This window comes from Bacillus sp. YBWC18 (genome assembly GCF_002998775.1).
In the GTDB taxonomy this organism is placed as follows: domain Bacteria; phylum Bacillota; class Bacilli; order Bacillales; family Bacillaceae; genus Bacillus.
Map to the genome: position 1 here is coordinate 1 of NZ_PVRI01000006.1, position 57,671 is coordinate 57,671.

Annotated in this window: 60 protein-coding genes and 2 pseudogenes (1 of these 62 running past the window's edge); 22 read left to right on the forward strand and 40 right to left on the reverse strand. The window is 41.0% G+C overall.

Features of this window, described 5'->3' with window-relative positions:
* Positions 1-329: 329 nt before the first annotated feature.
* Positions 330-1,208, reverse strand: a complete 879-nt coding sequence (locus C6348_RS15695) for a nucleotidyltransferase-like protein (protein ID WP_034664951.1) — start codon at positions 1,206-1,208, stop codon at positions 330-332.
* Positions 1,209-1,397: 189 nt separating this feature from the next.
* On the opposite strand from C6348_RS15695, the gene C6348_RS15700 reads away from it, so the two are divergent.
* Complete coding sequence (locus tag C6348_RS15700) at positions 1,398-1,745, forward strand: YgzB family protein (RefSeq protein WP_003217804.1); 348 nt, start codon at positions 1,398-1,400, stop codon at positions 1,743-1,745.
* 34 nt (positions 1,746-1,779) lie between these two features.
* Here C6348_RS15700 and perR read toward each other — a convergent pair whose 3' ends face one another.
* Together perR and bcp are read right to left on the reverse strand one after the other, a co-directional pair.
* Positions 1,780-2,217 carry a peroxide-responsive transcriptional repressor PerR gene (perR, locus tag C6348_RS15705; protein WP_012009347.1) on the reverse strand — a complete coding sequence of 146 codons (438 nt, stop codon included), beginning with the start codon at positions 2,215-2,217 and terminating at the stop codon, positions 1,780-1,782.
* Positions 2,218-2,374: 157 nt separating this feature from the next.
* Positions 2,375-2,842, reverse strand: coding sequence for a thioredoxin-dependent thiol peroxidase (gene bcp / locus C6348_RS15710; protein WP_034664955.1), 468 nt, complete (start codon positions 2,840-2,842; stop codon positions 2,375-2,377).
* Positions 2,843-2,971: 129 nt separating this feature from the next.
* Between bcp and C6348_RS15715 the strand changes: the two genes are divergently transcribed.
* Positions 2,972-4,267 (forward strand): glutamate-1-semialdehyde 2,1-aminomutase, encoded by a 1,296-nt coding sequence (locus C6348_RS15715; RefSeq protein ID WP_034664957.1) that lies wholly within the window; start codon positions 2,972-2,974, stop codon positions 4,265-4,267.
* Positions 4,268-4,514: 247 nt separating this feature from the next.
* Positions 4,515-5,588, forward strand: coding sequence for an FUSC family protein (locus C6348_RS15720; protein WP_034664960.1), 1,074 nt, complete (start codon positions 4,515-4,517; stop codon positions 5,586-5,588).
* 233 nt (positions 5,589-5,821) lie between these two features.
* On the opposite strand, the gene C6348_RS15725 is transcribed toward C6348_RS15720, so the two are convergent.
* The 10 genes and pseudogenes from C6348_RS15725 to fabL all read right to left on the reverse strand — a co-directional run bounded on the left by C6348_RS15725 (position 5,822) and on the right by fabL (position 15,491).
* Positions 5,822-6,718 carry an ABC transporter permease gene (locus C6348_RS15725; RefSeq protein ID WP_060595821.1) on the reverse strand — a complete coding sequence of 299 codons (897 nt, stop codon included), beginning with the start codon at positions 6,716-6,718 and terminating at the stop codon, positions 5,822-5,824.
* A 17-nt stretch (positions 6,719-6,735) separates the two neighbouring features.
* The gene (locus C6348_RS15730; RefSeq protein WP_060595826.1) at positions 6,736-7,737 is read right to left on the reverse strand and encodes an ABC transporter permease; all 1,002 of its coding nucleotides are present in this window, start codon (positions 7,735-7,737) and stop codon (positions 6,736-6,738) included.
* A 184-nt stretch (positions 7,738-7,921) separates the two neighbouring features.
* Positions 7,922-9,508 (reverse strand): ABC transporter substrate-binding protein, encoded by a 1,587-nt coding sequence (locus C6348_RS15735; protein WP_060595820.1) that lies wholly within the window; start codon positions 9,506-9,508, stop codon positions 7,922-7,924.
* On the reverse strand, positions 9,483-10,460 hold the full coding sequence (locus C6348_RS15740; RefSeq protein WP_106043692.1) for an ABC transporter ATP-binding protein: 978 nt from the start codon (positions 10,458-10,460) through the stop codon (positions 9,483-9,485). The genes C6348_RS15735 and C6348_RS15740 overlap by 26 nt, the downstream gene beginning before the upstream one ends.
* Positions 10,429-11,451 carry an ABC transporter ATP-binding protein gene (locus C6348_RS15745; protein WP_106043693.1) on the reverse strand — a complete coding sequence of 341 codons (1,023 nt, stop codon included), beginning with the start codon at positions 11,449-11,451 and terminating at the stop codon, positions 10,429-10,431. The genes C6348_RS15740 and C6348_RS15745 overlap by 32 nt, the downstream gene beginning before the upstream one ends.
* Positions 11,452-11,563: 112 nt before the next feature.
* Complete coding sequence (locus C6348_RS15750) at positions 11,564-13,306, reverse strand: ABC transporter ATP-binding protein (protein ID WP_106043694.1); 1,743 nt, start codon at positions 13,304-13,306, stop codon at positions 11,564-11,566.
* Positions 13,307-13,400: 94 nt separating this feature from the next.
* Positions 13,401-13,931: a nucleoside tri-diphosphate phosphatase gene (gene ntdP / locus C6348_RS15755; RefSeq protein WP_012009337.1), complete on the reverse strand. Its 531-nt coding sequence runs from the start codon at positions 13,929-13,931 to the stop codon at positions 13,401-13,403.
* 147 nt (positions 13,932-14,078) lie between these two features.
* Positions 14,079-14,339 carry a YgaB family protein gene (locus C6348_RS15760; RefSeq protein WP_106043695.1) on the reverse strand — a complete coding sequence of 87 codons (261 nt, stop codon included), beginning with the start codon at positions 14,337-14,339 and terminating at the stop codon, positions 14,079-14,081.
* A 174-nt stretch (positions 14,340-14,513) separates the two neighbouring features.
* Positions 14,514-14,663, reverse strand: a pseudogene (locus C6348_RS15765) (gamma-type small acid-soluble spore protein); the annotation flags it as partial.
* Between the two features lie 75 nt (positions 14,664-14,738).
* A complete protein-coding gene (gene fabL / locus C6348_RS15770; protein ID WP_106043696.1) occupies positions 14,739-15,491 on the reverse strand; it encodes an enoyl-[acyl-carrier-protein] reductase FabL in 753 nt (250 codons plus the stop codon).
* Between the two features lie 81 nt (positions 15,492-15,572).
* On the opposite strand from fabL, the gene C6348_RS15775 reads away from it, so the two are divergent.
* Positions 15,573-15,797 (forward strand): hypothetical protein, encoded by a 225-nt coding sequence (locus C6348_RS15775; protein ID WP_060595815.1) that lies wholly within the window; start codon positions 15,573-15,575, stop codon positions 15,795-15,797.
* On the opposite strand, the gene mutY is transcribed toward C6348_RS15775, so the two are convergent.
* Positions 15,784-16,884, reverse strand: a complete 1,101-nt coding sequence (gene mutY, locus C6348_RS15780) for an A/G-specific adenine glycosylase (RefSeq protein WP_106043697.1) — start codon at positions 16,882-16,884, stop codon at positions 15,784-15,786. The genes C6348_RS15775 and mutY overlap by 14 nt on opposite strands.
* 191 nt (positions 16,885-17,075) lie before the next feature.
* On the opposite strand from mutY, the gene C6348_RS15785 reads away from it, so the two are divergent.
* Complete coding sequence (locus C6348_RS15785; RefSeq protein WP_106043698.1) at positions 17,076-18,056, forward strand: metal-dependent hydrolase; 981 nt, start codon at positions 17,076-17,078, stop codon at positions 18,054-18,056.
* A 27-nt stretch (positions 18,057-18,083) separates the two neighbouring features.
* Here the strand turns inward: C6348_RS15785 and rsoA are convergent, their stop codons facing one another.
* A complete protein-coding gene (gene rsoA, locus C6348_RS15790; RefSeq protein ID WP_034664988.1) occupies positions 18,084-18,305 on the reverse strand; it encodes a sigma-O factor regulator RsoA in 222 nt (73 codons plus the stop codon).
* Positions 18,253-18,855: a sigma-70 family RNA polymerase sigma factor gene (locus C6348_RS15795; RefSeq protein ID WP_106043699.1), complete on the reverse strand. Its 603-nt coding sequence runs from the start codon at positions 18,853-18,855 to the stop codon at positions 18,253-18,255. The genes rsoA and C6348_RS15795 overlap by 53 nt, the downstream gene beginning before the upstream one ends.
* A 166-nt stretch (positions 18,856-19,021) precedes the next feature.
* On the opposite strand from C6348_RS15795, the gene C6348_RS15800 reads away from it, so the two are divergent.
* The 3 genes from C6348_RS15800 (at position 19,022) to C6348_RS15810 (ending at position 20,934) form a co-directional block, all read left to right on the forward strand.
* Complete coding sequence (locus tag C6348_RS15800) at positions 19,022-19,186, forward strand: YvrJ family protein (RefSeq protein ID WP_073204399.1); 165 nt, start codon at positions 19,022-19,024, stop codon at positions 19,184-19,186.
* Between the two features lie 94 nt (positions 19,187-19,280).
* The gene (locus tag C6348_RS15805) at positions 19,281-20,444 is read left to right on the forward strand and encodes an oxalate decarboxylase family bicupin (RefSeq protein WP_106043700.1); all 1,164 of its coding nucleotides are present in this window, start codon (positions 19,281-19,283) and stop codon (positions 20,442-20,444) included.
* A gap of 67 nt (positions 20,445-20,511) precedes the next feature.
* Positions 20,512-20,934, forward strand: a complete 423-nt coding sequence (locus C6348_RS15810; protein WP_060595810.1) for a regulatory YrvL family protein — start codon at positions 20,512-20,514, stop codon at positions 20,932-20,934.
* Positions 20,935-20,938: 4 nt separating this feature from the next.
* On the opposite strand, the gene C6348_RS15815 is transcribed toward C6348_RS15810, so the two are convergent.
* From C6348_RS15815 to C6348_RS15830, 4 genes are all read right to left on the reverse strand, one after another.
* Complete coding sequence (locus tag C6348_RS15815; RefSeq protein WP_223251588.1) at positions 20,939-21,412, reverse strand: DinB family protein; 474 nt, start codon at positions 21,410-21,412, stop codon at positions 20,939-20,941.
* Positions 21,413-21,481: 69 nt separating this feature from the next.
* Positions 21,482-24,073 (reverse strand): YfhO family protein, encoded by a 2,592-nt coding sequence (locus C6348_RS15820; RefSeq protein WP_106043702.1) that lies wholly within the window; start codon positions 24,071-24,073, stop codon positions 21,482-21,484.
* An 87-nt stretch (positions 24,074-24,160) separates the two neighbouring features.
* A complete protein-coding gene (locus tag C6348_RS15825) occupies positions 24,161-25,144 on the reverse strand; it encodes a glycosyltransferase family 2 protein (RefSeq protein WP_034665005.1) in 984 nt (327 codons plus the stop codon).
* A gap of 290 nt (positions 25,145-25,434) precedes the next feature.
* Positions 25,435-25,707, reverse strand: a complete 273-nt coding sequence (locus tag C6348_RS15830; protein WP_034665009.1) for a YfhJ family protein — start codon at positions 25,705-25,707, stop codon at positions 25,435-25,437.
* Between the two features lie 116 nt (positions 25,708-25,823).
* Between C6348_RS15830 and C6348_RS15835 the strand changes: the two genes are divergently transcribed.
* Complete coding sequence (locus tag C6348_RS15835; protein WP_003217849.1) at positions 25,824-25,973, forward strand: small, acid-soluble spore protein K; 150 nt, start codon at positions 25,824-25,826, stop codon at positions 25,971-25,973.
* A 25-nt stretch (positions 25,974-25,998) separates the two neighbouring features.
* Entirely contained in the window at positions 25,999-26,172 is a 174-nt protein-coding gene (locus tag C6348_RS15840; protein ID WP_003217811.1) for a YpzG family protein, read from the forward strand.
* A 207-nt stretch (positions 26,173-26,379) separates the two neighbouring features.
* On the opposite strand, the gene C6348_RS15845 is transcribed toward C6348_RS15840, so the two are convergent.
* Positions 26,380-26,694 (reverse strand): YfhH family protein, encoded by a 315-nt coding sequence (locus C6348_RS15845; RefSeq protein ID WP_106043703.1) that lies wholly within the window; start codon positions 26,692-26,694, stop codon positions 26,380-26,382.
* A 3-nt stretch (positions 26,695-26,697) separates the two neighbouring features.
* Entirely contained in the window at positions 26,698-27,489 is a 792-nt protein-coding gene (gene recX / locus C6348_RS15850) for a recombination regulator RecX (protein ID WP_106043704.1), read from the reverse strand.
* Positions 27,490-27,583: 94 nt separating this feature from the next.
* Between recX and C6348_RS15855 the strand changes: the two genes are divergently transcribed.
* The 3 genes from C6348_RS15855 to C6348_RS15865 all read left to right on the forward strand — a co-directional run bounded on the left by C6348_RS15855 (position 27,584) and on the right by C6348_RS15865 (position 28,860).
* On the forward strand, positions 27,584-28,480 hold the full coding sequence (locus C6348_RS15855; protein WP_106043705.1) for a TIGR01777 family oxidoreductase: 897 nt from the start codon (positions 27,584-27,586) through the stop codon (positions 28,478-28,480).
* A 52-nt stretch (positions 28,481-28,532) separates the two neighbouring features.
* Complete coding sequence (locus C6348_RS15860) at positions 28,533-28,643, forward strand: YfhE family protein (protein WP_017358836.1); 111 nt, start codon at positions 28,533-28,535, stop codon at positions 28,641-28,643.
* A gap of 61 nt (positions 28,644-28,704) precedes the next feature.
* Positions 28,705-28,860: a YfhD family protein gene (locus C6348_RS15865; protein ID WP_034665021.1), complete on the forward strand. Its 156-nt coding sequence runs from the start codon at positions 28,705-28,707 to the stop codon at positions 28,858-28,860.
* A 39-nt stretch (positions 28,861-28,899) separates the two neighbouring features.
* Here C6348_RS15865 and C6348_RS15870 read toward each other — a convergent pair whose 3' ends face one another.
* On the reverse strand, positions 28,900-29,487 hold the full coding sequence (locus C6348_RS15870; RefSeq protein ID WP_060595825.1) for a nitroreductase family protein: 588 nt from the start codon (positions 29,485-29,487) through the stop codon (positions 28,900-28,902).
* 273 nt (positions 29,488-29,760) lie between these two features.
* Here C6348_RS15870 and C6348_RS15875 point away from each other — a divergent pair, with 273 nt between their 5' ends.
* Positions 29,761-31,017: a transcriptional regulator gene (locus tag C6348_RS15875; protein ID WP_066031145.1), complete on the forward strand. Its 1,257-nt coding sequence runs from the start codon at positions 29,761-29,763 to the stop codon at positions 31,015-31,017.
* Between the two features lie 36 nt (positions 31,018-31,053).
* Here the strand turns inward: C6348_RS15875 and C6348_RS15880 are convergent, their stop codons facing one another.
* The 3 genes from C6348_RS15880 to mprF all read right to left on the reverse strand — a co-directional run bounded on the left by C6348_RS15880 (position 31,054) and on the right by mprF (position 35,068).
* The gene (locus C6348_RS15880) at positions 31,054-31,521 is read right to left on the reverse strand and encodes a thiol-disulfide oxidoreductase DCC family protein (protein ID WP_066031146.1); all 468 of its coding nucleotides are present in this window, start codon (positions 31,519-31,521) and stop codon (positions 31,054-31,056) included.
* Between the two features lie 336 nt (positions 31,522-31,857).
* Entirely contained in the window at positions 31,858-32,406 is a 549-nt protein-coding gene (locus C6348_RS15885; protein ID WP_106043706.1) for a thioredoxin family protein, read from the reverse strand.
* A gap of 91 nt (positions 32,407-32,497) precedes the next feature.
* Positions 32,498-35,068 (reverse strand): bifunctional lysylphosphatidylglycerol flippase/synthetase MprF, encoded by a 2,571-nt coding sequence (mprF, locus tag C6348_RS15890; protein WP_034665032.1) that lies wholly within the window; start codon positions 35,066-35,068, stop codon positions 32,498-32,500.
* Positions 35,069-35,236: 168 nt separating this feature from the next.
* Here mprF and C6348_RS15895 point away from each other — a divergent pair, with 168 nt between their 5' ends.
* Together C6348_RS15895 and C6348_RS15900 are read left to right on the forward strand one after the other, a co-directional pair.
* Positions 35,237-35,716, forward strand: a complete 480-nt coding sequence (locus C6348_RS15895) for a MarR family transcriptional regulator (RefSeq protein ID WP_003217817.1) — start codon at positions 35,237-35,239, stop codon at positions 35,714-35,716.
* 313 nt (positions 35,717-36,029) lie between these two features.
* Positions 36,030-36,332 (forward strand): hypothetical protein, encoded by a 303-nt coding sequence (locus C6348_RS15900; RefSeq protein WP_095286102.1) that lies wholly within the window; start codon positions 36,030-36,032, stop codon positions 36,330-36,332.
* A 390-nt stretch (positions 36,333-36,722) separates the two neighbouring features.
* Here C6348_RS15900 and C6348_RS15905 read toward each other — a convergent pair whose 3' ends face one another.
* Positions 36,723-37,001 (reverse strand): DUF1648 domain-containing protein, encoded by a 279-nt coding sequence (locus tag C6348_RS15905; protein WP_075611049.1) that lies wholly within the window; start codon positions 36,999-37,001, stop codon positions 36,723-36,725.
* A gap of 453 nt (positions 37,002-37,454) precedes the next feature.
* Complete coding sequence (locus C6348_RS15910; protein ID WP_075611048.1) at positions 37,455-38,465, reverse strand: ketoacyl-ACP synthase III; 1,011 nt, start codon at positions 38,463-38,465, stop codon at positions 37,455-37,457.
* 157 nt (positions 38,466-38,622) lie between these two features.
* Between C6348_RS15910 and fabZ the strand changes: the two are divergent.
* Positions 38,623-38,913: pseudogene (gene fabZ, locus C6348_RS15915) on the forward strand (3-hydroxyacyl-ACP dehydratase FabZ); the annotation flags it as partial.
* Between the two features lie 76 nt (positions 38,914-38,989).
* On the opposite strand, the gene C6348_RS15920 reads toward fabZ, so the two are convergent.
* The 3 genes from C6348_RS15920 to C6348_RS15930 all read right to left on the reverse strand — a co-directional run bounded on the left by C6348_RS15920 (position 38,990) and on the right by C6348_RS15930 (position 41,121).
* The gene (locus tag C6348_RS15920) at positions 38,990-39,517 is read right to left on the reverse strand and encodes a YfiT family bacillithiol transferase (RefSeq protein WP_075611047.1); all 528 of its coding nucleotides are present in this window, start codon (positions 39,515-39,517) and stop codon (positions 38,990-38,992) included.
* Entirely contained in the window at positions 39,514-40,539 is a 1,026-nt protein-coding gene (locus tag C6348_RS15925; RefSeq protein ID WP_075611046.1) for a zinc-binding alcohol dehydrogenase family protein, read from the reverse strand. The genes C6348_RS15920 and C6348_RS15925 overlap by 4 nt, the downstream gene beginning before the upstream one ends.
* A 78-nt stretch (positions 40,540-40,617) precedes the next feature.
* A complete protein-coding gene (locus tag C6348_RS15930; protein WP_106043707.1) occupies positions 40,618-41,121 on the reverse strand; it encodes a hypothetical protein in 504 nt (167 codons plus the stop codon).
* A 399-nt stretch (positions 41,122-41,520) separates the two neighbouring features.
* On the opposite strand from C6348_RS15930, the gene C6348_RS15940 reads away from it, so the two are divergent.
* Entirely contained in the window at positions 41,521-41,850 is a 330-nt protein-coding gene (locus tag C6348_RS15940) for a YnfA family protein (RefSeq protein ID WP_106043708.1), read from the forward strand.
* Positions 41,851-41,909: 59 nt separating this feature from the next.
* On the opposite strand, the gene C6348_RS15945 is transcribed toward C6348_RS15940, so the two are convergent.
* The 4 genes from C6348_RS15945 to C6348_RS15960 all read right to left on the reverse strand — a co-directional run bounded on the left by C6348_RS15945 (position 41,910) and on the right by C6348_RS15960 (position 44,894).
* A complete protein-coding gene (locus C6348_RS15945) occupies positions 41,910-42,950 on the reverse strand; it encodes an NAD(P)/FAD-dependent oxidoreductase (RefSeq protein ID WP_106043709.1) in 1,041 nt (346 codons plus the stop codon).
* A 153-nt stretch (positions 42,951-43,103) separates the two neighbouring features.
* Complete coding sequence (locus C6348_RS15950; protein ID WP_034665049.1) at positions 43,104-43,733, reverse strand: rhamnogalacturonan acetylesterase; 630 nt, start codon at positions 43,731-43,733, stop codon at positions 43,104-43,106.
* 151 nt (positions 43,734-43,884) lie between these two features.
* Positions 43,885-44,349 (reverse strand): DUF6884 domain-containing protein, encoded by a 465-nt coding sequence (locus C6348_RS15955; protein ID WP_095286097.1) that lies wholly within the window; start codon positions 44,347-44,349, stop codon positions 43,885-43,887.
* The gene (locus tag C6348_RS15960) at positions 44,346-44,894 is read right to left on the reverse strand and encodes a VanZ family protein (RefSeq protein WP_106043710.1); all 549 of its coding nucleotides are present in this window, start codon (positions 44,892-44,894) and stop codon (positions 44,346-44,348) included. The genes C6348_RS15955 and C6348_RS15960 overlap by 4 nt, the downstream gene beginning before the upstream one ends.
* A gap of 173 nt (positions 44,895-45,067) precedes the next feature.
* Here C6348_RS15960 and C6348_RS15965 point away from each other — a divergent pair, with 173 nt between their 5' ends.
* From C6348_RS15965 to C6348_RS15975, 3 genes are all read left to right on the forward strand, one after another.
* Entirely contained in the window at positions 45,068-45,646 is a 579-nt protein-coding gene (locus tag C6348_RS15965; RefSeq protein WP_060595824.1) for a TetR/AcrR family transcriptional regulator, read from the forward strand.
* A gap of 73 nt (positions 45,647-45,719) precedes the next feature.
* Complete coding sequence (locus tag C6348_RS15970) at positions 45,720-46,064, forward strand: DMT family transporter (protein ID WP_017358819.1); 345 nt, start codon at positions 45,720-45,722, stop codon at positions 46,062-46,064.
* Positions 46,065-46,379 carry a DMT family transporter gene (locus C6348_RS15975; protein ID WP_034665057.1) on the forward strand — a complete coding sequence of 105 codons (315 nt, stop codon included), beginning with the start codon at positions 46,065-46,067 and terminating at the stop codon, positions 46,377-46,379. It begins immediately after the preceding gene.
* 53 nt (positions 46,380-46,432) lie between these two features.
* Here C6348_RS15975 and C6348_RS15980 read toward each other — a convergent pair whose 3' ends face one another.
* Genes C6348_RS15980 through C6348_RS15990 form a run of 3 tightly spaced genes read right to left on the reverse strand, consistent with a single transcriptional unit; the run spans position 46,433 to position 53,519 of the window.
* A complete protein-coding gene (locus tag C6348_RS15980; protein ID WP_106043711.1) occupies positions 46,433-46,759 on the reverse strand; it encodes a hypothetical protein in 327 nt (108 codons plus the stop codon).
* The gene (locus C6348_RS15985; protein WP_106043712.1) at positions 46,752-47,354 is read right to left on the reverse strand and encodes a class D sortase; all 603 of its coding nucleotides are present in this window, start codon (positions 47,352-47,354) and stop codon (positions 46,752-46,754) included. The genes C6348_RS15980 and C6348_RS15985 overlap by 8 nt, the downstream gene beginning before the upstream one ends.
* Before the next feature lie 21 nt (positions 47,355-47,375).
* Complete coding sequence (locus C6348_RS15990) at positions 47,376-53,519, reverse strand: SpaA isopeptide-forming pilin-related protein (protein WP_106043713.1); 6,144 nt, start codon at positions 53,517-53,519, stop codon at positions 47,376-47,378.
* Positions 53,520-54,216: 697 nt separating this feature from the next.
* Here C6348_RS15990 and C6348_RS15995 point away from each other — a divergent pair.
* A complete protein-coding gene (locus C6348_RS15995) occupies positions 54,217-55,725 on the forward strand; it encodes an AcpB/EbpR/MafR family transcriptional regulator (protein ID WP_106043714.1) in 1,509 nt (502 codons plus the stop codon).
* 54 nt (positions 55,726-55,779) lie between these two features.
* On the opposite strand, the gene C6348_RS16000 is transcribed toward C6348_RS15995, so the two are convergent.
* A complete protein-coding gene (locus C6348_RS16000; protein WP_003217864.1) occupies positions 55,780-56,061 on the reverse strand; it encodes a hypothetical protein in 282 nt (93 codons plus the stop codon).
* A gap of 331 nt (positions 56,062-56,392) precedes the next feature.
* Positions 56,393-57,671, reverse strand: partial view of a hypothetical protein gene (locus C6348_RS16005; protein WP_106043715.1) — the 3' portion only. Its footprint extends 5 nt past the window's final position; the window shows 1,279 of its 1,284 coding nt (coding positions 6-1,284); its start codon lies beyond the right edge, outside the window; its stop codon occupies positions 56,393-56,395.

A 57,671-nucleotide genomic window follows, 5' to 3' on the forward strand; every position in this document is an offset into this window, starting at 1 on the left:
AAACTCTCCGAGGTATGCAGGATGCATATCACACATGCGTTGCTACACGATGTAGCGAACTTAGCATGTGATCATTTCCTGCCTCGCCAGTTTGACTGACTACCTATGATGTATCATAGGATTTTTTATAAAAACTCGAATTAACAGGTACGTTTTGTCTTGTTTAGTTTTCAAAGATCATCTTCATTGTCGCTCAGAGGCGACTTTCTCAATATAACATTTCGGCGCTGTGTGCGTCAAGTGTTTTTTATAATTTCTTTTTGTCAGCTTTTCTTTCAAAGCAACTTGGTTGCTCGTTAGCGACGTATAATAATATACCATCATAATATTCATGCGTCAATATCTTTTTTCACAAAATATCCTCGATGATAGATTTTTTGTCCCTTTGTCTCAATCGGCTCCACTTGAACAATTCCTTTTTCCACAAAGAAATCAATCATGACGCTAAGGTCAGGCGTGAAATACTTGAGATCAGGATGCGCGAGAAGCTCGCCAAAAAGCCATATATCTTGCTGTTCCATGACATGACGCAAATGAGCGGCACCAATTTCTGCTTTTGAATGGATCAAAAAATCATTTGCTAAAAATAAAAGTTCCAAACGCTTATGCAGACTTTCATGGCTTTCAATCAGTTCTGAATAAAGTTTGTATACTTCCGGCTCCATATGACGCACCTGATTCCAAACCGTCACTTCTGGGTGGAAGCCTTTATCGATCACTTCAATACGTGCTAAGTGATGCAGGGCATGCACAATGGAATTATATGCATCAAGGAATTGATTTGACTCAAAAAATGCTTTTCCTTCTATATATCTGCGAATGAGCTTGCCGTATTCTAAACCGATTTTAAGTTTGCGGTTTGAAAACGGGAATGTACTCAGTTCATCAATCAAGTTGAAAATATATTCATTTCGATCAAATAGGACTTTCCCATTCAAAATCCAATCAATGATTCGGCGGTTAGTGCCGAGGGTAATCCATTCCTTCAGCTGATCATCTGTGACAACATTTAAAGAAGCTGTTTGGTGATCGGATTCATAGTGCTTGATAAATAACGGCTCTTCCGCTTCTTTTACAATGACTAGAAGTGCTGCATCAAAGTTATCCGTCTCAGAAGATACTTTGTGTCTTCTTTCTACTATAATCACAGCTAATGTGTCTGGATGGCTTGCTCTCTCTTGATAAATAGGACGGAGAAGATTTTCCATAGTGATTCCTCCAATACTCGGGTGTAAAGTTCTTCTCTAATGCTATGTATTTCTCCTCATAGAATCAAAATTCCTTCAATACAAGAAAAAAGATCATTGAATCATTATAAGCAATTTATTCACAAAACTCTATAACTAATTCAAATGGAAAGGTAAAATGTGCTATATTGGAGACAAGGGGGACTAGGGATGGCGAAATACTCCAGTAAAATTAATAAAATCAGAACATTTGCACTTAGTTTGGTTTTTGTTGGCTTTCTGATCATGTATATCGGTGTGTTCTTCAAGGAATCGATTTGGCTGTCGACTTTCTTTATGCTGCTCGGCGTCTTATCGATCGGATTGAGTACAGTGGTTTACTTTTGGATCGGTATGCTTTCTACAAAGGCAGTGCGTGTTGTTTGTCCAGGCTGTGAGAAGGAAACAAAAGTGCTTGGGCGGGTGGATATGTGCATGCATTGCAGAGAGCCGCTTACACTCGATCCAGCATTAGAAGGCAAAGAGTTTGATGAATCCTACAATCGAAAAAAGTCATAAAAAAAGCTGACCATTTAACCGGTCAGCTTTTTCATTAATGATTTTCTTTTTTCGCACATTCTTGACAAGTTCCATAGATCTCCAAGCGATGATGACTGACCTTAAAGCCCGTCACATGGGATGCAAGCTGTTCTACTTCATCAAGGCCAGGATAATGAAAGTCCACTATTTTTCCGCAGTTTTCACAAATCGCATGGTAATGGTCAGATGTCGCAAAATCAAATCGGCTTGAGGAATCACCGTACGTTAATTCCTTTACTAATCCAGATTCCCGGAAGACTCGTAAATTGTTGTAAACCGTTGCGACACTCATGTTTGGAAATTTTCCTTCAAGTGCTTTATATATATCGTCCGCGGTTGGGTGAGTCATAGAATTTACGAGAAACTCCAAGATGGCATGGCGCTGCGGAGTAATTCGAACACCGGTTTCTTTTAAAGCATCTAAAGCGTCTTTTAGTTCGTGAGCAGCCATTTCATCATGCACCTCTCTTCAAAAATATTCTTATATTATAATCTTTATAAATAGTGTACCCCCAGAGCCGAATCTTTGTCAATTACAATCCTCTTTTTTACCTATTCTTCTTCACAAAAAAGACCGGCATGTCTGCCGATCTCATCCTGTGATGATATTAAGCGTGAGCTTTCAGTTCCTCAAGCGCTTCTTCTACGTGGTCTTTCACCTTGACTTTTCGCCATTCTTTCACAAGCGTTCCTTCTTTATTAATAAGAAACGTTGAACGTTCAATGCCCATGTATTCTTTGCCAAAGTTCTTTTTCAGCTTCCATACCCCAAAGGCTTCAGATAATTTCTGTTCATCGTCTACAAGAAGCAGGAACGGTAAATCATGTTTTTCTTTAAACTTTTGGTGCTTGTCCTGACTGTCTGGGCTTACGCCGATAATGACAGCATCTAATTCTGCAAAGCTTTGATGGCGGTCGCGGAAATCACATGCTTCTGTTGTACAGCCTGGTGTCATATCTTTTGGATAGAAATAAAGGACAATATGTTTTCCTTTAAAGTCAGAAAGCTTTACTTTCTCCCCATTGTCACCGGTTAATTCGATTTCAGGTACTTGCTGGCCTATTTCGATTGTCATGACACAATCCCTCCAACCTATTTTTTAATTAGCCTATCCAATTTTGAGAGGATATTCAACTAAGGACGCTTGCATCGGCATGTTAAAATAATGATAGACGACGTGATACGTTGAGATAGGAGGCTATTTATGAAATTCACAGAATCAGAAAAATTACATCAAGAGGCGCTGGAGCATATCGTTGGAGGTGTCAACAGTCCGTCTCGTTCATATAAGGCAGTAGGCGGCGGTTCACCCGTGGCTATGGAAAGAGGAGAAGGCGCTTATTTTTGGGATGTTGATGGAAACCGCTATATCGATTATCTAGCAGCATACGGTCCAATTATTACAGGACATGCTCACCCGCATATTACAAAAGCTATTACAAAAGCGGCTGAAACAGGTGTCCTTTACGGAACGCCAACGAAGCATGAAGTCACTTTTGCTAAAATGCTGAAGGAAGCCATGCCTGCTTTGGACAAAGTTCGTTTTGTCAATTCAGGAACAGAAGCGGTGATGACAACGATTCGTGTCGCGCGCGCATATACAGGCAGAACAAAGATCATTAAGTTTGCCGGATGCTATCACGGCCACTCTGATCTTGTGCTTGTGGCAGCTGGCTCTGGTCCTTCCACTTTAGGAACCCCTGATTCAGCAGGCGTACCAAAGAGCATCGCCAATGAAGTCATTACCGTTCCATTTAATGATATTGACAGCTACAAAGAAGCATTGGATCGATGGGGCGATGAAGTAGCAGCTGTCCTTGTCGAGCCAATTGTCGGGAACTTCGGCATCGTGGAGCCTAAGGACGGCTTCTTGCAGCAGGTCAATGACCTCACTCATGAAAAGGGCGCACTTGTGATCTATGATGAAGTGATTACAGCTTTCCGCTTTATGTACGGAGGAGCACAGGACTTGCTTCAAGTAAAACCTGACCTCACTGCATTAGGAAAAATCATTGGCGGCGGACTTCCGATCGGTGCTTACGGCGGTAAAAAAGAAATTATGGAGCAAGTCGCTCCTCTTGGACCAGCCTATCAAGCTGGCACGATGGCAGGAAATCCTGCATCCATTCTTTCTGGTATTGCATGCTTGGAAGTGTTAAAACAAGATGGTGTTTACGAGCGCCTTGATCAGCTTGGCGCTATGCTAGAAGAAGGCATTTTAGCCCATGCAAAAAAACATCAAGTAGATATTACGGTGAACCGCTTAAAAGGGGCTCTCACGATTTATTTCACAAAAGAAACCATTGTAAACTATGAACAGGCGGAAAATACGGATGGCGAAATGTTCGCCCGCTTCTTCAAATTAATGCTTTCTCAAGGGATTAACCTCGCTCCTTCTAAATATGAAGCTTGGTTCTTAACGATCGCACATACTGAAAAAGATATTTCTGAGACGCTGCAAGCAGTAGATCATGCGTTTGAACAGTTAAAACAATCATAATAGGGTCAAAAACAGGCGAAAAAAAATGCGCCTGTTTTTTTATTTATCAGCTCTTGTTTGTCAAAAGCGTGCGAATCTGTTACATTTCTTCTCAATACCTTCTTTTGATGTTTTCATGAACTTTCAAAAATCACTTGAATATTTCGGAAGACCGCTGTATATTACTTAGTTGTTTCATCAAAATATTGATGATAAATGACGAGTGATCATCTATTATCAAAAAGAAAGGAATGCAGGGACAAAACCAATGAAACTTGGAGCCCGTATTTTAAAAACTGGTATTGCCATTGTACTCGCGCTTTACCTGGCAACATGGCTTGGGTTGCCAACGCCCGTCTTCGCGGGAATTGCAGCTGTATTTGCTATCCAGCCATCTATTTATCGATCTTTTTTAACGATTGTTGATCAAGTGCAAGCCAATATTATTGGAGCAGCACTTGCCATTACGTTCGGTCTGCTTTTTGGCACTGGGCCAGTCATTATCGGTTTAACCGCCGTCATGGTCATCGCCATTAATTTAAAGCTGAAGATTGAACACACGATTCCAATTGCACTTGTAACCGTCATTGCGATTTTAGAAAGTGCTGGGGATCATTTCCTTTCCTTTGCCTTAATTCGAACAGCTACTGTGGTGTTAGGAGTTCTTTCTTCATTTTTAGTGAATTTAATCTTCCTGCCGCCAAAGTATGAAACTAAGCTTGTTCATCACATTATGGAAAATACGGAGGAGATTTTAAAATGGATCCGTCTGAGCTCCAGACAGTCTACTGATCATTCCACTTTAAAGGATGACATCGATCAAATAAAAGAACGCATGATCAAATTAGATCACATTTACTTGTTATACAAAGAGGAACGAAGCTATTTAAAGAAAACAACCTATGTAAAATCAAGAAAGCTCGTTTTGTTCAGACAGGCAATTATGACATCGAATCGTGCTCTTTACTTGCTGAAAAAGCTTCATAAATTAGAAAATGAGATTCATTTGATGCCAGAGCATTTCCGGGAAAGCTTAACGGATGAGATTGATTATTTACTGTATTGGCATGAGCGGACCTTGATGAAGTTTGTCGGAAAAATGAAGCCGCAGGATGATGAATTTCAAAACGAATGCTCTCTTCGCCTTGAAACGTTAACGAAATCATTTATCCAGCATCAGCAAAACCAAGAAAACGACTTGCTCGATTACAATATGCTGAATGTCATGTCCAGCATCATCGAATACCGTGATGAACTAGAGCATTTAGATACATTGATTACAAGCTTCCAGACGTATCACCCAAAAGACAGTGAAATTGAGACAGATGAAAAAGAAGCATAAATTGAGAAAAGACCGATTCCTAGAATCGGTCTTAGATTGTTGACAAAGGGCTAAAATGATCTTGATTTTAGCCCTTTGTCTTCTTTTCAGCGTGATAGAAAACCTTTGCAGTCTAGGAAGGACGAGTACCGGAGTGGAGCGAATTGAACATTCGTGAGTGAGCACCGGCACGCAGGACTGACACCGAATGCGAGGGTTTGTCTGCGCGCTGAGACCGATTCCTAGAATCGGTCTTATTTTATTTTCTTCATTTTAGGATCCAGTGTGTCTCTTAATCCATCTCCCATCAAGTTAAAGCCCAAAACTGTCAGCATGATCGCTACACCTGGGAAAATTAATGTCCAGGGGGCTTGCACGAGATAAGGTCTCGCATCGGCGAGCATTTTCCCCCACTCTGGGCTTGGTGCCTGTGCACCCAATCCTAAGAAGCCTAAAGCGGCTGCCTCGATAATCGCCGTTCCGATCGCAAGCGTCGCCTGTACGATGACCGGTACCATACTATTTGGCAGTATGTGACGCAGCACGATGCGGCGGTGTGACATCCCAACCGCCTTTGCTGCCAGCACGTATTCTTCTTGTTTAATACTCAGCACTTTTGAACGAACGAGCCGCCCAAAGGTTGGGACATTAATAATCGCAATGGCAATAAGGGCATTTTGTAAGGAGGGGCCTAAGATGGAGACGATCGCAATCGCTAGTAGAATACTAGGAAAAGCGAGTAAAATATCAAACACTCTCGAGATCACAGCATCTAGCACTCTTCCGCCATAGCCTGCTATCAATCCAAGCAGTGTGCCTAAAATGACAGACCCGAGAACCGAGAAGAAACCAACCCATAAGGAAATCCGCGCGCCATGCACAACTCTTGAAAATATATCTCTGCCGAAATCATCCGTACCAAACCAGTGCGCAGCTGAAGGGGCGCTAAATCGCTCACCAAGAGATTGTTCATTGATTCCATAAGGAGCAATGAGCGGTGCGAATATCGCTAGGATAAGAAATAAAAAGACAATCACACTGCCAATGACCGCCAGCTTGTGCTGAAAGAACTGCTTCATCGATTCAAGAATCAATGATTGAGAGCGTTCTTCTTTTGGTTGAGGTGGTTCAAGCTCTTTTTGTGCTTCCATGTTGTCACTCTCCTTCCCTAATATTTAATCCTAGGATCAATGACTGCATACAAGATGTCCACGATGAAATTGATCAGGACAAATATCAGCGCAACGACGAGAATGCCAGTTTGAATGACTGGATAATCACGATAACTGATGGCGTCATATATATATCGGCCAATTCCCGGCCAAGCAAAAATGGTCTCTGTTAAAATGGCTCCGCCAAGTAAGAGGCCTGTCTGAAGACCAATAATCGTTAAGATCGGAATAAGCGCATTTTTCAGCCCATGCTGATAAATGATGAAAAATGAACGTACCCCTTTTGCTTTTGCTGTTCGAATAAAATCTGAATGAAGCACTTCCAGCATACTTGCCCTTGTTATCCTCGCAATAATCGCTGCAGGAATTGTGGCAAGAGCTGTACTTGGTAATATCAAATGCTTGATGCTGTCAGTGAATTGATCAAACCGGCCTTGCAAAAGCGTGTCCAGCGTATGAATATACGTGATCGACTCCACTGGATTCCTTACGTTTTCTCGGCCCGTCGTCGGCAAAATACCTAATTCGATCGAGAACAGCCACTGCCCCATTAAGCCTAACCAGAAAATCGGCATAGACACTCCAATGAGTGCAATAAACATTGCGACATAATCAAAGATGGAATGCTTAAACCAAGCACTAATGATTCCGGCATTCACTCCCACAACAATCGCCAGCACCATGGCAAAAAAGGTCAATTCTAACGTCGCAAATAAGTAAGGCTTCATTTCCTGGGCAATAGCCGCTCCTGTTCGTATCGAAGTCCCTAAGTCCCCTTTTAAAAGCCCCAGCATGTAATGTCCGTATTGAACATACCAAGGCTGGTTTAAACCGAGCTGGATGGTTAATTGTTCTACTGCCTCTTTCGTTGCCCGCTGTCCTAAGATGACCTGTGCTGGATTCCCTGGAATAAACCGAATAATTGAAAACACGACCAATGTCATTCCAATCAGTACTGGGATGAGCATTCCTGCCCGCTTCATACAATAAGCAAACAAACAGCTTTCACCGCCTTTTTCTTTGTCTTCTTTTCAGCGTGATAGAAAACCTTTGCAGTCTAGGAAGGACGAGTACTGGCGCGAAGCGAATTTGACATTCGTGAGCACCGGAACGCAGGACTGACACCGAATGCGAGGGTTTGTCTACACGCTGTAAGGGAGATACAAGATCTCCCTTATTTGCTTATTCGAAATACACGTCAGTTAAAGCTTCTGAACCAGTTGGATGCGGCTGATAGCCTTTTAAATCATTAGATGCTGCAAGCATTGGGATCGAATGCACCAATGGAATCCAAGGTGCTTCATCATGAATGATTTCTTGCGCTTTTTTATACAGGTCATTTCGTTTCTTTTGATCTGTATTTGTTTGCGCTTCAATGAGGATGTCGTGCATTTTATCGTTTTCGAAGAATGTATAGTTGTTGCCGCCAATGCTGTCTTTGTCCAAAAGTGTGTAGATGAAATTATCAGGATCGCCATTGTCCCCTGTCCAGCCTAATAAGAACACATCTGCTTCCCCTTTACTTGCCTTATCTAAATAGGTCGCCCAGTCATATGTCACAATTTCTGCTTTGACGCCGACCTTTTCAAAGTTTGATTGAATGACTTCTGCTACCTTCATCCCATCTGGCATATATGGACGCGGTACAGGCATCGCCCAAAGCTTGATGCGAAAGCCGTCAGGAAAACCCGCTTCTTTCAAAAGTTCCTTCGCTTTTTCTGGATCATACGGATATGGATCAATGTCGTCATTGTAGCCTTCTAAAGCTGGGGGAAGAGGATTTTTTGCTGGCTCGGCAAGTCCGCCATAAAATGACTCAATGATGGATTCTTTATCGACCGCGTAATTGAGCGCCTGACGAACGAGTTTGTTATCAAGCGGCTTTCTTGTGACGGTCAGTCCGATATAGCCTACGTTCATTGATGGTCTTTCTATGAGCTGGAGTGCTTTATCAGTTTTAATGCCATCTAAATCTGACGGATTCACGCCATCCATCAAATCGATCTCACCTGTTTTCAGGGCATTTAAACGAGCCGAGTTTTCTGGAATAGAGCGGAAGATGATTTGGTTCAGTTTTGGTTTATCCTTCTGCCAGTAATCTTCGTTCTTTTCTAACACAATACGGTCGTTTTGCTTCCACTCTTTAAACTTGAATGGTCCTGTTCCCACTGGATTCTCACGAAAAGAATCACCGCTTTTTTCAACAGCCGCAGGACTTGCGATGCCAAACGGTGACATAGCAATGTTTTTAAGGAATGTCGCCTGCGGGCGCTTTAGCTGAAATTCAACTTCATGCTCTCCTTTGACGATGATGTCTTTAATCACATGTCCTTTATCTTTTTTATAGCCGCCAAACATGCCATAGTAAGGAAATTTTTCTGCATCGCCATTCATCCAGCGGTCAAAGTTGAATTTCACTGCTTCTGCGTTAAAGTCTGTGCCATCGTGAAATTTCACACCTTCTCTTAAGTAAAATGTGTATGATTTTCCGTCCTTTGCAACATCCCAGTCTGTTGCGAGACCAGGATGGATGGTCGTGTCTTTCTCACCATAATTCAACAGCTTTTCAAACATATTCTCTGTGACCTTGAAGGTTTCGCCTTCTGTCGTTGTGATCGGATCTAGTGAAGTGGAGTCTCCTCCTCTGCCAAATACGAGGGTGTCTTTTGTTGCTTTTTCTTCTGATGACGGTGCGGACGAGCATCCCCCCAAAAACAGTGCAAGTGCCAGCACAAAAATGAAACTACTGAATAACCATGTCTTCTTCATTGTGTTCCTCCTTTTGATATAAGTAACACGCCGCTGCGTGCCCCGGTTCCTCCTCATACAAAGCAGGTACTGCTTTTAGGCATTTCTCCCACCTTTTTGGACACCTTTTGAAGAAAGGACATCCGCCTTCTATCGTCATTGTGGACTCTTCTGCTGACACATCTTGCGTATCCAGCACGTGGTCCATATGTGGAATGGATTTCAGAAGCAGCGACGTATAAGGATGAAGCGGGCTGTGAAACACGTCTTCGGCAGGCCCCATCTCAACAATGCGGCCAGCATACATGACTGCGATTCGGTCGCTCATATATTTGACAACGCCAAGATCGTGAGAAATAAACAGATACGTCAGAGAAAGCGTCTTTTGCAATTCAAGCATCAAATTCAAAATTTGGGCTTGAACGGATACATCTAAAGCCGAAACGGGTTCATCCGCAATGACAAGACTTGGATGGGTAATGAGTGCTCTAGCGATACCAATACGCTGCCTTTGTCCGCCGCTGAATTGGTGCGCATAACGTTCCCCGTAGGAAGGATCAAATCCGACAATGTGCAGCATCTCTTTGACCCGCTTTCGTCTATCTGCTTTCGTCCCATGTTTATGAACAATGAGCGGTTCCTCTAAAATATCTTTGATTTTCATTCGTGGATTTAATGAAGCGTATGGATCTTGGAAAATCATTTGAATGTCTTTTCTTAAAGAACGCATCTCTCTTTCTTTCAAAAGAGTGACTTCTTGCCCTTTCAGTTGAATAGAGCCTGACGTCGGTTCAGTCAATCTCATTAAGCTTTTGCCAAGTGTTGATTTCCCGCAGCCCGATTCACCGACAATGCCAAGCGTTTCCCCCTCCTTCACGTGAAAGGACACTTGATTTAAAGCCAGAGTCGAATGTTTGTGTTTAGAAAAAAAAGCGGCTGTGTCATACCGTTTTGTCAGCTGATTCACTTGCAAGAGTGGGCGACTCAGTGTCTTCTCCTCCTTCCATTAGAAAGCATGCCACGCGGTGGTCCTGTTCAATGGATTGTAAAACTGGATCTTCTTCAAGACATTGCGCCATTTGATAAGGACAGCGTGGTGCAAATTGACAGCCGGATCGAATGGTTCCCGGCTTAGGTACATGACCTGTAATAGAGATGAGCTTTTCTTTTTTCTCTTTAAATGATGGAACTGAGGCGAAAAGACCTTTTGTGTAGGGATGCAGAGGTTTTTGAAAAATACGGTCAACGGTTCCTTCTTCTACAATTCGACCGGCATACATAATCATGACTCGCTGGCATATTTGCCGCACGACGCCTAGATCATGGGTTATAAATAAAATAGCGGTGTCCATCTCTTCGTTTAGCTTTTTGAGCAGGCGAAGGATTTGCGCTTGGATGGTCACATCAAGTGCAGTTGTCGGTTCATCTGCGATCATGAGCTTTGGGTGACAAAGCATCGCCATCGCAATCATCACACGCTGGCGCATGCCGCCTGATAATTCATGCGGGTATTTTTTAAGCAACGATTCGGCTTGTTTCAATCCGACTGTCTGAAGCAGATCAACCGCCTTCGCTTTTGCTTCTTTTTGACTGATTGCTTGATGTGTGAAAAGGGCTTCTGTCATTTGTTTACCGATGGTCATTAATGGGTTCAGAGAGGTCATTGGCTCTTGAAAAATCATCGAAATGTCATTCCCTCTTATCTCTCGCCACTGTTTTTCTGAAAGCGACAGCAGATTTTGCCCTTCGAATTGGATCTCTCCCGTTGTATCTGTTTGCTGGTTCAGCCCCATCAATGACATAGATGTGATACTTTTCCCGCAGCCAGATTCGCCAACAATTCCTAAGGTTTCTCCTTTTTGAATCGAGAACGATATGTGATGGACGATGGGTACTTTTTGCTTTTTTTGCTGAAATGCAATGGACAGCTGTTTGACATCTAGCAGCACGTCTTGTTCTTTCACATATTCACCACCCCGTCATACTTTTTAAAATTGTATTGAGACAAGCTGGGAAATATGTCATGTTTTTGACAAGCATAAAAAAGCCTATCCGCTAGAATCGGATAGGCTTCTACTAATTTAATGTTTGAATGGTAAATAGATGGCGATAGTGGCTGTCTCGGTTCATTAATTCTTCGTGTGTTCCTTTTTCCACAATTTCGCCTTGTTCCATGACGACAATGAGGTCAGCATGTGTAATCGTTGATAAGCGGTGCGCGACAATAAAGGTTGTACGCTCCTTCGCTAGCTTTTGCATCGCTTCTTGAATGTAATGTTCACTTTCTAAATCAAGTGCAGACGTCGCTTCATCTAAAATCAAAAGCGGTGGATTTTTTAGAAAGACCCTTGCAATTGAAATCCGCTGTTTTTGACCGCCTGACAGCTTCACGCCCCGTTCTCCTACCTTCGTGTCATATCCTTCAGGAAGAGACATAATAAAATCATGGGCATTTGCCGCTTTTGCAGCCGAAACGATTTTTTCAAAAGTTGCTTCTGGATCTCCAACCGCAATATTTTCTTTAATCGTGTCACTGAATAAGAATGTATCCTGCAGCACCATTCCGACTTGATTTCGAAGGCTTCTTGCTTTGTACTCTTTTATATCGATGCCGTCAATTTCAAGAGACCCGTTTGTCACATCATAAAATCTTGGAATTAAGCTGACGAGTGTCGACTTCCCTCCACCGCTCATTCCTACAAGCGCAACCGTTTGTCCTTTTTCTACTTTCAAGGAGATATTGTGCAGAATCTCTTCCTGTGTGTGTTCATAACGAAACGACACATTTTTAAATTCGACCTCACCTTTTAAATGATCAGCTTCTTTTGCATTCGGCCGATCTGTGACCTCATACGGCTCATCAATAAATTCAAAAATACGATCCATTGACGCCACTGACTGGGTTAAAGTCGTGGATGAGTTAATGAGACGGCGAATCGGGTTGTACATCCGGTCAATATAGCCGACAAAGGCAATCATGGTTCCAATCGAAAGCGATCCATTAATGACGGTGTAGCCAGCAAATGCAATGATTAATAGCGGTGCGATGTCAGTGATGGTATTGACGACGGCAAATGTTTTGGCGTTCCAATTCGTGTGATTGATCGCTTTGTTTAAGAAATTTTTGTTTTCATCATGAAAATGTTCTTGTTCATATTCTTCAATGGCAAAGCTCCGAATGACTGGCATTCCTTGTACCCGCTCATGCAGATGCCCTTGCACCTCAGCCAGCGCCTGCGACCGCTCTTTTGTCAGCTTGCGAAGCCTGCCGTAAAAATACTTCACAGCAAACGCATATAGCGGAAAAATAATGACAGACACGATGGTGAGCTTGATGTCCAGTGTACACATAATGGCGATCACGATCAGCACGGTCATCAAATCAAGCCAAATGTTCATAAGACCTGTGATGACAAACTCCTTTGTCTGCTCCACATCGTTGATGACCCTTGAAATAATTTCCCCAGTTCTCGTGTTGGCATAATAACGAAGACTGAGCTTTTGAATATGCGAGAACAGCTTTTCCCGAATATCAAATAATACCTTACTGCCTGTCCACTGTGCGTAGTATTGTCTATAGTATTCAACAGGCGGCCTCATCACTAAAAATAAGACGAGCATGATTCCCATAATGATTAATAGAGATGATGTCTTTTCTTCAGCCGACCCCGAGCCTTGAATGACATCATCAATGACATACTTTAAAAGCAGAGGCAATGTTAAGGGAATCGAGAACTTGATCATCCCGATGACCATTGTCAATGCAATCTGTTTTTTATACGGTGTAACAAAAGCCATGTAGCGTTTAATGACCCCCATGTAAATCTCCTTCCCAATCTATCAGTGCCTCTTCTCCGTACGCAGTCAAAAACCTGTTAGCCTAAAAAGCCAAACAGGTTTTTGCTGCTCTTGCTTATTTTGTATAATGTAAAAAACGTTCATACCACATATCCACAAATTCAGGAGCAAACGGACCTTTCCGCTGGTGAATCCAATGCAATAATGTATTCAGATGCTCTCTTAAGATACTATCGATTTCCTTTGGATAATTCATCTGCCTCTTATGATCTGCATATTCATCCTCATCCAAAATATTGTACGTCATGTCTGGAAAGACTTTGACATCTAAATCGTAATCAATATACTTAATTGCTTCTTCATCTGTCGCAAAAGGAGAGCTGATGTTGCAGTAATAATATACCCCATCATCTCTAAGCATCCCAATCACATTAAACCATTGTTTTGCATGGAAATAGCAAATAGCCGGTTCTCTCGTCATCCAAGTACGGCCGTCGGATTCAGTCACCATTGTACGGTCGTTTGCACCAATGATACACAATTCCGTTGCTTTCAGAATGGTGGTTTCATTCCAAATCCTGTGGATCAAGCCATTGTGTTTATAGCTTTGAATTTGGATGGTTTCTCCTTCCTTGGGATAGCCCATATTTTCTCCCCTACTTTCTATAACAAACAAACCTAACAGTCCAAAGACCTAATTTCCCAACTAAACATGTCTCTATTATATTATACCGTTACATCATTAAAAAATGAAATGAAAAAGCCATTCAACCCAATTGAACGGCACACTGTCTTACATCACGGTTGAACTCTTTTCCATCTGCTTGTATGAATTGATGACCTCTTCTGTCTGTTTTGTAAATAAGGTTTGGACTTTTTGCAGTTCCTCCCGTTTCTGTTTGATTTGATCATGAAGCTTGGTCCACTCTTCTTTTTTTTCATCCTGTAGCAATTGTTTTTCTGTTTCTAAGCATAGATCGAGTTCTCCCTGGACATCGAGCAGCTGATCCATGAGCTGCATTTGTTCTTTGACAAGCTGATCGAAATCAGACATCTAACTCCTCCCTTTTATTCGAATCCACTTTTTGTCTGTATACCATTTCTTGAAAGAACGAGGAAATCCTTTGACTGTTTATGTAGAGGTTTTACAGGTTTTGTCGCATGATGGTGAGAGGCAAAAAGAAAAGCACTTCATTCGTATATGAAGTGCTTTCCTCTGTTTCAGTGATTAGCTGTTTTGTTGTTTGTTTTGCTCAGCTTTTTGGTTGTATTTTTTTACTTGCTGTACGTCAGTCTCGCTAGCAAATTCAGTACCAAATTGACCGCCTTGTGCAGAAGCTTGGTTTTGTTTCTTCACTTGTTGAGCGTTTGTTTTGTTTTGTTGTTGATCCATCATTATCACCTCCACGCACATTAATTTGTGCAGAAGGTGTACATCCTATTCATGATTTTTTTAAACTAGCAAAGAACGTCCGCCATCCACAATAATGGTCTGTCCTCTAATCATGTCTGCCTTGCCTGATACGAGGAACTCCACGCTGTCGACCATGTCTTTAATTTCTACCATTCGGCCAGCAGGTGTATTTTTCTTCGCATCTTCTAAAAGTTCTTCCCGGTTCGGGAAATGTTTTAGTGCATCTGTATCGATCGCACCGCCTGATACTGCGTTCACGACAATATTTTTTTGTGACAGCTCAACGGATAGGTAACGCGTTAAAGCTTCTAGTGCCGCTTTTGATACGCCGACCACTGTGTAATTTTCAAGGTAGCGGATGGAGCCTAGTGAGCTAATGCTGACGATATGTCCGCCGCCATTTTTCTCCATTAATTTCGCCGCTTCTTGTCCGCAGAATAACAAAGCCTTCGCATTGATATTCATCGTCCAGTCCCAATGATTTTCTTCAAGGTCCATGATTGGACGCTGAACACCTGATGCCGCATTGTTCACAAATACATCTAAACGGCCAAAGGTTTCATCGATTTGCTGAAACATATCTTTGATTTTCTCAGGCTGGCCTACATTGGCTTTCACGACCAATGTTTTGACGCCCATCGCTTCAATTTCTTCCGCTGTTTCAAGTGCGGCTTTTTTGCTTCTCGCATAGTTAATGACAATGTCATATCCTTTTTCACCCAGGCGAAGGGCTACTTCTTTCCCTACTCCTCTGCTGCTGCCTGTAATTAATGCACATTTACGTTGACTCATTATGGTTCATCTCCTGATTTGAATAGTTTTCGTTCATTCGCTTCACACTAATAGGAAAATTCCTATTAGGAGGTTACATTCATGTATGTCGGACGCGATTTAAGCCAGCTTGGCATGATGTCCAAGGATCAATGGAAAGATACTGAGCTTGCTTTCTTTCATCATGCTTTCCAACAAATTTTACCTTATTTGAACGAAGAAGGGCAATCTAAGTATCGAGAAATCATTTCTGAAATTGAAGACCGCGGGGGTCTGCACAGAAATGAAGCCGATTATACTCATGGTACAACGGTTAAATACGACTAGGCTCTTCAAGTGCCATCTTCCAGATTTTTTGGTGTGAGACTGGCAAAGCATATGCCTCAAATTCCTCTGTTGTGACTTTTTTCAGCATCGTGTCATTAGATACAGAGGTAACTCGTCCAAAGAAAACAGAAATATTCCAGATGAGGTGGGTAAATACGTGCTGAATGGTGCCTTCTAAATCACCAAGCTCCGCTTGTACGCCTGCCTCCTCTTTTAAGAAATCAATTAACTGCTCTTTTTCCGTTTTTCTTCCCTTCATGGTTTCCATGTTAGGGAATTCCCATAAATTCGCAAGAAGGCCTGTACTTGGCCGTTTATGAATATAGAGGTTGCCTGCATCATCAAATAACACCGCTGCTGCCATTGATTTTGCAGTCGGCTTTTTCTTTTTGCTTTTCACTGGGAGCTCATGCTGAACGCCTTCCTCTAGTGCCGAGCAATGCATGTTCACAGGGCAAATGAGGCAGGCAGGGGATGTTGGGGTGCAAATGAGCGCACCAAGCTCCATTAGCCCTTGATTGAATTCTGAAGGCTTTTCCCGGGAAATGAGCTGATCGACCGCAAACTCGAAAATATTTCTCGTTTTTGGTTTTGCTATATCATCCCATACAGACAAAATACGGGAAATGACCCTCATGACGTTGCCGTCTACCGCAGGGTACGGCTTGTTATAGGCGATACTCAGCACTGCACCGCTCGTATACGGGCCTACACCTTTGAGCTTTGAAAATTGCTCTTTCGTATCAGGGACAACGCCCCCGTAGGATTCATATACTTCTTTCACAGCTGCCTGTAAATTACGAACTCTTGAGTAGTAGCCAAGACCTTCCCATGCTTTCATGACCTTTTCTTCATCAGCTAAAGCGAGATCCTTCACCGTCGGGAATTGCTCCATAAACCGGTTGAAGTACGGAATGACCGTATCCACTCTCGTTTGCTGAAGCATCACTTCTGATACCCAGACGCGGTATGGATCCTGATTTTCACGCCATGGCAGTGTCCGTTGTTCTTTTTCATACCAATCAATTAAATCATGCTGAAATCCCGCAATATCTTTGCGGTCCAGCTTTTCTTGAATGTCTTTCATATCTATACTCCTTCTCATTGAACCGAGGGCTAACGTTCTGAAAAGAACCTTATTTGTTGTATACTGTTTGTAGATACGTTAACATGTTACATTAAATCAGGACAAAGCAAAAGTGATTTTGCACATAGTCTTGAAAGAAGACGTATACTTTGTATGATTGTTCCTAAGCATGACAACTAGGAGGTAATCAATTGGATACTGGTACTCATGTAGTAATGGGCATTTCTCTTGGGGGACTTGCACTTTTAGATCCAGCCGTCAGCGCAGATCCACACATGGCACATGCCGTGATGCTCGCGACCATTGCCGGCTCCCAAGCACCAGACATTGATACTGTGCTAAAACTAAAAAATAATGCGGTTTATATAAGAAATCACAGAGGATTTACACATTCCATTCCAGCTGTACTGTTCTGGTCAATACTGATACCGGCTGTGATTTTCCCATTTGTGCCGGGGGCGGATTTACTTCATCTGTGGTTATGGACTCTATTAGCCGTTGTGCTCCATGTGTTTGTCGATATTTTCAATGCATACGGCACACAGGCCATTCGTCCATTTTCAAAGAAATGGGTAGCGCTTGGGATCATTAACACGTTTGATCCTTTCATCTTTTTTACACACCTTGTCGCCATTGTCGTTTGGGCCATTGGCGGTCATCCCGGCTATACGTTCATCTCGCTGTATACCGTGATTTTCTGTTACTATATCGTCAGGGTGATCATGCAGCTTCAGATTAAACATCAGCTGCGTGCACAATTCGATGAAATTGAAGACATTATTATTTCGCCTACAATGAAGTTCAGACAATGGCGCATTGCCGTGAAATGTAAATCCTCTTTCCATGTTGGGCGCAGCATGAATGGAGAAATCGTCATTTTAGACACCTTTAACCGCGTGCCGGTCCCTGATACTGAAATTATGAAAATTGCCAAACAAGACGAAAACATTTCAGCCTTTCTCTCCTTCTCCCCTGTCTACCGGTGGGAAGTAGATAAATACAAGGATCATTATGAAGTGCGGTTCATTGATTTGCGCTACCGCAGCAAAGGTCACTATCCTTTTGTCGCGATCTGCCATATCGACATGGACCACCAAATCAAAAATTCCTATACCGGCTGGATTTTCAGTGAAGAAAAACTGCAAAAAAAATTAAGACTCGGCTCTGTGTGAGCGAGTCTTTTTTTGTGTTTACATCTCTTACAACTTCGTCATATATTCCACAATAAACTCCCAAAAGCCAGGTCCCTCTTGGTAAATCAGCCAGTCTACTTTTTCGATGAGTTTGATATAGAGTTCTTGTTCGAGGTCTTCTCTTTCTTGATATGCCGTGTTTTGTAGTTTCTTTTTGATCATGGGTGTGAAGGTTTCAATGAGTTCTTCCATTTCTCCATTGGTGATTTTGTCTTCGTTCACGGACATCTCCCCCTGTTTCTTCTTTTAGTTTGTTGAGTGCTTTTTTGTGAATGTTTGAGATATTTTGTCTTGATTCGCCTGACTGATCAGCTATTTCCTTCATCGTTTGACCTTCGACATAGATTTGGGTTAAGACCATTTTTTGTTTGTCTGTGAGCTGCTGGTAGGCCTTGTACAATGTTTGGTCTTGCAGGTGCTCTCCTAAGTCTTGCTGGTTGAAGAGCACGGCTTCATACGTATCTGTTTGAACAGGATCTTTCACTTCTTGTTGATCAGGATGATCGAGTATGAGCGGAAAACGCTGCTGCTTTTTTTTGACTCGTTTATCAAAGTCGACTGAAAAGATGCGGATCATTGTGGAAATATACTTGATGATGCGGATTTTTTGATAAAACTGCTTGAACTCGGAATCTAGCTTTTTCGCATTTTCTTCGTTTGGCTCTTCCATGACTTGCCGGAGCAGCTGCTGGTTTTTAGGGTTGCTTAAAAATTGCTGAATGAGCGGGTGATCAACGATTTCCTTCCATTTTGCTTTCAATAACAGCCGATAATCCATGTGCATCCTCCCCTTTGTTCTCTCTACTTGCATTAAGTGGACAAAAGTTAAAAAAAGTAAACTTTGTGAAACGGGTCTAATGGTTCATTTTCTCCCCCTTTGATTTCCTATTTCTTCTTTCATACCACTTATAGAGAAGACGAGCATCCGCTGGGAGGTGAGACAAATGGAGACCTTTTTTTCGGAGGAATGGCTAAAGCAGCTCGGTCAGGCTGGCTTTCCTGCCATTTTGACAGTTTATTTGCTGACACGCTTTGAACGAAAGTTTGATGAATTAAGCAAACTCATCCAACGATTAGTCGCTGCTCAAAAAAATGATGAATCAGATTGACATCTTCTTGATTCGTTTCACCTTATGAAAACGAGGGCGAAATGAAAGGCCTTTTGTCACCTCACACAATACGATGTTGAAAGGGGATTTTATCATGAGTGAAAAGCAAAATGGTGTACCACAGCCGATCCGGGGAGAAAAAGGGGCAACGGTCAAAATTCCACGTAATCTCGAGCGAGACAGACAAAACCCAGATATGCTCATGCCACCAGAAACCGATCATGGAACGGTTCCCAACATGAAATATTCTTTCTCTGATACGCACAACCGTTTAGAAAAAGGCGGCTATGCCCGCGAGGTAACGGTACGTGAACTGCCAATCTCTAAAAGTCTTGCCTCTGTGAACATGCGGCTAAAGCCTGGTGCAATTCGCGAGCTGCACTGGCATAAGGAAGCGGAATGGGCGTACATGATTTATGGGGAAGCCCGAATTACATCGGTTGATGCAGAGGGGCGCAATTTTACAGAGGATGTGACCGAGGGTGATTTGTGGTACTTCCCTTCTGGCTTGCCACACTCTATCCAAGCACTTGAACCGGGAGCTGAATTCTTGCTTGTGTTTGATGATGGTTCCTTCTCTGAAAATAGTACGTTCCAAGTGACTGATTGGCTTGCCCATACGCCAGAGGAAGTTGTGCTCCAAAACTTTGGAATGACAAAGGAGCAATTTGAGAAACTGCCAGAGAAAGAGAAGTATATTTTCCAAAAAGGAATTCCTGGTTCCCTTGAGTGTGACAAGGTGAAAACAGAGCAAGGAGAAGTCCCGAATTCCTTTAAATATGAGCTGTTAAAGCAAGAGCCGATTACGTCAAGCGGTGGACAAGTGTGGATTGCGGATTCTACCAATTTCAAAGCTTCTAAAACGATTGCCTCTGCTCTTGTGAAAGTTGATCCAGGTGCCATTCGTGAGCTGCACTGGCATCCAAATACAGATGAATGGCAATATTTCATTTCTGGAAAAGCTCGAATGACGGTATTTGCTTCTGATGGACATGCGAGAACCTTCAACTATCAGGCGGGAGACGTTGGCTATGTGCCATTTGCGATGGGGCATTATGTAGAGAATACAGGCGACGAACCGCTTTATTTCTTAGAAATCTTTAAAAGCGATCATTATGCAGACATTTCACTCAATCAGTGGCTTGCGGTCACACCGAAACAGCTTGTTCTTGATCATTTAGATCAAAGTGAAGAATTCTTGAAATTGCTTGATACTGAAAAACACCCTGTCATCGCTGCACCTAAAAAAGAGGATTAATTCCACCTTCCTGCAAAAAGGCTGTCCTTTTTGCAGGTATCTTCATGTAAAGGAGTGTTGTTTATCCATGCAGCAATCTGTTCACGCTTTATGGCAAGGGGTGAAGTGGCTGATGGCGATATCGGTTGTCTGTTACATATTTTTGTTGTTTTGTGTGCTGTTCTTTCATTTGACGGGTGCTTTTTATCAATCAATTTTATCGCTGCTACTGTTTATGGGCATCTATGTTGTACTCGGGATATCTTTTGAACATCTGGAGCACGTGCTCATGCAGTTTGTTCGAAAGTGCCGGTCTAAAAAACGATCAATCGTTTTCTATGCCATTTTATTTCACCTTTTGTTTATTTGGGGTGCTGTTTATTTATCAGACGAATTGGTTGACGGCATTTGGCTGTCTACTTCTGAGGAAATTCTTTTTGCCCTTAGTCTTTGGTTGTTTCATTTTTTGTTTGATTATGCGACGTTTCCGTTTGAGAAAGAAGCTTCGTGACTCTCTATCGTCTTTCTGGAGAGAGCGCTTCTTTGATCTGCTTCATATGATGGATGTCGTGATCAATCAGTCCTTGAAAATAACTTGATAACGTCAGCTCGGATTGACCGATAAAAAAACATGTATTCCAGCGAGATGCTTCGATTTTCTTTATTTCTTGAAGCAATTCTGTTCTGACAGTAATAAATCGTCCAATCGTCTCGCTTCTCTCTTCGTGCCTCGCCCTTTTGGCTGACTGCCGATTCATTTCATGCACATCAGGTGCCTTAGATAATGGACGATTGTTCCAAAATTCCTTTAGACGATCGTGTAAAATAAATTCATCCCACGGAACGAAATGTGCGATGATCTCAGCAATGCTCCACTTTCCATCAGCGATGGCTCTGCGCCATTCTTCGTCTGTTATTTCTATTAGTGACTGTACCCATTCAAGGGTGTGTTCATAATGATCAGTAATGGATTCTTTGTTTAACGTCAAATGATTTTCCCCCATTCTCATGCTTTTGTGTTGATTGTATCAATTTTGAGAAAGATAAAAAAACACCACTTATGATGAAAAGTGGTGTTTCTTGTGTTTTCTCCATGCATATAGGATCGCACCAATCAAACTGAACAAAGAAATCAACGCAAGAATTCTAATATAAGGCGGATAGTAGGTTAGCACAATCTCGTTTTTGCCTTTTTCTATTGGAAAACCAATAAAAGTGTAATTGGCTTTTTCAATATCGGTTTGATGTCCATTCACCGTGAGCTCCCAGCCTTTTTCATATGGAACAGGAAGAACCATGTAATCATCGCCGCGCTTGTTATCATATGAAATCGTAAAGCGGTTATTTTTAAGCTTTACCTGCTGGCTGCCATCATCCTGTTTTTCTTTTTCATATGCTTTTTCTAGGACGCGGTAAGGTTCTTGATACAGCTTCATTTGATTGAGCTCATATGTCCCTTTTGGTACTCGAATGGAGAGGATCTTTTCCGCAGGGACTCGAATCGTCACTTCATTTACGCCTGTTTTGTAGATGGATGTATTGCTTTTTCGTGAGGTGACGTAGTCGTCAACGGATAACTGAAACCCTGCGTTACGGTCGGTCCGCTTCACATAAAAGCTCACATACACATCCCCAGCGCGAGCGATGTCATCTGGCAGTGTGATATTCAGACCGCCCATTTCCCCGTATACATCAAGCACACCGTGTTCGTATACAGCTTGTTCCGTATGGATATTCGTATCTTTGACGCGATTTGCTGCGCGCTCGATTTCAGCGTTGCCTTTCTTGTCTAAAATGACGCCTTGCAGCATCGCATGCTCTTTATCAAGTGCTGAGGCATTCTTTAAGGATTGTTCTGAATACACGGTGCTTGTTGTTCTTGCAAATGGCAGTGACCGAGTATTTTCATATACCTCATAATGCTCACTTTTCAAAATTGGCTTAAAATAAGCTGGCGGTGAGTAAGGCATCATGTTGTTTCTCATATAATACTTTCCGTAGGTCAGGCTGTATAAATTCGCCCTGTCCCCCATTGTTGCATAACGGCTGACACTTTCCCTTCCCATATCGATTTGCAGGTCATTCCAGTAGAAATTGAGCAAATGCTGATTCAATATACTTGAATACACGCTCATGCCTTGGAAGCCTTCAAATAATGGGGTATTGTTTCGCACGCCATTCATCCAATCAATCCGGGCGAGCGGATCTTTTGAGCGGCTTTGAATCTGCTGAATGAGCTTCATTTGCTCATGTCCAGCATATGCCTCACTATTCAGATACGTATCTGATACGCTCTTTATATTGCTTCTTTCAGATAAGTATTCCTGCTGATACACGCCTGCTGTCAGTAGGCTAATGGCAAGAAGCACAGCTGAAAAGAGACGAAGGTGCTGACGTTTTTCCGCATGCATCCATAGGAAGAACAAGCTGATCACAAGCAGTCCTATGCCTGTAAACACAACGACATCCATGTTTCCCTTTGCTCGTTCTGAAAGAGCGACTGCGAGAAGGAACACGATCCAAGCGCCTAAGACCGCACGCTTTTTCCACTTCCACTCGATTTGTGAGAAATGCTTGATCATGATGGCAACAACCGCTCCAACTGTAAAGGCAAGAATGTATTCAAATCTGTACTGCGGTGCCGAAAAACCATTAAACACGCTCGCCATCTTTGGGCTAAAGTGAAAAATAATGAGCAGGATACTGATGGATGTGAACATGAAAAACCATCTGTTCCGGTAAAGCGGAACGAGGAACAGACAAATCAGAAAAATCACGGGTAATAAATATACCCTGCTCATAAACAGCAGATGATCATGCAGATCAAACCAAGGTATAGATTGATCATATGGTGGTCTTACATTATTGAGAAAGCCATAAACAGACGGGATAAAAAAAGCGGCACTGTTCCCAAAGGATAACAGCGTAGAGATCGCAAGCGTCCAGAACACCTTCCACCCGCGCTCCTCACTTCGCAGCTTGATCATATATCTGAAAACAAGATAGATCGCTAAAAAGATAAAATGAATATAAGCAAAGTAAAAGTTGTTGATGAGCATCAGGCTGCAAGCCAAAATAAACCAAGCCGGCTTACCCGTTTTGAATATCCGTTCAACCCCAAGCACAAGCAGCGGAAGCCACATCATGCTGTCGGTAAAAAACTCCCAAAATGTTTGATGCCGAAAATACACAATAGACAGTCCGTAAATTGCGGCACCTGTCAATGCACTTAGTCTATTTTGAACCATTGAAAGAAGCACACGGTAAGCGATGATTAGAATGAGCGTCAGCTTGATCACGCTCAGCCAAATCACAGCATTTGCCCAGAAATGAATGTCCGTTGACTGTATGAGATGAAGCGCATTCATCAGCCAGACGACAGCGACTGTCACCATAAAGACCGTCGACGTTGTGAAATAATACCCTAATTGCGTGTATGTACCGCCGCCTAGACCGAATTGATAGGAATAAAAGAAATTCCCTTTGACATATTCGTCGTAAAGCAGCTTTTTAAATGGGAGCATTTGCGAGATGCCGTCCCCATCTCCTGTCATGTACCGGCCTTGCGTATATTCATATAAGAAAAAGGAGTGTCCTAATAAAGCAAGAATGAGGCACATTCCAATGATTATCCATCTACGTTTCATCATCTAAATCCTTTCCACAAAAGATCCACTGTTCTTTGAAACAAAACAACCCAGCAAGCGATTCGTGCTTGCCGGTTATTTGACTCCACGTTATTTAAATAACTGTGTTAACACTCGGTCTTGTTCCTTTGAGCTTGTCTCTTGCTGCATAACATTTGATTCTTGGATCAAATAATGCGGCCTCTTTTTCGTTTCATAATAAATACGGCCAATATATTCTCCAATCACACCTAGACTCAAAAGCTGGACACCTCCGAGGAAAAGCACAGCCGATATTAAAGTGAAATAACCCGGTACCATCACGCCCGTTCTGACAATTTGAATAAAGGTGGCCACGATGTAAATCAAAGAGAGGAATAAGATCAGTATGCCAGTATAAAAACAAATACGCAGCGGGCGGTTGTTAAAAGAAATGACGCCATCTATGCCATAGTTAAATAACTTCTTCAGTGACCATTTTGTATCACCATGCTGTCTTTCTACATTTTCATAATAGATGACCTTTTCTTCAAACCCAATCCAGCAAAAAAGCCCTTTTGAAAAACGATTTCCCTCTTTCAGCTGAAGCAATGCATCGATTGCTTGGCGTGAAATTAAACGGAAATCCCCGACGCCATCACGCAAGTCCACTTCTACTACCTTGTTCATCACTTTATAGTACATGGATGCTAAGTAAGAGCGGAGCTTGCTGTCTCCTTTACGGTTCCGTTTGGCAATGACTTGATGATAGCCTTCTTCATACCCTCTGACAAAATCCTGAATCAAATACGTTGGGTGCTGCAGGTCGGCGTCCATGATGATCGCAGCTACTCCCTTCGCATATTCAAGTCCTGCCAGAATAGCGGCTTCCTTCCCAAAGTTACGCGAGAAGGAAATGTATTTGACCTTTGCACTTTTGCGAGAGAGCTCTCTCATGTATTGAAGTGTGTTGTCCTTGCTTCCATCATTCACAAAGATGATTTCAAAGTTATAATGAAAATCGCGAAACTCTTCCTCGAGTGCCTCAAAGATTCGTCTGATGTTTTCACCTTCATTGTAAGAAGGAATTATAACAGAGAGCAATTCTCGTTCCATATCGCACCTTCTCTTCACTTTTTTCACATAGTCTGTTATGTTCATTATTCCTTTTTTGTCAGAAAACGAAACCCTTTTTTATTATCCATAAATTACATGTCTCTTTAATCGTTCCATTATATCAAAGTTTTATTTCCAGTGATTTTCAGTAAGATGAATTTAATGTAATTTTAAGTTTAACCATTGTAAAAAGCCTGTAATTTCGATCACAGACTGGGTATTGTATCATAAAATTGTTTGCTTATTTATATATTTTCCTATTTATTGAAAAAGATGAGCGGGCACTTCTTTTAATGAAGCAGCCCTTTGTTCTGCCCTTGCAGATGCTCGTTTGCCTTTGATTGTTTATTTTGAAATAAATGCAGCTGTGCACCGTAGCTCTCAATCCATTCTTGGACAATCCGTTCTGTTGTTTCCTGTCCTTTATACTTGCGGCCAGCCTTTGCATAGGTCGTTTCAAAATCACTCCAAAGCAGCTCTACCCATGTACGTGCTTCTTCATATGTCAGCATATTGTTTTTTTCCATGAGTTGTTCTGTTAGTCGCTCAAAGTATTGTTCCATGTCGGTTCCTCCTTCATCTAGCAGAAAGTGCCTTTTTAAAAAAACCTCTTTTTTCATATACTACCCTTACGTCTTCAAAAGACGCAAATGATTTGTATTGTTTGGAGGGAATCGATATGCGTAATAAAGCAAAAGGCTTTCCAAATCAAGTGAATCACAAATTTGAAGGCGAACCAGGCGCCACAGATGCTTATGCGTCTAAAAGGCCGAATGGTGAGACGAATACACGTCCACAGGAACGTATGAGGGCATCAGGGAAACGCTAATTTTTCCAAAGGGAGTGCTTGAGATATGAGTTCAAATGGGAAATCGTATATGGAAGACTTTGTTCAATTAAGGACAACCGCTTACCCTCAACCATGGGCGAATGCAAAGCATTCTGCCTCTCAGGTCAACGGAGAAACGCAGCAAACGCAGCACGACATCGTACTTCAGAACAACGTCCGTAAACAGCGTTCGAAGTAAAGAAAAGGACTGATCTTAGGATCAGTCCTTTAGATTGTTGACAAAGGGCTAAAATGATTTTTATTTTAACCCTTTGTCTTCTTTTCAGCGTGATAGAAAACCTTTGCAGCCCTAGGAAGGGCGAGCACCGGAGCGGAGCGAATTTGACATTCGTGAGCACCGGCGTACAGACCTGACACCGAATGCGAGGGTTTGCCTACAGCTGGATCAGTCCTTTATCGTAAGCATTGAAATCGGCAGGGCATCTTCCTTATTTGGAGCCGATACTCTGTATCCCCACGCAAATACGCCATTTAAATATTCCACGTAAAATTGCTCGTCTGTATCTTTGATTTGATAAGTCGTTTTGGTTTGAATGAGGGCGGGATCTAATAAGTAGGCTTTGGCCATATCGATTTTCCGTTCTAAGACGGCATATTCATTGACAATGCCAAGCTGCTCAGCCTTTCGTGCTTTTTCAGAAAGAGAGGCAATTTCCTGCTTCAATTCGTATTCCGTCATCTCACTATAACGTTTTTCCATCTGTCATTCCCCTTTGTCTAAAACGTGATCAATTGTATCGAGATCAAAGCCTTTTCTGAATAAAAACTGCTTCACTTTCATCTTCTTTTCAAATGATCCGTCATATCCTACCTTGCGTTTTGCCTTCTCCAGCATATAGAGGAGGGCTTCTTCTTCCTTTTCCTCTTCTTGTCCATCATAGGCTTCTTGAAGGGCTTTATCAATGATCGCAAACGAAAATCCCTTTCGCTGAAGCTGAAGCTTGATGCGCTGCTCGATCTCTTTTGCAGAACGATTCTTTTCTTTTCTCACAAGCTTGAGAACCTGATTGACGGCTTCCTCCAGCTGTAAGTCATCAGGATATTGCGATAGCGCTTGTTCAATGGTGTCATCGTCTATCCCTTTAAGCTTTAACTCTTTTTTCAGGACGGACGGCCCTTTGCTGTTCGTTTTACGGTGGGTGCTTACATAGGCTTCCGCAAATTCAAGATCATTTACATACTTGTAATGCTTTAATTTGTGTATAATTTCACTAATAGCAGGCGCTGGAATTTCTTTTTTCGTCAAATAATCGGTCACTTCTTTCACCGATCTCATTCGGTAGGATAAATAATCGACGGCCTGCTGAAATCCTTTTTTCACAGCATCACCGAATTGAATTTCAATGATTTCTGCTTCGTCCAGCTCTTTCCCTTTTTTTAAGTCGTGCTGGACGAGCACATCTAGATCAACGCTAAAGGCGTACTTTTCATCAAGAAAGATGTTCACCCGCTCTGTATTGTTTTTCTGAGCGGAGATTTTTGTAATATAGGGCATCCTGTGATCACTCCTTTTTTAATACAGTCAGGATGTTTCTTCTGATTCAAAATCGTGAAAGGTATAGGTATGTATATGAGAGGAGAGATGTCAATTGAATATCGCCATCACCGGAGGAACCGGTTTTATCGGCCAGCACGTCACAAAAGTGCTCGCTGCTGAAGGACATCATCTATATATTTTAACAAGAAATCCAAAGGAATCCGAACAAAATCATTTACACTATGTGCAGTGGCTGACAGAAGGTGCTGCGCCTGAGCATGAACTGCCTGCCATTGATGTCTGGATTAACCTTGCTGGAAAATCCATTTTCACCCGCTGGACAGACAAGGCAAAAGAAGGCATCCTCTCTAGCCGTATTCATTCCACACAAGAAGTGAGACGCATTATAGAAGCGCAGGAATCGAAACCATCTGTGCTCATTCAAGCTAGTGCTGTCGGAATTTATGGCACGTCTCAAACAGGAGATTTTACGGAGGAATCACCTCCTGCGGATACTGATTTCTTAAGCCATACCTCAAAGCGTTGGGAAGCTGAGGGGCAAAAGATTGAAGCACTTGGCATTCGTACCGTCTACACACGCTTTGGTGTCGTGTTAGGAGAAAATGGTACAATGCCACTGATGACTCTGCCATATAAGCTGTTTGCCGGCGGGACGATCGGCTCTGGTTCGCAATGGGTTTCATGGGTTCATGTCGAAGATGTGGCACACCTTATTGCTTATGCGATACACCATGACGACATCTCAGGTCCACTCAATGTCACATCACCGAATCCTGTGCAAATGAAGCAGCTCGGACAAACGATTGCGTCTGCCCTTCACCGCCCCCACTGGCTGAAGGTCCCATCCTTTGTCATTCAAACGGCACTTGGCGAAATGTCATTACTTGTTTTAGAAGGCCAGCGTGCGCTGCCGAAAAAGGCATTGCTTTCTTCTTATGACTTTTTGCATCCTGAATTAAAAGAAACCATTTTGCATTCAGAGGAATAAATTTTGTCAAAAACACCCATCCTATTAGAAATGAGATGAGGGGGCAATTTTGATGAAGAAAAAAGAACACCAGCCAACTTCAAAGCTGAAGAAAACCCAGGAAGTCCTGTATCAGCAGGAATTCAAAAAAGCGGAAAGAGCAGCAGAAAAAAGAAACAAATAAGATGGATATTCCACTCCAACAAGCACATAACTAAAGTGATCTTGTAAAGGAGGGAAAGGCTTTGAAAAAAGACCAACACCAAAAATCCAATCATGAGCTTGCAGCACAAGAGACGGATGGCGAATATGTTGAATTTTCCAAAGAACTTGCAGATCCGAATGACGTAAAAGCAATGGCACGTATGAAAGCAGCCGACCAGCGCGCCAAAAAACAATAAGTAAAAAAGCAGACCCTTTAGTAGCGGTCTGCTTTTCTTTTATTGAATTTCAGTTAAAAGACTTGATGCTTTCTGACGTGATTTTACCTCAGGCACCTCTTCTGGATAACCAATGTGAAGGATCGCAGCAAAACGCTCGTTTTCCTTTAAGCCCATGTCTTGTTGAAAGCCTTTGTCATATAAAATGCGGCCGCTCTTCCAGACCATACCGATCCCTTGATCCCAAGCAAGCAGCTGGAAGTTTTGAATGAGCGCGCTCACAGCGGCAAAATCATCATTTCTCACCACTGGATTCTCGTCTTCCTTTAACACTACTAGTAAAAGCGCTGGGACCTTAGAAAAGTAATCTCTATATTGATTGATCTTTTCTTCCTTTGCATCTGGGTTGTTGCGCTGAAAGAACGCAATGAAGCGATCAACAAAAGTTGCTTTGGCCTCATCCGTCACCGCATATAGAAAGCGCCATGGCTCCGTGATTTTATGGTTCGGTGCATAGACCGCATCCTCTAATAGCGGCTGAAGCTGCTCAATGGTCACCGGCGTCTCTTTGAATTTTCGAATGGATCGTCTATATCTGACAGCGTCTCGAATCGTTAACGCTTCTGTTTGTTGTTTGATTTCTGGCATATCTGTCATCCTTTCAATCAATCTTAATTGAAATTGATTCTCATTCACATTATAAACATCATTTAGGGCAATTTGCAAATGGTGTTTCCCTTCCTGTCTGCTAAAAAGTTGTTTGACTTTTTCAAGTAATGTTACAATCATATTACGTTTTAAACAAATTTTGATAAAAAAACCAGGATGATGAAATGGTTTCAGGTATTCCCATTTTGTCTGATTCGGTTATTTTGTCAAAAGGCTTTCAACCCATGATTGGAAGGGAGGCTTCTGGATGGAATGAAAATCAATATCGGGCAAATCATCAAGCTCTACCGTTATAAACAAAATATGACCCAATCTGAATTGGCAGAAGGAATTTGTTCTGTCTCTCATTTAAGTAAAATCGAAAATGGCTCAAAGGAGGCCAATCAAGATACCATCAATTTACTGCTTGAACGGCTGGGCATCAGTCAAGAAACGCTGTCACAAAAGGCGCGTCACCTGCTGTCACTCTTGGACGAGTTTCAAATGAATATGTATTTCTATGCACTCGATCAGGCAGAACAAAATGCAGAAATGATCATTCAGCACGAGGAACAGTTCTTTTCGCTGGATTTAGGCATTCAGTATCATCTGTCCTTATTTCAATTTTATTTATTAACGGACAAACAGCCGCTTGCCTTAAAAACACACCGCGTGCTTAAAAAGTTTGAAAAAACCTTTATTGAAACAGAAAAAGAAATTTTCGAATATTTAGATGGCATTCATCTAATAAAAAATGGTCAGCTTGAAGAAGGCTTAAAAAAACTTGAGAGCTGCTTTTCTTACGCGTCTGTTGAACAAAGTGACCTATATTATCACTATGCAAAAGCACTCGGAAATATGGGACATCTTGGTGATGCGCTTGAAGCGACACATCAAGCGATGGATTTATATAGACAAAAGAACAATTTCAAGCGGATTATTCACTGTACACTCATTCATGGCGTGATCTCACTGGAACTAAAAGCCTTTCAAACGGCGAAGAAATATTTAAAAGAAGTGATTATGCACACGTCCCTTTATCCTGATGCCTATATTAAAATGACGGCTTATTTTTATTACGGGGTGCTCTTAAAACGTGAAGGCGATTTCTCTTCAGCTGTGCCTTATTTACTAGATTCACTCAATTACTTTAATCAAGAACAGATAGAAGACCGTTACTGTGAAACATTGTATGAAATTGCGACATTATATGCTGAATACGACCGCAAAAAGGCACTTCCCTACATACACGAGCTCTTAAAACAGCCTCGTATTCAGCCAAATTGTTTATATATGATCAAAATCTATAAATTGATGATTGAGGAAAACCCTCTTGATTTGAAAACCTATTTGATCGAAGCAGCCCTTCCTTACTTTAAACAAAATGAGCTGCACAGTGAGTACTTGTTTGCTCTTAGAACCTTGCTTTCCTATGCGGCTTCTGAGCTTGACGAACGTGCATATATGTCCTATACGAGAACGCTGCTTGATCACTTAGCATCATATGTTCCCTATTACAAAAAAGCATGACCTTCTGCCGATCGAAGGTCATGCTTTTCCAATTCATTAAATGGTCTTCTGTTGATCTGTACCAGGACGAGTGACTTGTTTGACAGAATGAATGTACCGTTTTCTCGCAAAATAATCATACGCATGCTGTCCAAAGCCTAACCAAATGCTGAGCACGATGAATGGGACCGTTCCCCATAATGCAGGGATATTGCAGGCAATTCGCAGCCACGTATAGATCCCCGAATTTTTTTGGTTTTTGGCTAAGGAAATAGACACGATTCGTTTTTCTGCCTTCTCTTCACTTATTTTGTTCAGCTTGAGCAGTTGCGAATGCCTAAAGGATTCAAAATGAATACGGTTCTTCCAATCGAGAGCTTTCAACAAGTCAATCGCTTTTGCACATGAAGGACTTTGCCCGTCATAAAACACAAGCAGCCTAAGTGATTTGATGGAACGCTGTTCTCTTTTTTTCGATTCAGCGAGCTTCTTTTTTTCTTGATCGAGATAAATGATTTTTTTCATAGATTGATCGCCAGCCCTTTTCCGTCATTTGTTTTTTAGTTCGTTCAAAGGAGATTACAACTAGATTACTATAGTTGCTGGGCCTCTTGTATTGGGAAAAAGCAAACCAACGTGCGTTATATGAGCCTTTAGATAAGGGCAAAATTGAGGTTTTCATGGCACATATGAGGTTTTTCAACTAAAAATGGTTGGGAAAATCGTGATGCTTTGCGGTTTTCTGCGGTTTTTTGTAGAATTCTGCGGTTTTTCTACATCTTTATGCGGTGTTTTGTAGGTGAGACGCAAAAACAAGATAAAAAAAGACTACTTCCCGTTGCGGCGAAGTAGTCTTTTGGTTTATATTTTTTCCAAAACTTCTACTATTTCTTTCTCAATATCTTTCCATAAATAACGATCTGTCGTATAGTGATGTGCGGCTTCTTTCGCAAATACTTGAAAAGCTTCTTCAAAATCAGGTGCATCCTTGTCTGGTTTTTTCTCATCAACAAAGCGCTGTGCTTCTGTTGAGCGTGGCCCCCATTTTCCTACTTCATTCCCGTCCTGATCAATGATCACGATAATCGGAATCGATCTTGCGGTCCCGTTCGTTAAATACTGATCCATCAGGTCTAGATGCTCGTCCCGAATGAAATAGCGCGCATCAATGAGTGCTTCACTCGCGATACGCATGAAAATTGGTACATTGACCATCGCATCCCCGCACCAATCCGCTGTGATAACAAGCGCTCTGAGCTTTTTCTTTTGCAGCTTTTGAAGCAGCTCTTTTTCTTTTTGATGAATTGCGTACTGATTGTACACCGTGAGCAGATTTTCTCGGTTTTTCTCCATGGTGTGTACATATGTACGTTCAGTTAATCCCTTTGTAAACCATTCATTTAATGTCATATTTACATCCCCCTTACCCTTCAACTTTACCACTTTTGCTATTCTTTTGTCTAAAAAAACCTTCACCTAGTGAAAGGTAAAGGTTTTGGATCTATGGACGCCGGTTGCGATTTGGGTCCATCCCAATCAGCTTGGTGACAAGCACCATTGTGACAGGTAATGATGTATTCTTTTTATACGCTAAATATTTTCCGCGCCACTCGGGTTTATATTTCTGTTTAAACGACCTTAATCCGCTGAAGCTGTACATAAATCTGACGTTGTTGAAAATGACACTCGCCAAACGCTCCGTGAGGAAGGACTGATGAAACGTCCCTACATTTGATAAAGGCGCCATTCCCATGTTAAAGGATTTGTAGCCTTTTTCTTTCGCCCATTGAAAAAGGTGGATAAACAGCGCATCCATCATCCCGTTCGGTGCATCATGCATATGACGCATTAAGTCGATGGAAATCTCGCCTTCTTGATACATCGGCATTAGTGACACAAAAGAAATGATCTCCCCTTGTTCATCCTTCAGAATCGCAACCGGTGCTTTTTGAAGATAATCTTCTTGAAAATAGCCGAGCGAAAATCCTTTTTCTTTTTTCTTTCCGAGCCAGCTGTCAGAAATCTGTTTTAAGGTTGAAATGAACTCATCTGAAAAAGGCGGTTCCAGCATTTCAAACGTATAGCCTTCTCGTTCAAACTTATTGGCCACAGCCCGTAAATTTGATTTTTTCTTACCGGAGAGAGAGAACGTTTCTAAATCGACCATGGCTTCTTCTCCAAGCTTAAAGAAATGAAAGCCTAAGTCATGATAAAGCGCCATCCCTTCCCGTTCTACTTGATAAAAAGCGACACGATAGCCTGCTTTTTCGGTCTGCTGTAAAAACTCCTCAAGCACAAGTGGATAGGACGCTTTACGTCCAGAGGGATCTCCGAGCACAATGACGCAGCGGCCAATTCGTCCAAATTGAAGCATCGCCTCTCCATCACTTGAGAAAAATAATTTTTTATCGCCTAAAAAGCCAAGATGACTGAGGGCATTTCCGCCCTTTTCCTCTAAAAACGTTTTTAATTTTTCCTCATCTGCTATTTCTCCAATAGGAAATGCTTTTTTATTAAAAATCAATTTACTAATGAAAAAGAAAAGTGGTACACCGATGAGAGCAATCATGCTCGTCATCGTGATATGCCGTTCATTATGCACCAGGTAATCCTTACTCAAGAAATGCCCAATTTTTGTCCAAATAAAGTTGCCGATGACATTATAGTTAAACAGCACGAGTAAATATCCAGCGGCGGCCGCCACAAACTGATACAACGAATAAGGGGCCTGCTGCTTCACAAATTGATTTCGAAGAGAGAAAAATACAGCCATGATGACTGGCAGAATAAAGATGAGACTCAGGTTAAATCCTTTTAACAAAGTAAACACAAAGCCGCCTGCTAGGGCGATCATCGTCAGCACGTACGATCTTTTTGTTCGTTTATACACTTCAATGGACAATATCATCAGAATGATTCCGAACATTAAAGAAAGACCATTAAATCCTGATAACAGAAAGCGTGGAATGCTGGTAATCACGCCTAATCGATCGACAGGAAGCACAACAGACGCCATGATGAGCAAGCCGCTTCCGAAGGTTAAAATTGATAATGATCCGTACAATAAACGGATTAATAAAGCACGGTGCAACACAATTAAGACGTTCGTTGTTTCTATGGCAGGTGCCATTCTCGGATTGCCTTCAAGACGTCTAAGCGTCGTTCCCGTTAAATCGTAAGCAGCTAGACAAAGCCCAAGGATAAACGGGAAAATCGAGTACACGAAGCGGTACAAAACGAGCGCCGTCAGCACCATCTCTTTATCAAACCCAATGTACTGCATGCTGAGTAAAAAGATGAGATCAAACGAACCAAATCCGCCCGGAACCATACTGATTAAACCACCGATTGACGCAATCGCAAATACGCCTAATACAATCCGGACATCGACATTCATCCCCATAGAGACGACAGCCATGTACATGACAAGACCAGCTGCCAGCCATTCTAAAAACGATGCACCGATATAAGCGTAAATTGGATGCTTCAGTCCATTTTCACCGCTCTCAATCGAGCTTTTTCGAATTGATGCCATGATGATATATATCGGTACAATACAGGCAAAGATGATAACAAAGGCCCATAGCCACGGCTCTTGGCTGATAATACTTTCAACAGGAAGCACCCTCACCAAGATCAGATCACTGAAAATAGATAAGCCCAAAAGGACCGAGGAAGTCAAAAGGGCAATGCCTTTCAGCAGTTTTTTCGTATCGGTTATGTACTCCTTGTATAGAAGCGTTCTAAGCCCTGCTCCTGATAGACCGCCGAACCCAAGGACACTGTTAAAGGAGTTCGCAATCCAAGAAATGCGAATCGTTTTCCAGCCGCTGATGGGCATATTAAGGCTTCTTCGTAAAATAAAATCATATAAGGACATCGATAACACCGCGACAAGTCCAAGAAAGACAAGAATAAACAAGTCCATTCGATTCAAGCTGTCAATAATATAAAACGTCTTTTTAATGGAAAGGCCGCTCAGCTCCTGCTTGGCGACAAAAATTAAGACAAGGATGATCACGATCGGAAAAAGCATTTTTAAGATCGTCATACCCGTTTTTTTGTTCCACATGTTTTCCCCAACTTTCTAGGTTGCTTCATTTATTTAGACTGAACATTATTATACAACAAATACCACTTGATTCATGCAGTTTAACATTCAAAAGCTTGACGAACCTTTCAATTAGAAGTAAAAATCAGTAGTATAGAGAAAAGAGCCGCTTAAAGGAAGTGAACAAGCGTGGAATATAATATTCATGACACCACTGTATTAAAAGAAGAGATTCTATCTCCAGAGGAAAAAAAGACATGGGTGCTTTATATGAAAGTACTCACAGCTGCAGGTCTTGGAGATGTTTCAGAATGGATGAAGCTCGATATGAGTATGCCTCAAATGAAGGTGCTCATGCTGCTCAATAACCATGGCTCTCTCAAAGTATCCGAAATCGCTGAAAAAATGGGCGCGTCTTTGTCCAATATGACAGGTCTGCTTGACCGGCTAGAACAGTCTCACTTTGTTGAGCGAAAGCACTCTGAGCGTGACCGGAGAATCATTGTCGTAGAACTAACGGAGGAAGCGAAAAATATTTTCAGAAGCATTTATCAAAAAGGACACGAAAAAATCAAAAATTCCCTGCAACGGCTCAATGACGAGGAAAAAGAAAAAGTCAACGAAGGGCTGGCTATTTTAGAAAAAGCACTGCGCCCTGAACGCGGCTAAACATGAAAAGGAAAAAAGACGGTCACTTTAGGTCCGTCTTTTTTATTTCTTCTTCTACTTGTTTATCTGAGAGGATAAACGTTTTTTGAATAACTCCCCTGTCATCCCATAAAAGGTAGTTGGTGGAGGGCATGATTTAAGTTGTAAGGTCTGTAAAAGTACTGATGAGATACAGAAGAAGTATTCCAAACATTTAAGAGTAAGTTAGATCGTTATAAGAAGTCATATAAAAACGAATAAAAGAATTGAGTTTTCCAGGCAGAAGAAATGTTATTCATCTTGCTAATTCCCTATTTTTTAGTGAGGTGTATTTATGGCAGAAAGAGATCATTATAAAAATTTGTTGATAAAACTCTGTGAAGATCAGGGAATATCAACTCGTAAACCTAAATTTGAACAAGTTGAAAGTTTGATTCTTATTAATCTTAAGAATCAATTAAAAGAAGGAGTTGACTTGGAATGTTTTAAGGTTTTAAACCTGATCCATCAAACAGTCTCACCCTTTGGAATAAAATTTGACCAACAGCTTACTTTGTATCCTGGTGGAAATCGTTTGGACAGAGTGACAGTTTCTTTTGATAAAGATGATTACGAGCTGACCGGTGACACGAAATGATTTTTGAAGGTGGTGTGTGCAATAGTTTTGATTTTTACGGAAGTTCAAAAAATAAACTTCCGGGCAATACCAGGAATGGGGTCCCGCCAACCAAATGACATAAAACCCACGCTAAGGGGTACCGCCAGAATTTCGGAAAAAAACATGCTAAGAGTATGCAAGATTTTATACAACTTTTAAGATAATCCAGTAACAAACAAGGACCCTAAAACCGCGCCAGATAGGAATGTATAAAAAAATGCATAGATTTATAGAACAAAAAAAGGGGGGTCCATTGTGAGAGTAGGGTTCCTCCTCTATATTTGCTACCGTTAAATGAGACGTTATGTTAATTAGGTTTGTATAAAGTATTCATGTTTTCCTTAGAATAAGATCAAATAATAATTTAAATTAATATATAGCCATATAAATTATTACCATTTGAAGAATCGCAAATAAATATATTGCATAGAAAGCTTGAATTGAAATTTTATTCATATAATAGGCAATAATCATACATACTGGAGAAATAAAAAGTCCGATATATTTTTTTACAATTAAGTCAGACTCATTCCATCCATTAAAATGTATTGGAATTTCGTTATAACTAAACGGATAAGCTAAGATAGAAATTAAAAATGTTAATACAATAACTGCTAAAAGAACTTTATTGTTAAATAACCAATACATATCTCTCCTTACCCACCAAAAATTCATTATAATTAATTATAGAATGTTAATATATCATTTGTAAAATATGTATTTGAATTTATACCCTCAAAGTAATTAATGACAAAAATGCACTTCCAATAACGAATTTTATGTAAATAAGCTGTCCATATGGACGGCTTATTGTATGTTTTTGCTTAACGTGGTTTTTTTCCGAAATGCTGGCGGTACCCTATCACTATTAAGTAAGGTGTCATCTAAATCAAATAGCATTGCTTTATAATCTCTTAATTAACTTCACAGCCTTTCTTATATAAATAATCCCTAGTTCGCACCTTCAAACTTTCAGTTTACTAAAAAATGTAATCTTTAACTATCGCACCCAATAATTGAAGATAAGCAAACTGAGTTGTCAATTGGCAACCAATTCTTAAAATCAAATTCATTTCTTTGTTAATCATTATGTAAAATCTATTACAACGGGGTTGGAGCATTAATTAGTTGGTCAAAATTTATTTCTAAAAGTTGTCCTGCGTGAACCAAACCACTCCCAAAACCGTACATAAGAACTCGGTCTCCATTTTTGACTTTTCCTTCACGGATTCCAAGGTCAAGAGCTAAAGGAATTGTAGCAGCAGAGGTATTTCCATAATTGACTAAGCTATAAAGTGTCTTTTCCAATGAGTATTCTAATTTTTCACAAATTGGTTCTATCAATCTTAAGTTAGCACTATGGGGTATAAACCAATCAACTTGATCTAAACTCGTTTGTGTTTTTTCTAAAATCTTTCGTATGCTGTCTGGAATATTTCTTACAACCCATCGAAAAACTTCTCTACCATTTTGTACAAGACATTGAGTATCGATTAACTCAATATCATTGACCTTTTTTGATAGTCCAGAACGATATACATGTTGCGCTCCTCTTCCATCACTTCCTAGATGGAATCCAATGAAGTCGTTGGATTGTTCATCTCTTTCAACTAATACTGCACCAGCACCATCACCAAATAGAATGCATGTACTTCTATCGGCATAATCCGTAATTTTTGAGATTGTGTCTGCTCCAATAACTAATACCTTTTTGTGGAGTCCAGAAGAAATTAAACCGTTTGCTGTATGCAATGCATAAACAAATCCTGCACACGCTGCACTTAAATCTATAGCACCTGCTTGGTTTATATTTAATTGATCCTGTATTATGCTGGAAACAGATGGGAATGGGAAATCTGGTGTACTAGTTGCTACAATAATCATATCTACATCTTCAACTTTTTTATTATATCTGTGCATTAAATCTTTTACAGCAGACACACATAAATCACTGGTAAATTCATCAGAACGAGTTATTCTACGTTCATGAATTCCTGTTCTTTGGATAATCCAATCATTACTTGTTTCGACCATTTGCTCAAGCTCAAAATTTGTTAATTTCTTTTCAGGTACATAGGTACCAATAGCTGTAATTCTTGCTTTTGACATCATTTGTTTCTCCCCCTTTACTATAATTACACTTAGTTTTATAATCTAATATTAGTACCAGATACTAATATTGTCAAAAATTAAAAATGAAAATACTGATAATTGAAAATACTGATAATTGAAAATCCGCTTGTGAAAATATAAAAAGGGAGAGGGAGTCATGTTCAATACTCAACAAATTAAAGAAATTATTCCACATCGTTATCCGTTTTTATTAGTTGATTGTATTCTTGAAATAGAGGAGGGAAAACGCGCAGTTTGAATTAAAAATGTTACTACTAATGAAGAGTGCTTTAATGGTCACTTTCCAGAATATCCAGTATTGCCAGGTGTTCTAATTGTAGAAGCGTTGGCACAAGTAAGTGCAGTTATTATGTTAATGAAAGATGAAAATCGAGGGAAAATTGGATTATTAAGCTGTTACTATAACGTATCTCCAAAAGAACATATTTCGCTATATAAAACAATGCCGCCATGCAAATAAACATGGCGCCAACAATTTTTCTACCAGACATATGATGTCTCCTTTAATTCCACTGATTTTTTTTGATTAACTCCGTGATATGGGCAAGGTGATGCTTTGAATGCCAGACGTACATTCCTGTTGCATCATATAAGGACACCGTTTGTTGATCGGCTGGGTGATAATAGGACGCAGTGAAGTCTTCCTCTGACATCCCTCGAAGTAATGTAACCCACCTGCGATGCAGACTGCTGATTAAGGGCAGTGATAGGCTGATGGGCGCTTTGGTGTCTGGAAGCTCGGCGAATCCCGCCTGATCATATGGACGTATGTGCGGTGTTTCTTCTGTGAGCGCAAGCTTGAATCGTAAGTATGCATTCAGATGACTGTCTGCTACGTGATGAATGAGCTGACGGACGGTCCATCCTCCAGGCCGATAGGGTGTATCTAGCTGAGCATCTGTCAACTGATAGGTCACCGCTTCATACTCTTGTGGAATCGCAGCCAACTGATCAATCCATGCCTCAAGCTGTTCTTTCGTTTTTTCTTCAACCGGTTCATATAAGCCAATCGGATATTGTAATGACGTCATACGCTCTCTCCTCTCTCAAATCCTTCCAGCACAAATTTACCAATCATTTTTCCTTGCTCAAGCGTTTGATGTGCCTGTTTCAAATGAGCAGCATTGATCGGACTGAGAACCTTTGTTAAGGTATGCGTTAATGTTCCCTGTTCAAATAACTCAGCTACCTCTGTTAAAAGCTCATGCTGTTTGATCATGTCCGCTGTTTTGTACATAGGGCGTGTGAACATGAACTCCCATACAAATGCAGCACTTTTATTTTTGAGTAATTGAATGTCTAGGTTGTGCTGATTCTCGACAATGGTACAAATCGTGCCTTGGGGTTTTATGGCTTCTGCCATGCCTTTGAAATGTCCATCTGTGTCATTTAAGCATAAAATAAAATCCACTTCGCCTATTCCTTTTTCCTGAAGCTGCGCGAGAAGCGGCTCATGATGATCAATGATATGATCGGCACCTAATGACAGACACCACTCTTTTGTTTCAGGTCTTGATGCGGTAGCGATCACAGTGGCATTCGCTAATTTGGCTAGTTGAATGGCGATAGAACCTACTCCGCCTGCACCACCGATGATTAGCAATGTTGCCCCTTCTGCATTTCGCTTCATATGCATCCGGTCAAATAACGCTTCATATGCCGTAATCGTCGTAAGAGGCATCGCGGCTGCTTCTGCAAAGGAGAGATTGGCAGGCTTTTTCGCCACAATACGTTCATCCACAAGCTGATACTCACTATTTGAGCCTTGACGCGTGATATCTCCCGCATAGTACACGTGGTCACCAGGCTGAAATAATGTACACGCTTCACCGACTTCAACAACCGTGCCGCTTGCATCGTAGCCAAGAATTTTCAGTTCTTCTTCCTTCTGATCCTTCGGTGATCTCACCTTTGTATCAACTGGATTCACTGAGACTGCCTCTACCTTCACCAGTATATCCCTGCCCGTTGCTTTAGGCTTTTCTACTTCCTGATCCATCAGGCTTTGCTCATGCTCAATCGGTAAGTACTCCAATAGTCCAACGGCTTTCACTCGCTCGCACTCCCTTTCTCCATGCTTCTTTTCCACATTTTATCATAATTTTCTGATGTTTTTGGATAGTTTGCACATTTAGGATCTCTTCAAAGCCTTTCGCTCCCTCGCTATATAAGAAGGACGTGCCTTTTGCAATGAAGGAACATAGGAGAACCAGCTTTTGGATTTAAAGAATAGCTGGACGTAATAAAACTGAATGTGCTGTAGGAAAAAAATCATCAATAGAAAAATAGCTAGTGAAAGAGTTTGGAGATCAGCCGCTCCCTGCATCCATTCAGTGATAAAGAAAACAACAAAACCGATCATGATCAGCTGTTCCAGCCTTTGCATGAGCTGAGTAAAGACATGTCCTCGTTTCGATAGATCACCAGACTGGTGCTTCCTGATCTTTCTCGATTTGTAAAACCAAATAATACATTCTACTAAGTTATGAGTCATAAAAAGAGCGATGAGGGCGATCAATAAAGGTGATGGGGTATAAAGGACTTGTGCAACAAACGGAAATACTAAAAAATAACATGCAATACATGCGTGTCTGACTGATAAGAGAAATAGTTCTTTTTCTATGTATGGTTTCATCTGTTTCACCTCCATATGTACTACGTCTTATTTGCCAAAAAGTTTCCTTTTCTTATTGAAAAAGGATGCCTCCAAAAGGCATCCTTCATGAATCAAACTTAAAAAGCAGCGCTTAGTACGACAGGTCCTTGCGGCAGCTGGTTATCCTTTTTTGGTTCAAGGGTGACTGCCACGGTAGCTGAAAAAGGAAGTGTGCTCCTCATGAGAATGTACTTACTTTACGAACCAAAACGGTCATTTGGATCAGTTATATCAAAAAAGTCAAGAATCCATGTGTGTCCATTCTCTGTTCAGTTGATTTTAGCAAACTCTCGTCTCCCTCACAATTTAATTGAAGTAGAACGCATTTTTTCAACATGTCATAATAGAAGGTAACGAAACGAATTGGAGTGTCCTTCAATGATCTTGACGATCTTTCTTTTTTTATTAGCAGGATTAGCGGAAATTGGCGGCGGCTATCTCGTGTGGCTTTGGCTGCGTGAAGCCAAACCTGCCAGCTATGGAATCGCTGGAAGCCTCATTCTGGTCGCTTATGGGGTCATCCCTACCTTCCAGCAGTTTCCGACCTTTGGACGAGTTTATGCGGCCTATGGCGGTGTGTTTGTGGTTCTTGCTGTGTTTTGGGGCTGGTGGGTCGATCGTAAAACACCTGATCTCTATGACTGGATAGGTGCTGTGATCTGTTTGGCCGGGGTCAGTGTGATGTTATTTGCGCCCCGCAGTTCATAGCCCCACATAAAAAGTGCTGCCACATGCGGGCAGCACTTTTATGATGTGATTTGAATGATTTAACGAGCTCCAGCCGTTTGCAATTCTTTGTTTTTCTCTTTAAAGCGTTCATTATGTGAGGACACGTACGCCACTTTTTCGGCTTCTGGTTCGATATAAAGCTTTGCGCTATTGAGCGCATTGACTCCGTCAACAAATGTCCCAGCTATTAAGCGGACCTTGCTTTTATGTGTACATAAATCACCTACCGCATAGACGCCTGGTAAATTGGTTTCCATTTTTTCATTGACCTCGATAAGTCCCCATTCACCCTGCTTGAGTCCCCATTCTGATAGAACACTTAAATCGCCTTTCATGCCGTGATTGACGATGACAGCGTCTGTTTCCATTCGCTCGATTTCACCTGTCTCTATGTTTTGGATGGTGACAGCATCAATTTTATCGCCTTGACCATGAAGTTCTGTCAGTTCATGCGGGGTTAAAATTCGTGTGCAAGCTGCCTTCATGTTGGCGACGTTTTTCTCATGTCCGCCAAACATGTCACGGCGATGCACGACGGTCACACTTTCAGCAATTGGAACAAGGGCATTTGCCCAGTCAACCGCTGAGTCGCCGCCTCCAGAGATAACAACCCGCTTTCCTGCAAATGTCTTAAGCTCCTGCACTGTGTAATAAAGGTTTGTCACTTCATAGCGGTCTGCATGCTCGATTTCAAGTTTCCGCTGGACAGGAATGCCGTGGCCCATCGCTAATATGAGGGTCTTTGTCAAATGACGATCGCCATTTTCAGCCGTCAGTAAAATATTATGATGTTCATCGCGCTCAAATGTTGTGATTTTTTGATTCAGTGCGATCTCTGGTTCAAATGTTTTCGCCTGCGTTTCCAGCTGCTGAATCAGCTGTTCGCCTCTTGTTGGCGGCAAACCCCCTACATCCCAAATGACTTTTTCAGGATACAGAAGGATTTTTCCACCAAGGCTTTCGTTGTATTCAAGTACCTTGGTCTTTAAGTCTCGCATCCCACTATAAAAGGCGGTGTACATTCCTGCTGGACCGCCGCCAATAATGGTGACGTCAAACAATTCAAGCTGCTCTGTCATTTGAGTCCCTCCAGTTTTTCATCGATTGATCTATTTATAAGTGATATTGATTCTCATTATCATATGTACCTATTGTAGTCTACTCTGGTGAAAGGAATCAATAGCTTTCTGCAAAAAAAGAACAGGACGAGTGCTTTCTCGTCCTGTCATCCATCACACTATCGTTAACCCAAGGTCTTTTAATTCAAGCGAAACAAGTCGTGCGATCGCATCTGCTCCTTCTTTTGTAAAGTGCGTGCGATCCTCTATGCCTGTTGACAGCATAAAGTAAGAGGTCGTTTTCTCTATGCCGGAAATTTGATAAAACTGAAGGCTTGCCGTATTCAAATCAACGAGCAGGACCTCTTCTTCATCGGCTAGTTCTTTCATAGCGGCACAGTAATCAGGGAAATCATTGATATATTCACCGTCTTTTTCATGAAAGCGGCCGACTGGCGTTAATAAAAGCGGTGTTGCTCCTTTCGCTCTTGCTCCATGAATATATTGAGACAAATAGCTTTTATACGTCGTGAAAGGATCTGTATGCCGCTCGGGCTTCTCCGTTGAAGCATCATTGTGCCCCATTTGTGTGAACAGCCAATCCCCTGGCTGAATGTCAGCCAATATGTCATCAAGCCGTCCTTCTTCAATGAATGTTTTTGAGCTTCTTCCACCGATTGCACGGTTTTCGACGCTCACGCCTTGCGCTGTATAGCGATGTAAAAACTCTCCCCATCCTCCTTGAACAGGACGGTCTGGGTAAGATGAAACGGTTGAATCACCAGCTAAATAGATGGTTGTCATGTTCATACGCCCCCTTTTTCAAATAGCCACCTCTTCTAAGCGATGCGGACATCCTAGTGGTTGCTGAAAAGATATGAAACAATCAGCATCGCTATTTCATTCATTCTCTTTTTGATGATAAAAACCCTGCTTACTGGTAGATGTGAATGGTTTAAATATGCGGCGGAAGTTCTACTTTTGTCTCAACGGCTTGCTTTAACGCCTGAAGCATGTAGCCAATTCCTTTATATGGAGCCAGCGGATAAATCGCTGTTTGATGAGGAAGTAACAAAGGATCGATCACCTTTCGATATTTCTTTCCACCTAGAATCACTAGTTCATCATATGCAGTGAGATGTTTTTCATGAAATTGTTGCCTTAGTGCTTCTCGTGTCATTTGATCAGCATGCGGTGTACCAAAAGCCACATCATAATTTTCATGAATGATCTCATCTGCCTTTAAGAATCCGTGCTTCGCTGATAAGATCAGCCAGTCTGAAAAGAACGTTTGAGCATAGCTTTTCGTACGCTGATGCAGCGGACTTAAATAAACAAGATTCGCCGGCTGGCTCCCTGCCTCTGGATGGACGTCCCAAATTTTCTTAGCCCCACATGGAATGATACAAACTCGCTTCACTTGATTTTCTCCTTCCTTCGTCGATACATCCGATACAAAATACAACCTAGCGCTGTGCCAAGTGTATTTAAGAGGATATCATCAATATCGCTGCTTCTTGTAATCATACCAGATTGCGAGAACATCCATTGAAGCACTTCAATCATTGTTGACAAGAAAAAGCCAGCAAGAATCGCCTTTTGCCAGCGCATGGTACGAAATGCTTGATATAGAAAAAAACCAAGTGGCACAAATAACAAAATGTTCCCTGCCAGATTTAAAAAAACAAGATTGGGATAGCCGTGATGGTAGGCGTGGAGATTTTGATAAATGGACTGCAAAGGCATGAGATTGACACTCACCTGATCCCTTGGTGCGGAAAAACGATTTGGAAAGACCGTCAAATATAATAAAACATTCGTATAAATAAATAGACAGACAAGAACTAATTCTGTACGTAAATAGATAAATCGTTTTTGCTTTTTCGCCTGTCTGTATCTCATATGTAGATAGAGCGGGACGAGCAGGAGAAAATAAGCAATGGAAACTATAGCACTGGATGTCATACGGAGAGCTGCCCCTTTCTCACATGATGCTTGACCATATTTACAGCTTATTCAGGCCTGCCCGCATCTATTCATCACTTATTCTCATATTCAATGACGAGAATACCATATTGACAAATCGTCATTTTTCAGCTAAAATGACTGACATTCAGTCATTTAAGGTCGGTGAAGATGTGTCGAAACGAGAAAAGATTATGCTTGCTGCCATTGACGCGTTTAAAGAAAAAGGAATTGAAAAGACGACCATTTCGGATATTGTGAAAGCAGCAGGAGTGGCACAAGGAACATATTATTTATATTTTCCTTCAAAGCTGTCTGTCATGCCTGCTATCGCAGAATATCTGATCTCACAGATGGTCCCCGCTATTGAAAAAGAATTAACACAGCATGCGGATGTCCTCGATCAAGCAGATGCGCTTGTTGAATTCATCTTCTCTTTTACAAGACAATACCGTGACGTCCTTGCTCTGACCTACTCAGGTTTAGCTGCCACGGAGCATTTAAAGGAATGGGAAGATATTTATGAGCCGATTTACAAATGGGTCGCTGCTTTTTTAGAAAAAGCAAAGCAGGACAAAAGAGTCCGTGCGAATTTGAACTGTCAATATGCAGCCAAATTCATTATCGGTTTACTGGAATCGTCTGCTGAGCAAATGTACTTATTTACAGAAACAGATACAGAAGAGGTTCTGATTCAAAAGCGAGAGGTGAAGCAATTTCTCCTTTACGCACTTGGCATAGAGACACCTTAACTTAGTACAGCACTTGCTGTACGCTCTTTTTTGGCTTCAAAATGACGAATCGTCAGTTTTAGGAGGAAATAGGATGAAAAAAAGCTGGATGTATGTCGCACTCACTTGTTTATTCGAATTACTTTGGGTGTTTGGTTTAAATAAAGCTGATGCTGTGTGGGAGTGGGCGATCATTATCTGCCTGATCCCGGTTGATTTTTATTTTTTAATGAAAGCCTGCGAGAAGCTGCCGACAGGGACCGTGTACGCCGTGTTTGCCGGAGTTGGAACGATTGGTACGTCTTTGATGGATTATGCGCTGTTTGGCGGTTCGTTTTCATTAGAAAAGCTCTTATTTATGGGCATTTTAATTCTCGGCATTATTGGACTGAAAGTGTCTGATGGAGATGCACATGAGCAGAAAGGAGAAGCGGTATAAATGGGCTGGTTTTTTGTGCTGTTAGCCTCTGCCTTTGAAATTGGCGGAACCATTGGTCTCAATATGTTCAGTAAGAAAAAGCAAATCACGACAGGCATTTTATTTGTTGGCGGATTTGCCTTATCCTTTTTGTTTTTATACGCCTCGTTCTCTTCCGTTCAAGTATCCGTTGCCTATACGGTCTGGATTGGACTTGGAACGGCGGGCTCTGTCTTGTTTAATATGATTCTATTTAAAGAGCCGAAAAACATGATTCGTATACTCAGCTTGCTGCTGATCGTGATTGGTGTGGTCGGGCTGAAGTTGTTTGCGTGATTGAATGACAAAAAAGGAAGGGAGTCAAAGCCCCTTCCTTTTTTATTTCTCGTTTAATGGGTATCTTGCTGCTCGAGCAAGAGACCCATTGCGTAAATCGATCCGCCTTTTTCATCTAATAAAAAGTACACAATCAAAGGTTCCCCAAAAGCTGCTGTCTGCTGTGTGAACAAAACACAGGTGAATTTCTCGATACCAATTGGAAGCTTTCTTTTTAATATAGGATGAAGAATAGGCGAAGTCCGAATTGTATCTACATCAACATCCCAAAGTTCGTTTTTTAATGTTGGATAATGCTCTGATAACAATTGGTGTAACATGTCGGTCGTCAACGCTGCTTTTCCATCGTACCCATCATCTATTATGTTGGTGTTATACATCCGACGGTTGCTCACCCTTTGAAGCATTGACTCGTATTCCTTTTAAGACAAATCGTTTCTGACCATCAAGAGTACAAGTGATCAATGTCAGTTCATTTTTCCCGCGATCCTTTAGTACATCAACATCCCTCGGTTCAATCGTAGCTGAGCTGACAATTTTATATTCATATGTTTCCGCTTGATGATGTAAGACGACTTTTTCTCCTTTCGGCACCTCTGGCAGCTGCCTGAAAAGACGATCACCTCTATACCCTCTATGCCCTGCAATCGTGAAATTCCCTTCACCTGGCATTTGATGAGATTTGATTTGAGTCAGTGCAATACCTAAATTTTCTTTTGATGTAACTGGAAGCACTTTTTCGTTTAAATCAATTGACGGGATCTCTAGCTCCATCACATCTCGTAGGTCTTCCTCTGACACAGTTAAATGTGGAATAGAAGAAAGGGCATCACTGTCATTTTCTTCAATCATCTTTAATGCCTGTTCCATTGCCGCTGTCTCTTGAGAAGTTCGCCACTCAAATATAAAAGGAACGGCGATGAGCATCAGCCCCGCGACCACCAAAAAGCTGCCTAATAAGGTTCTTTTTTTCATTAATACACTCGTTCCTTCCTCTTACTGAATGGTTCTTCTTCTGACAACAAGAAGAACAGTTCCAGAAGCTACTAGTAAAATCCCTGCATACATCAAATAACGCAGCCATTCTTCTCCGGTCTTTGGCAGCTCACCGTTTGAGTCATGAGGCGGATGTTGATCACCTTTAGGTGAGGCTGGAGGATTCGTGTGGTCCTCTTCATTCTCTACTGGTGCATTTTTCACAATCATTGTCTTGATCTCCACTTCGCCCATTTGAATTGTAAAGATGAGCGGCTTCTTTAAAGCTACATAACCATTTGGAGCTCTCGTCTCTGTCAGTATATACTCACCAGGTTTAAGCCCTTTTACAATGGCTTCTCCGTCTTTTCCTGTTGTCACAGATTTTATGGTTTTCCCGGCTTTTGTACGAATGTCAAAGGCTGCACCTTTTAAGGTTCTATCTGTCTGCTGGTCTACCTTTATGATACGCAGACTTCCTAAGATCAAGTGATTCTTCGCTGTTAATTGAAGTGGCTTCTGCTGATTTTTCTCAATTGTAAACGGGATCGGCTGATCATCCAATTGATAGCCGTGAGGTGCTTTCGTTTCAACGAATTGATATTCTCCCGGTTTTAGATGGTTGATGTGGACCTTTCCTTTTTGGTCCGTTACAAGTAATGTCTTCAACGTTTTCCCTTCTTTACTCAGAAGAGCAAACTCTGCATTTTCCAGCGTATGTCCCTCATCATCCACTTTGGTCAGTTCCACTGCCCCCGGCGTCAGTTTGTTGATCATTTCTACTTTTGCTGGTTTGTCTTGACCTAAACGAATCGTAAATGAGACAGGTGTCTGATCCAATTCATAGCCGGCAATGCTTGCTGTTTCGACAAATCGATAGGTTCCTGGTTTCAGTTGATCGACTGTCAGTTGACCGTTTTTGTCTGTCTTTAAGTCTTTCTGAATACGCTGATCATGCTCATCAATCAGGTCAAAGGTCACCCCAGCGAGCAACTGTCCATCCTCCCCTTTTTTCTGAAGCTTCACAGCACTTGTCGTCCGAATATTTTCTTTTGTCACTTTCACCAGTTGATTTGGGTTGAAATCAATCTTAAAGTCTACTGGTTCTGCATCTAGTTTATGTCCAAAAGGTGCTTTCGTTTCAACCAATTGGTAAGCGCCTGGTTTCAAATCGTTTACAGTGATGATGCCTTTCTCGTTGGTTGTTAAACCTGACATCAATTCTTTACCATCGTCATTGAAAAGTGTAAATTCTGCGCCTTTCAATCTTTCTTTTTCTTCCCCTACTTTTGTTAGTTCTACAGAACCTTTCTTGAGCTGATTGATTGCCTCCACTTGAATCAACTTTTTTTGACCTAATTCAACTTGAAAGACAAGTGGTTTCGCATTCAATTCATAGCCTTCAAGACTCTTTCTTTCAACAAATTGATAGGTTCCAGGTTTTAGACCTGTGAAGGTGATCTTTCCATCCTGATTGGTTGTAATCCCTTCTCCTCCTGCCACTATCTTTCCTTTAGCATCAGATAGATCAAAGACAACCCCTTCTAAAGATTTCCCATCTTCGCCTTTTTTGTGTAACAGCACTCCGCCTGTTGTGCGGCTATTTTCTTTTGTGACACTGACCAGCTTCTGTGGGTTAAATGGAATAGCAAAAGTGACAGGTGTTTCGTCAAGCTCATGACCGAATGGAGCCTTCGTTTCAACAAACTGATAGGTTCCAGGTTTAAGATCGCTGATTGTGATCTGCCCGTTCTGATCTGAGACGAGACCCGTTTCAATCTCTTTTCCATTTGCATCTAAAAGCTTGAATTCTGCTCCTTTAAGCACATCATTCTTTTCACCGAGCTTCGTGAGCTGGACAGCTCCAGTTTTAAGATCATTGATTACTTTTATCTCTGCCTGAGTTTTTTGTGCGATTTCGATGGTAAAAGGATAAGGTTTATTTTTCTTTTGGTAACCATCAATACTCTCTGTCTCCACGAGCTGATATTTGCCCGGTTTGAGGTTGTCGATCAAAAGTTTCCCATCTTCATCTGTTGTCAAATCTTTACGCACGACTTCGTCATTTTGATCCATGATTTCAAATCGAACACCTTGAAGCTTCTTGCCATCTTCTCCTTCTTTCATCACTTCTAATGCACTTGTTTCATATAGGTTCTTTTTCGAAATGATGACCGGTTCCTTTGGATCGAGTGGTACTTCAAATTTGATTGGCGTTTCATCTAATACATAACCATCAGGTGCTTTTGTTTCAATGAGCTGATACGTACCCGGTCTTAGTTCGTTTATCTTGATCTTGCCATTTTCTCCTGTGACAAGCGAATCTTTTAGCTCATGCCCATCTTGATCTAAGAGCTTGAATTGTGCACCTTCTAGTCTCTCTCCGCCTTCACCTATTTTGATCAATTCTGCAGAGCCTTTTATCATGTCATTTACTGCGGTTACAGTCGTTGTTTCTGTTTGATTCTCTTTAATTGTGAACGGCCATTTTTGCTGATTTAATTGATAGCCTTTCGGTGCGTTTGTCTCAACGAAATAATAGGAACCTGGCTCAAGATGTTTGAAAAGAATTTCTCCTTTTTCGTCCGTTTTCAAATGGGTTTGGACGGTATCTCCAGATTCATTTTTTAGTTCAAATTCTGCATTCTCTAATGCTGCACCCGTCTCTTTGTCTTTTTTTGTTAACTTGACATGCTGGCGGATTTCTTGGTTCTGCACCGTCATGCTATTTCCTGTTTTCGCTTGATCTCCTGATTCGTAAGGCTGATCAATCGTTACATGGATCGGTTCCTTGTTCTTCATATAACCATCAGGTGCTTTCACTTCTGTCACTATATAGTCACCATACAAGAGACGATCAAATCGAAGAGCTCCTTCTTCATCTGTTGCCTTTGTTCCAATGACGATACCGCTCGCAGCATCTGTCAGAGAAAAGCTTGCTCCTTTTAGCACTTTTCCATTACTCGCATCTACCTTTTTAATGGTTAAAGCGCCAATCGCTCCCGTGCCATCTCCCATGCCAGCGGTGCGTTTTACCACAATTGAGGCTTCGGATTCCTTTTTTATTTCTTTTACATTTTCACCTCTAAACGTTACTTCGTTATGAAGTGTACTTCCCACCTTATCTAAAATGAGAGATTGATATTCTAAAATATATGGTCTGGTGATGTCTTCTTTAAATTTGATTTGAAAAGAGTCTGGATCGAATTCAAGGTCTAGTTCATAATCCTTCCCTTTTTCCAGCTCTTCCTTTTTGGTCACTTGCCCCTTTTCATCTATTGTCGTCGAATAGAGATGAAATGAGTTTTCTATTATGGCTTGGTTACTGCTCGGATGGTCTATAATCGTCGCATCTTGGACTGTTGATTGACCAAAGTTGATATTCAGTTTCCAATCAATAACTTTCCCTTGCTGATTTCCTGATTTGCTCGTGTATTTCCCTCCATTTGGAATGGACACTACAGCGTTCACATCTGATTCTTTCGTCTTTCCATCATAAAGGGCCGCTTTATTTTCGTAGGTTTTCTGTACTAAATCCATTCCTTCAACACTTGTTTGATACGTGATTTTGTATGGGGAATCAATGGCATTTTTGAAAATGACTTCGAAGCCTGATTCTCCCTTTTCATTTTCAAGGAATTTGATGTCATAATGTTCTTTCGCTAATACCTCTTTTTCTTCTGCTCCATTTTCCCCGCCATGTAAATCAAGCGAGTAGATGGTGATTGAATCTTTAAGCAAACGCTGATTTCCTTGAATGAAATCCTCGATTTTCGCCTCTTCTAAATGTTTCAAGTTATAGTTCACACCGATATTCCAGGTGATCTCTTTTTTCTTTGCATCATATGTTCCGTTCTTGAACCCATTTGACTGCGTGTATGTGTCAGGCGTGAAGACAGACTGATTTTCCTTCGTCAAATCCTTGCCATCTTCATTTACCCATTCAAGCTTTACATGATTACGCAGGTTCTTTTGATCTTTATCTGCTCTTTTTTCATAATCAAAAGACGTTGTATATGTGACTGTATGTTCTGTCTTTATTTCTTTCGTAAATTGAATATCAAATCCATTTGCATGTTCAACTATTTGATAATCTGTGCCTTCTTCAAGCACTGTATTTCCTGTCGTCACTTTTAAACTATCTTTTTGCAGCGTCAATCCTTCGTTTGTAAACGTATCTTTTAATATCAGGTTGTTCATGGTTTGTTGATCTTTGTTGAAGGTGATACGCCATGGAATGGTCTTGTTCTTGTAATTCGGTGTTCCATGATTTTTCGTTAGGATTTGCTGGTCAATTCTTTGCTTCCCTTGTTTGCTCTCTTTGCCAGCTGTTACAGTATTGATAATCTCTTCAGCTTCAAAAATCCGCTCGGTTGCTTTTGTTTGATATGTGATGAGATAAGCCGATTGAATATCTTGATTGAATTGCAAGGTAAACCCGTTTTGTTCATCCTTTTTTTGAGGTTGAACCACATAATTTCCAAACGCTTTTGTTCCTGATTCTTTGCCATTCTGATCAATTGTGACTTCCTTGACTTGAAATGAATCAGAAATCAGCGCCTGTGTGCCATTAAAGAAGTCTTCTAACAAAGCATCCTTTTCAGCCATCTTTTTTTCGTTATAGTTATAACGAATTTCCCACGTAATTGTTTGTGTGACTGGGTCGTAGTGGGCGGCTTTTTTATTTAAAGGACTGCCTCTTGTCACATTCACTGTTCCTTCTGCTGAACTAATCACTTTATCAGCAGAGACAAGGGACGCTTTATTACGAAACGCAGACTGATCTTGATTCGTAATGTCCGTTTCATACATTAAACGGTAAGCTAGATGCACGTCATCTTTAAATTCAATCGTGAAATCTTGACCATCTGCTGTTTGGCCGATGGTGTAGTGGTTTTCGTCAAGCTGGTGACCAATCGATGTTTCACCATTTAGCTTTGTATCAACACGATAAAGCTTGATTGAATCTTTCTTTAACGCTTGACCTTCTTGAATCGGATCTAAAAGTCTCGCTTGTTTCACTTCGTCTAAGTCCATATTAAAATCGACTGTCCATTGAATGGTTTCAGCATTGTAAGATCGATTTGGTTCTCCCTTTTTAGAGACGTTTGGACCATTTGGAATGTATTGAATCGGGATCGATATCGTATCTTTGCCTTCAATTGGAGTAATGACCACTTCTTTTTCTTCAGTAATGACAGTTTTTTTATCTAATTGCGTCCACACTTGAAGTGTTCCATGGATATTTGAATATTGTTTGATAAAGTCAGTGAATTCGATGGAGGCATTTCCACTTTCATCTACAGAAAAATAACCAATGGTTGCTTGATTAAATTTCATCTCGAGACGATCGATTTTTTCGTAAATCACTAATTCCTCTGGAACCTTGAAATGGAATTCATCACCGCCATTATAGCTATGCCCATTCGGGATGGCCCACTTATAGTTAATGGAAATCAGCGAGTTGATATCAGGCCTATCAACTGAATTTCCTTCCTGATCTTCAAATATCAATTTCGCATCAGTGAGGAGATTTTCTTGTATCAGCATTTGTTTTGAAACACTTTGCAGCCCTACACGCTTAGATACGTTCACTTTGTTTTTTAGTAATTCATCCTCATCGCTTTGTTTCGTTTGAGCGGCTTCTTGATTCTTAGCTGCTTTGTCTTTCTCAGTTGAGGTTGAGTCATCTTTAGGAAGGCTTTCTTCACGCTCGTTTTGCTTTGTTTTCTCTTTTGGCTCAGCTATACTGGTGACATCGATGTCTATTGATCCTTCTAAATTTGGATCAATCTCAACATCTTCTTTAAATATCACCGTCACTTCATTTTGTTTCGAAACGGTATACTCTCCAACAGATACTTCATTGACAATAATTGGTTCATTCTGCTCCTTCTCTACCTGAATGGCTGAAGGAAGAGAGAAAACATACGGATATTGCTTTTTTAGATCAATTCCTTTTATAGACCAATGGACAGTTGCCTTTCTTACTAGCTGATCTTCCATGTTTGATAACTTGTTTCCTTCGCTATCAGCAAACTCAATATCCCCATAAATGTTTTCTTGAATGTCTTTTGCTTGTGCCCCTGCCAAAGGCAAAACTCCTAATATACTAGACTGAATGACTAACACGGTAATAAGTGCCAGCGCCAATATTCTTTTCAATACATCCACCCTTTTCTAAAATTAATTTTCAACAACGATAAAAAAATCATTTGTATACTGTCTGATCAATCACTCCGCTTCTGATCAAATATTTTCTAAAAATTGCACCTTAAGACCCTATGAATAAAATGAGTTGATCAATTATGAATAGTGGGTTTACTAACGGGATAGGGGTCTATAGAAATGGGGAATAGTGAGAGGGATCATGAAAGAATAAATGTGAATTTTTATTGATACTGGTATGAACAACAAATGATGTGTACATGCATATATAAGCATGTATTCACATAAGGTTCGTTCATATGAAACAAGCTTGTATCATATGGTATGTATGGTGAGTCAGTTCAGCATCATATAGATCGCATTCCTTTCTACTCCCTTTCATATGGTAATCAAAAAGCTGCTCCGTTTTATTCTTACATTTACCGTTTCAACAGCAAAAAAATAAACAAAATATCTAAAATGATCCATTTTTATAGGATTCATGGCTTACTTATCACCTTTTAAAAGAAAAATATGGAGAATCAGCGCATAACTTTTGTTTTCGTCTAATTTTTTTCTCTTTTATCATCAAAAGTGAAGACAAAACGATTTAGCCTAAACATTACAATCATTTCATGCCTATTTTGAGAATCAAATGTTCTTTAAGTGAACTTCATAATATAGAGGCAAGCCAAGGGAAGGAGTTAGTTGTTTGATGGAGCTCATTGATAATAAATCAAAGAGATGGATAAAAATTTTAAAACTGCTTGTATCCAAAAATAAGTGGTGGAGCCTTCAAGAAATATCGAATGAACATATCGGTTCGGTTCGTGCCATTCAAAGCGATTTAGAACAAATGAAATCGTTCAAAACAGAGAATGGAGAGCCGTTAATCCACATAAAGCCAAGACAAGGCATATCCATTTGTTATACACAGACGATACGAGTAGACTACTATATCAAAGAAATTTTAAAAGATACGATTGAAATTCGATTGATTGACGGCATTTTTTTCGAACAAAACAGGTCTTTCTATGAATGGATGGACACGCTTAATATTAGTAGATCCACATTGTATAACACCATTCATAAAATCAATTCGATCCTTACATCCTATGACATCGAGTTACGCCCAGATAGTATGCAGTTCCATGGGGATGAGAAGGAGATTCGTCAATTCTTTGTTGAGTTTTTGTTTGAAGTGTATGGAAGCCGGCTTTGGCCATTCGATGATATTCAAAAGCAAGACGCAGTTGATTTATTACAAGAGCTATTTCAGGTGCTCGAAGTCCATGTACCAGATGTGGCTATAGATAAATACTGCCTGTGGCTCGGTGTTTCCATTCACCGAGTGAGGAAAAATTTTACCATACGACGCAATTATACGTACTCGATGAATGAAGAAAAACAGACCTCTACAGCCAAAGGTATCTATAATCAAATCAAAAACTGGGAAGAGCACATTTGCCAAATGACAAAGGACATTTTTGGTATTACACTGGATCATCACGAATTTGTCTTTTTACTATTGATCGAACCAGCTATTGGCCACTTTAAATCAATTGAATCTGTCGAAGAAAAGTTGACGTTCTTTCAATCGCATACACCACGCCTCTTTGAAGCCATTCAATCATTTATCAATCAATTGGAGTTGATTTATCATCAAGAGGTGGCTAATCGCAAGGTGATGACACTGATTCTTCTCCAATATTATGTGTATTCTAAGGAAATTACCGTGAGAGATGGATTCCTTTTCAAAAAGAAATCGAGTTATTTATCAGAGGTGAAAGAGCAGCTTCCTTACTTCTATTCGAGGATTACTCATATCATCCAAGAGTTAAAAACAGACGATATACTCGCTTCTTTTGTGAAAAATGAACGGGAATTGATCCGTATCATTACGTCTACCTGGAGAGGGCTTGTTCAATTGGAAATGGAGCGAAGAAACGTGTTGAACATATTTGTTATTTCAACATTAGGCTATTATCATAGTTTGTTTATAGCAGATTTAATTAAATTAAGCGTGCCTCCTCTCATTCACACTTTTACAAGTCCAGAAAATACATTAAATGATGTAACGATGGATCAACTTGGGATTGATATGATCGTGACCGATACCGAGCTCCCTATTCCATTTGGACGATATACACTGCTGATCAGCTCTTTTCCAACAAAGAAAGAATTGGACAACTTGAACCGAAGATTGGTTGATATGATCGACTAATGTTCATCAAAAAAAGCTGCTTGAGAGCTTCTCAAGCAGCTTTTTGCTTCTGTATTAATGAAGCACGATTTGTTCATTCATCAAATCAATGGCGTAAAGTGATTGCTCATATTCATCTAATAGAAGGTATACTTTGAGCGGTGCAGCGGTTTGATCTGTCTGCTGCGTGAATAGGACACAAGTGAATTTTTCGATCCCCTCTGGCAGCTTGCTTTTCAGAAAAGGATGAAGAATAGGAGAGATTCGAAGGGTATCAACATCTTTCAGCCAAAGCTCATCTTGTAACGCAGGATAATGGTCAACCAAAAACTGACGAAACACTTCCAATGTACTCAAGGCAGATATCCTCACTTTCTTCTATCATGGCTTCAAGCTTACCTAAAAACAAACGTGTTCAAGTCATCCTATGATGTCAGTCCACCAAATGTCGTATACTACTAGAGACACGATTTCATTTTTCTTCAAAAAGCATTGTAGCTCAACTTTACTGTCATGAGTGTTTCATATGTATGACGTCTACTATATTCCAACCGATGGACCTATGATCATATTCTTATCTGTTTCTTTCGTGATGAAACGACAACTTCCTGCTACAAAATTCCAAATTTCTTCAAAACATTGGTGCAATGAGACAAAAAAGAACAGCTCCTCACTGTTCCTTAAGAAATTATGAGAGGTCTTTCAAAGAAAACACTTCGCCGCTCTCTGCATCAACACCATCATGGCAATCGAGCTTTCCGCATAGAACATATTGTTTTTGCGCTTCGTCATAGACGTAGATAGGTGTCAGTTCGAGACGTTCTCTCAATTTTTCAAAGGCTTCTTTCTGAGATACAGAAATTTCACTTGCCGCTTGAGAAGGATTGAGTATTCCGCACACTTGAAACATCTCTTTTTTATCTATGTAATTAACGGCTTCAAACGAGCTGGCATCAATGAAGACCTTGATCTTGTCCATAAATCCACTGCCTTCTTGCTCGTTCGTTTTTAATATCGCATGGATGTATCCATGATCACGATGGAGTGTTTTCAGAACCCACTTTCCTGTATCCTTTGAATATTTTTGCGCCAAAAAGGTTCGGACTGCTTTTATACACTCAGTTTGCTCTTCTTTTGATATCGGGATGGTATCCGGTGAAGGCTCCAATGAGAAAGCTTGTTCAGCTGAAATGTCCTCATGGATATTTATTTCCTTTTTTTCAAAGGCTTTGTTTAACGGTTCATTCCATTCAATGACCTCATTCATGTGTATACAAAGTGTTTCTTCACGTCCAATTTCAAACGGAAGAGTTCCTGTTCCATCGTTCTTGACATAAATTTCTTCTAACGCATAAATAGATCGGATTCGATTCTGATCGAAGGAAGGCCATTCAAACCGCTGCACTTGCTGCTCGGCTAAGTTCTCCAGCTTATCAATAGAAAGCACATAGTCCTCAGCTCTCAGTAATGTTTTGGCTAAAAATGGTCCGTGGTGTGTAAAGTACATGAGCTGTCCATGTTCATCCCATTTCACCTCAATTCTGCCTGAAGGCGTCACTTTCACACCATCTATTGCTTCTTCGAAAAAAAGTCCCCCTTTCTCCTTCTGATGCATGTGAAAATGCTCACCATAGATCAACCCTGTTTCTTGTTCGATCCATTGAATGACATGAACTGGATATGGTCTCTTAAATGTGACACCATGCTGCGCATAGGTTTTGTCCATGACAAAAATAACTGTTTCCACCTGTCCCGTATTCAAATTCACTTCAATAACGGCTGTGCCGTCTGGGTTGACATCGTCGTCCTCAGGTTCAGCTTCATGAGAGGGGAACCATTCCATATTCAATGTATAAATCGTTTCATTAAACATATTGACGTAACGATGAAAGCTGTGTCTTTTTAGATGATAAAGATCTAAGCCAAATTTCGCCTTTGTCTGATCGATCAGTTGTTTAATTTTTGCA

Bases quoted from the DNA above. Each gene is read 5' to 3' on its own strand.
- C6348_RS15695 (WP_034664951.1), bottom strand. From the start codon at position 1,208: ATGGAAAATCTTCTCCGTCCTATTTATCAAGAGAGAGCAAGCCATCCA.
- C6348_RS15700 (WP_003217804.1), top strand. From the start codon at position 1,398: ATGGCGAAATACTCCAGTAAAATTAATAAAATCAGAACATTTGCACTT.
- perR (WP_012009347.1), bottom strand. From the start codon at position 2,217: ATGGCTGCTCACGAACTAAAAGACGCTTTAGATGCTTTAAAAGAAACC.
- bcp (WP_034664955.1), bottom strand. From the start codon at position 2,842: ATGACAATCGAAATAGGCCAGCAAGTACCTGAAATCGAATTAACCGGT.
- C6348_RS15715 (WP_034664957.1), top strand. From the start codon at position 2,972: ATGAAATTCACAGAATCAGAAAAATTACATCAAGAGGCGCTGGAGCAT.
- C6348_RS15720 (WP_034664960.1), top strand. From the start codon at position 4,515: ATGAAACTTGGAGCCCGTATTTTAAAAACTGGTATTGCCATTGTACTC.
- C6348_RS15725 (WP_060595821.1), bottom strand. From the start codon at position 6,718: ATGGAAGCACAAAAAGAGCTTGAACCACCTCAACCAAAAGAAGAACGC.
- C6348_RS15735 (WP_060595820.1), bottom strand. From the start codon at position 9,508: ATGAAGAAGACATGGTTATTCAGTAGTTTCATTTTTGTGCTGGCACTT.
- C6348_RS15750 (WP_106043694.1), bottom strand. From the start codon at position 13,306: ATGGGGGTCATTAAACGCTACATGGCTTTTGTTACACCGTATAAAAAA.
- ntdP (WP_012009337.1), bottom strand. From the start codon at position 13,931: ATGGGCTATCCCAAGGAAGGAGAAACCATCCAAATTCAAAGCTATAAA.
- C6348_RS15760 (WP_106043695.1), bottom strand. From the start codon at position 14,339: ATGTCTGATTTCGATCAGCTTGTCAAAGAACAAATGCAGCTCATGGAT.
- fabL (WP_106043696.1), bottom strand. From the start codon at position 15,491: ATGAGTCAACGTAAATGTGCATTAATTACAGGCAGCAGCAGAGGAGTA.
- C6348_RS15775 (WP_060595815.1), top strand. From the start codon at position 15,573: ATGTATGTCGGACGCGATTTAAGCCAGCTTGGCATGATGTCCAAGGAT.
- mutY (WP_106043697.1), bottom strand. From the start codon at position 16,884: ATGAAAGACATTCAAGAAAAGCTGGACCGCAAAGATATTGCGGGATTT.
- rsoA (WP_034664988.1), bottom strand. From the start codon at position 18,305: ATGTCCGTGAACGAAGACAAAATCACCAATGGAGAAATGGAAGAACTC.
- C6348_RS15795 (WP_106043699.1), bottom strand. From the start codon at position 18,855: ATGGATTATCGGCTGTTATTGAAAGCAAAATGGAAGGAAATCGTTGAT.
- C6348_RS15800 (WP_073204399.1), top strand. From the start codon at position 19,022: ATGGAGACCTTTTTTTCGGAGGAATGGCTAAAGCAGCTCGGTCAGGCT.
- C6348_RS15805 (WP_106043700.1), top strand. From the start codon at position 19,281: ATGAGTGAAAAGCAAAATGGTGTACCACAGCCGATCCGGGGAGAAAAA.
- C6348_RS15810 (WP_060595810.1), top strand. From the start codon at position 20,512: ATGCAGCAATCTGTTCACGCTTTATGGCAAGGGGTGAAGTGGCTGATG.
- C6348_RS15820 (WP_106043702.1), bottom strand. From the start codon at position 24,073: ATGATGAAACGTAGATGGATAATCATTGGAATGTGCCTCATTCTTGCT.
- C6348_RS15825 (WP_034665005.1), bottom strand. From the start codon at position 25,144: ATGGAACGAGAATTGCTCTCTGTTATAATTCCTTCTTACAATGAAGGT.
- C6348_RS15830 (WP_034665009.1), bottom strand. From the start codon at position 25,707: ATGGAACAATACTTTGAGCGACTAACAGAACAACTCATGGAAAAAAAC.
- C6348_RS15835 (WP_003217849.1), top strand. From the start codon at position 25,824: ATGCGTAATAAAGCAAAAGGCTTTCCAAATCAAGTGAATCACAAATTT.
- C6348_RS15840 (WP_003217811.1), top strand. From the start codon at position 25,999: ATGAGTTCAAATGGGAAATCGTATATGGAAGACTTTGTTCAATTAAGG.
- C6348_RS15845 (WP_106043703.1), bottom strand. From the start codon at position 26,694: ATGGAAAAACGTTATAGTGAGATGACGGAATACGAATTGAAGCAGGAA.
- recX (WP_106043704.1), bottom strand. From the start codon at position 27,489: ATGCCCTATATTACAAAAATCTCCGCTCAGAAAAACAATACAGAGCGG.
- C6348_RS15860 (WP_017358836.1), top strand. From the start codon at position 28,533: ATGAAGAAAAAAGAACACCAGCCAACTTCAAAGCTGAAGAAAACCCAG.
- C6348_RS15870 (WP_060595825.1), bottom strand. From the start codon at position 29,487: ATGCCAGAAATCAAACAACAAACAGAAGCGTTAACGATTCGAGACGCT.
- C6348_RS15875 (WP_066031145.1), top strand. From the start codon at position 29,761: ATGAAAATCAATATCGGGCAAATCATCAAGCTCTACCGTTATAAACAA.
- C6348_RS15880 (WP_066031146.1), bottom strand. From the start codon at position 31,521: ATGAAAAAAATCATTTATCTCGATCAAGAAAAAAAGAAGCTCGCTGAA.
- C6348_RS15885 (WP_106043706.1), bottom strand. From the start codon at position 32,406: ATGACATTAAATGAATGGTTTACAAAGGGATTAACTGAACGTACATAT.
- mprF (WP_034665032.1), bottom strand. From the start codon at position 35,068: ATGTGGAACAAAAAAACGGGTATGACGATCTTAAAAATGCTTTTTCCG.
- C6348_RS15900 (WP_095286102.1), top strand. From the start codon at position 36,030: ATGGCAGAAAGAGATCATTATAAAAATTTGTTGATAAAACTCTGTGAA.
- C6348_RS15905 (WP_075611049.1), bottom strand. From the start codon at position 37,001: ATGTATTGGTTATTTAACAATAAAGTTCTTTTAGCAGTTATTGTATTA.
- C6348_RS15910 (WP_075611048.1), bottom strand. From the start codon at position 38,465: ATGATGTCAAAAGCAAGAATTACAGCTATTGGTACCTATGTACCTGAA.
- C6348_RS15920 (WP_075611047.1), bottom strand. From the start codon at position 39,517: ATGACGTCATTACAATATCCGATTGGCTTATATGAACCGGTTGAAGAA.
- C6348_RS15930 (WP_106043707.1), bottom strand. From the start codon at position 41,121: ATGAAACCATACATAGAAAAAGAACTATTTCTCTTATCAGTCAGACAC.
- C6348_RS15940 (WP_106043708.1), top strand. From the start codon at position 41,521: ATGATCTTGACGATCTTTCTTTTTTTATTAGCAGGATTAGCGGAAATT.
- C6348_RS15945 (WP_106043709.1), bottom strand. From the start codon at position 42,950: ATGACAGAGCAGCTTGAATTGTTTGACGTCACCATTATTGGCGGCGGT.
- C6348_RS15950 (WP_034665049.1), bottom strand. From the start codon at position 43,733: ATGACAACCATCTATTTAGCTGGTGATTCAACCGTTTCATCTTACCCA.
- C6348_RS15960 (WP_106043710.1), bottom strand. From the start codon at position 44,894: ATGACATCCAGTGCTATAGTTTCCATTGCTTATTTTCTCCTGCTCGTC.
- C6348_RS15970 (WP_017358819.1), top strand. From the start codon at position 45,720: ATGAAAAAAAGCTGGATGTATGTCGCACTCACTTGTTTATTCGAATTA.
- C6348_RS15975 (WP_034665057.1), top strand. From the start codon at position 46,065: ATGGGCTGGTTTTTTGTGCTGTTAGCCTCTGCCTTTGAAATTGGCGGA.
- C6348_RS15980 (WP_106043711.1), bottom strand. From the start codon at position 46,759: ATGTATAACACCAACATAATAGATGATGGGTACGATGGAAAAGCAGCG.
- C6348_RS15985 (WP_106043712.1), bottom strand. From the start codon at position 47,354: ATGAAAAAAAGAACCTTATTAGGCAGCTTTTTGGTGGTCGCGGGGCTG.
- C6348_RS15995 (WP_106043714.1), top strand. From the start codon at position 54,217: ATGGAGCTCATTGATAATAAATCAAAGAGATGGATAAAAATTTTAAAA.